Origin of the sequence: Inquilinus limosus DSM 16000 (assembly GCF_000423185.1) — a bacterium.
In the GTDB taxonomy this organism is placed as follows: domain Bacteria; phylum Pseudomonadota; class Alphaproteobacteria; order DSM-16000; family Inquilinaceae; genus Inquilinus; species Inquilinus limosus.
Genome location: NZ_AUHM01000033.1, coordinates 1 through 55,651, shown reverse-complemented (window position 1 = coordinate 55,651; position 55,651 = coordinate 1). Strand labels below are relative to the sequence as shown.

The 55,651-nt window shown below is 70.7% G+C and carries 57 protein-coding genes and 1 pseudogene (1 of these 58 cut by a window edge); 32 read left to right on the top strand and 26 right to left on the bottom strand.

The genetic code is table 11. From position 1 onward, the window contains the following. On the bottom strand, positions 1–723 hold the 5' portion of the coding sequence (locus G537_RS0124115) for an alpha/beta fold hydrolase (protein WP_026872291.1). It extends 177 nt beyond the left edge of the window; 723 of the gene's 900 nt are visible here — the first part of the coding sequence; the start codon lies at positions 721–723; its stop codon lies off the left edge, out of view. Between the two features lie 153 nt (positions 724–876). Between G537_RS0124115 and G537_RS39625 the strand changes: the two genes are divergently transcribed. Further along, positions 877–2,595 carry a calcium-binding protein gene (locus G537_RS39625; protein WP_051249037.1) on the top strand — a complete coding sequence of 573 codons (1,719 nt, stop codon included), beginning with the start codon at positions 877–879 and terminating at the stop codon, positions 2,593–2,595. Between the two features lie 250 nt (positions 2,596–2,845). After that, a complete protein-coding gene (locus G537_RS45645) occupies positions 2,846–2,983 on the top strand; it encodes an SEC-C metal-binding domain-containing protein (protein WP_211230495.1) in 138 nt (45 codons plus the stop codon). Between the two features lie 41 nt (positions 2,984–3,024). Here the strand turns inward: G537_RS45645 and G537_RS43100 are convergent, their stop codons facing one another. Beyond that, positions 3,025–3,192, bottom strand: a complete 168-nt coding sequence (locus G537_RS43100) for a YqaE/Pmp3 family membrane protein (protein ID WP_081689006.1) — start codon at positions 3,190–3,192, stop codon at positions 3,025–3,027. 164 nt (positions 3,193–3,356) lie between these two features. Between G537_RS43100 and G537_RS0124100 the strand changes: the two genes are divergently transcribed. The 5 genes from G537_RS0124100 (at position 3,357) to G537_RS0124080 (ending at position 8,945) form a co-directional block, all read left to right on the top strand. Further along, positions 3,357–4,160: a transporter substrate-binding domain-containing protein gene (locus G537_RS0124100; RefSeq protein WP_081689005.1), complete on the top strand. Its 804-nt coding sequence runs from the start codon at positions 3,357–3,359 to the stop codon at positions 4,158–4,160. Positions 4,161–4,366: 206 nt separating this feature from the next. Then, positions 4,367–5,041 (top strand): amino acid ABC transporter permease, encoded by a 675-nt coding sequence (locus tag G537_RS0124095; RefSeq protein ID WP_026872289.1) that lies wholly within the window; start codon positions 4,367–4,369, stop codon positions 5,039–5,041. After that, positions 5,038–5,691, top strand: coding sequence for an amino acid ABC transporter permease (locus G537_RS0124090; protein ID WP_026872288.1), 654 nt, complete (start codon positions 5,038–5,040; stop codon positions 5,689–5,691). The genes G537_RS0124095 and G537_RS0124090 overlap by 4 nt, the downstream gene beginning before the upstream one ends. 41 nt (positions 5,692–5,732) lie before the next feature. Continuing rightward, positions 5,733–6,773, top strand: a complete 1,041-nt coding sequence (locus tag G537_RS39620) for a purine-nucleoside phosphorylase (protein WP_211230491.1) — start codon at positions 5,733–5,735, stop codon at positions 6,771–6,773. 81 nt (positions 6,774–6,854) lie between these two features. After that, the gene (locus G537_RS0124080) at positions 6,855–8,945 is read left to right on the top strand and encodes a mechanosensitive ion channel family protein (protein ID WP_026872287.1); all 2,091 of its coding nucleotides are present in this window, start codon (positions 6,855–6,857) and stop codon (positions 8,943–8,945) included. Between the two features lie 15 nt (positions 8,946–8,960). On the opposite strand, the gene G537_RS0124075 is transcribed toward G537_RS0124080, so the two are convergent. From G537_RS0124075 to G537_RS39610, 6 genes are all read right to left on the bottom strand, one after another. Further along, complete coding sequence (locus G537_RS0124075; RefSeq protein ID WP_026872286.1) at positions 8,961–9,392, bottom strand: SRPBCC family protein; 432 nt, start codon at positions 9,390–9,392, stop codon at positions 8,961–8,963. Further along, positions 9,389–9,712, bottom strand: a complete 324-nt coding sequence (locus G537_RS0124070; protein ID WP_026872285.1) for an ArsR/SmtB family transcription factor — start codon at positions 9,710–9,712, stop codon at positions 9,389–9,391. Before G537_RS0124070 ends, G537_RS0124075 begins: the two co-directional genes overlap by 4 nt. 201 nt (positions 9,713–9,913) lie before the next feature. Continuing rightward, the gene (locus G537_RS0124065) at positions 9,914–10,885 is read right to left on the bottom strand and encodes a substrate-binding domain-containing protein (RefSeq protein WP_026872284.1); all 972 of its coding nucleotides are present in this window, start codon (positions 10,883–10,885) and stop codon (positions 9,914–9,916) included. Continuing rightward, entirely contained in the window at positions 10,882–12,198 is a 1,317-nt protein-coding gene (locus G537_RS39615; protein WP_034852819.1) for an ABC transporter permease, read from the bottom strand. Before G537_RS39615 ends, G537_RS0124065 begins: the two co-directional genes overlap by 4 nt. After that, positions 12,195–13,784 (bottom strand): sugar ABC transporter ATP-binding protein, encoded by a 1,590-nt coding sequence (locus tag G537_RS0124055; protein WP_026872283.1) that lies wholly within the window; start codon positions 13,782–13,784, stop codon positions 12,195–12,197. Before G537_RS0124055 ends, G537_RS39615 begins: the two co-directional genes overlap by 4 nt. 55 nt (positions 13,785–13,839) lie before the next feature. After that, positions 13,840–14,919 carry a LacI family DNA-binding transcriptional regulator gene (locus G537_RS39610; protein ID WP_051249033.1) on the bottom strand — a complete coding sequence of 360 codons (1,080 nt, stop codon included), beginning with the start codon at positions 14,917–14,919 and terminating at the stop codon, positions 13,840–13,842. Positions 14,920–15,028: 109 nt separating this feature from the next. Here G537_RS39610 and G537_RS42315 point away from each other — a divergent pair, with 109 nt between their 5' ends. The 7 genes from G537_RS42315 (at position 15,029) to G537_RS0124015 (ending at position 22,415) form a co-directional block, all read left to right on the top strand. After that, entirely contained in the window at positions 15,029–16,126 is a 1,098-nt protein-coding gene (locus tag G537_RS42315) for an MBL fold metallo-hydrolase (protein WP_051249030.1), read from the top strand. 211 nt (positions 16,127–16,337) lie between these two features. Further along, positions 16,338–17,315 (top strand): ABC transporter substrate-binding protein, encoded by a 978-nt coding sequence (locus G537_RS0124040; protein ID WP_026872282.1) that lies wholly within the window; start codon positions 16,338–16,340, stop codon positions 17,313–17,315. Positions 17,316–17,492: 177 nt separating this feature from the next. Then, positions 17,493–19,196 carry an ABC transporter permease gene (locus G537_RS0124035; protein ID WP_034852817.1) on the top strand — a complete coding sequence of 568 codons (1,704 nt, stop codon included), beginning with the start codon at positions 17,493–17,495 and terminating at the stop codon, positions 19,194–19,196. After that, positions 19,184–20,269, top strand: coding sequence for an ABC transporter ATP-binding protein (locus G537_RS39600; RefSeq protein WP_034852815.1), 1,086 nt, complete (start codon positions 19,184–19,186; stop codon positions 20,267–20,269). Before G537_RS0124035 ends, G537_RS39600 begins: the two co-directional genes overlap by 13 nt. 78 nt (positions 20,270–20,347) lie before the next feature. After that, positions 20,348–21,136 (top strand): ABC transporter permease, encoded by a 789-nt coding sequence (locus tag G537_RS0124025; RefSeq protein WP_026872280.1) that lies wholly within the window; start codon positions 20,348–20,350, stop codon positions 21,134–21,136. Between the two features lie 4 nt (positions 21,137–21,140). Then, a complete protein-coding gene (locus G537_RS39595) occupies positions 21,141–21,971 on the top strand; it encodes an ABC transporter permease (RefSeq protein WP_034852813.1) in 831 nt (276 codons plus the stop codon). Positions 21,972–22,220: 249 nt separating this feature from the next. Continuing rightward, on the top strand, positions 22,221–22,415 hold the full coding sequence (locus G537_RS0124015) for a hypothetical protein (RefSeq protein WP_026872279.1): 195 nt from the start codon (positions 22,221–22,223) through the stop codon (positions 22,413–22,415). A gap of 72 nt (positions 22,416–22,487) precedes the next feature. Here the strand turns inward: G537_RS0124015 and G537_RS0124010 are convergent, their stop codons facing one another. The 3 genes from G537_RS0124010 to G537_RS39590 form a co-directional block, all read right to left on the bottom strand. Beyond that, complete coding sequence (locus tag G537_RS0124010) at positions 22,488–23,120, bottom strand: ParA family protein (protein ID WP_026872278.1); 633 nt, start codon at positions 23,118–23,120, stop codon at positions 22,488–22,490. 149 nt (positions 23,121–23,269) lie between these two features. Beyond that, a complete protein-coding gene (locus G537_RS0124005; RefSeq protein ID WP_162146143.1) occupies positions 23,270–24,865 on the bottom strand; it encodes a CYTH and CHAD domain-containing protein in 1,596 nt (531 codons plus the stop codon). Positions 24,866–24,952: 87 nt separating this feature from the next. Beyond that, positions 24,953–26,161 carry a penicillin-binding protein activator gene (locus G537_RS39590; RefSeq protein ID WP_155888743.1) on the bottom strand — a complete coding sequence of 403 codons (1,209 nt, stop codon included), beginning with the start codon at positions 26,159–26,161 and terminating at the stop codon, positions 24,953–24,955. Here G537_RS39590 and rsmI point away from each other — a divergent pair. The 7 genes from rsmI (at position 26,155) to G537_RS0123965 (ending at position 32,155) form a co-directional block, all read left to right on the top strand. Then, positions 26,155–27,102, top strand: a complete 948-nt coding sequence (rsmI, locus tag G537_RS39585) for a 16S rRNA (cytidine(1402)-2'-O)-methyltransferase (RefSeq protein ID WP_155888742.1) — start codon at positions 26,155–26,157, stop codon at positions 27,100–27,102. The two genes, G537_RS39590 and rsmI, sit on opposite strands and share 7 nt — an antisense overlap. Beyond that, entirely contained in the window at positions 27,092–27,478 is a 387-nt protein-coding gene (locus G537_RS0123990; protein WP_026872276.1) for a YraN family protein, read from the top strand. The genes rsmI and G537_RS0123990 overlap by 11 nt, the downstream gene beginning before the upstream one ends. Before the next feature lie 36 nt (positions 27,479–27,514). Further along, positions 27,515–28,333 carry a SirB1 family protein gene (locus G537_RS0123985; protein WP_026872275.1) on the top strand — a complete coding sequence of 273 codons (819 nt, stop codon included), beginning with the start codon at positions 27,515–27,517 and terminating at the stop codon, positions 28,331–28,333. Positions 28,334–28,344: 11 nt separating this feature from the next. Beyond that, a complete protein-coding gene (gshB, locus tag G537_RS0123980; RefSeq protein ID WP_026872274.1) occupies positions 28,345–29,298 on the top strand; it encodes a glutathione synthase in 954 nt (317 codons plus the stop codon). Between the two features lie 359 nt (positions 29,299–29,657). Continuing rightward, the gene (locus tag G537_RS39580; RefSeq protein WP_155888741.1) at positions 29,658–30,257 is read left to right on the top strand and encodes a hypothetical protein; all 600 of its coding nucleotides are present in this window, start codon (positions 29,658–29,660) and stop codon (positions 30,255–30,257) included. 12 nt (positions 30,258–30,269) lie between these two features. After that, positions 30,270–31,115, top strand: coding sequence for a hypothetical protein (locus tag G537_RS43855; RefSeq protein ID WP_155888740.1), 846 nt, complete (start codon positions 30,270–30,272; stop codon positions 31,113–31,115). Between the two features lie 257 nt (positions 31,116–31,372). Continuing rightward, a complete protein-coding gene (locus G537_RS0123965; protein WP_245579115.1) occupies positions 31,373–32,155 on the top strand; it encodes an oxygenase MpaB family protein in 783 nt (260 codons plus the stop codon). A gap of 153 nt (positions 32,156–32,308) precedes the next feature. On the opposite strand, the gene hpnJ is transcribed toward G537_RS0123965, so the two are convergent. The 11 genes from hpnJ to G537_RS0123910 form a co-directional block, all read right to left on the bottom strand. Continuing rightward, the gene (gene hpnJ, locus G537_RS0123960) at positions 32,309–33,736 is read right to left on the bottom strand and encodes a hopanoid biosynthesis associated radical SAM protein HpnJ (protein ID WP_211230490.1); all 1,428 of its coding nucleotides are present in this window, start codon (positions 33,734–33,736) and stop codon (positions 32,309–32,311) included. Next, positions 33,733–34,896, bottom strand: coding sequence for a bacteriohopanetetrol glucosamine biosynthesis glycosyltransferase HpnI (gene hpnI, locus G537_RS0123955; protein WP_211230489.1), 1,164 nt, complete (start codon positions 34,894–34,896; stop codon positions 33,733–33,735). The genes hpnJ and hpnI overlap by 4 nt, the downstream gene beginning before the upstream one ends. A gap of 208 nt (positions 34,897–35,104) precedes the next feature. Continuing rightward, positions 35,105–35,575, bottom strand: a complete 471-nt coding sequence (locus tag G537_RS0123950; protein WP_026872269.1) for a PRC-barrel domain-containing protein — start codon at positions 35,573–35,575, stop codon at positions 35,105–35,107. A 266-nt stretch (positions 35,576–35,841) separates the two neighbouring features. Further along, positions 35,842–36,561: a lysozyme inhibitor LprI family protein gene (locus G537_RS0123945; RefSeq protein ID WP_026872268.1), complete on the bottom strand. Its 720-nt coding sequence runs from the start codon at positions 36,559–36,561 to the stop codon at positions 35,842–35,844. Then, entirely contained in the window at positions 36,558–37,316 is a 759-nt protein-coding gene (locus G537_RS0123940; protein ID WP_155888739.1) for a lysozyme inhibitor LprI family protein, read from the bottom strand. The genes G537_RS0123945 and G537_RS0123940 overlap by 4 nt, the downstream gene beginning before the upstream one ends. A 12-nt stretch (positions 37,317–37,328) precedes the next feature. Next, positions 37,329–38,027: a class II aldolase/adducin family protein gene (locus G537_RS0123935; RefSeq protein WP_026872266.1), complete on the bottom strand. Its 699-nt coding sequence runs from the start codon at positions 38,025–38,027 to the stop codon at positions 37,329–37,331. A gap of 44 nt (positions 38,028–38,071) precedes the next feature. Next, on the bottom strand, positions 38,072–39,463 hold the full coding sequence (locus tag G537_RS0123930) for an FGGY-family carbohydrate kinase (RefSeq protein ID WP_026872265.1): 1,392 nt from the start codon (positions 39,461–39,463) through the stop codon (positions 38,072–38,074). Between the two features lie 251 nt (positions 39,464–39,714). Next, a complete protein-coding gene (pseI, locus tag G537_RS0123925) occupies positions 39,715–40,761 on the bottom strand; it encodes a pseudaminic acid synthase (RefSeq protein WP_026872264.1) in 1,047 nt (348 codons plus the stop codon). A 66-nt stretch (positions 40,762–40,827) separates the two neighbouring features. Then, complete coding sequence (locus G537_RS0123920) at positions 40,828–41,148, bottom strand: DMT family transporter (protein WP_026872263.1); 321 nt, start codon at positions 41,146–41,148, stop codon at positions 40,828–40,830. Positions 41,149–41,288: 140 nt separating this feature from the next. Beyond that, positions 41,289–41,609, bottom strand: coding sequence for a quaternary ammonium compound efflux SMR transporter SugE (gene sugE / locus G537_RS0123915; RefSeq protein ID WP_026872262.1), 321 nt, complete (start codon positions 41,607–41,609; stop codon positions 41,289–41,291). 25 nt (positions 41,610–41,634) lie between these two features. Continuing rightward, positions 41,635–42,177 carry a TetR/AcrR family transcriptional regulator gene (locus G537_RS0123910; RefSeq protein ID WP_026872261.1) on the bottom strand — a complete coding sequence of 181 codons (543 nt, stop codon included), beginning with the start codon at positions 42,175–42,177 and terminating at the stop codon, positions 41,635–41,637. 75 nt (positions 42,178–42,252) lie between these two features. On the opposite strand from G537_RS0123910, the gene G537_RS0123905 reads away from it, so the two are divergent. From G537_RS0123905 to G537_RS0123885, 5 genes are all read left to right on the top strand, one after another. Next, complete coding sequence (locus G537_RS0123905) at positions 42,253–42,891, top strand: hypothetical protein (protein WP_026872260.1); 639 nt, start codon at positions 42,253–42,255, stop codon at positions 42,889–42,891. A gap of 85 nt (positions 42,892–42,976) precedes the next feature. Beyond that, positions 42,977–43,966: a substrate-binding domain-containing protein gene (locus tag G537_RS0123900; protein WP_211230488.1), complete on the top strand. Its 990-nt coding sequence runs from the start codon at positions 42,977–42,979 to the stop codon at positions 43,964–43,966. A gap of 229 nt (positions 43,967–44,195) precedes the next feature. After that, a complete protein-coding gene (locus tag G537_RS0123895) occupies positions 44,196–45,686 on the top strand; it encodes a sugar ABC transporter ATP-binding protein (protein WP_026872258.1) in 1,491 nt (496 codons plus the stop codon). Then, complete coding sequence (locus tag G537_RS0123890) at positions 45,679–46,734, top strand: ABC transporter permease (protein ID WP_064742201.1); 1,056 nt, start codon at positions 45,679–45,681, stop codon at positions 46,732–46,734. Before G537_RS0123895 ends, G537_RS0123890 begins: the two co-directional genes overlap by 8 nt. Beyond that, on the top strand, positions 46,721–47,719 hold the full coding sequence (locus G537_RS0123885; RefSeq protein ID WP_081689002.1) for an ABC transporter permease: 999 nt from the start codon (positions 46,721–46,723) through the stop codon (positions 47,717–47,719). Before G537_RS0123890 ends, G537_RS0123885 begins: the two co-directional genes overlap by 14 nt. 271 nt (positions 47,720–47,990) lie before the next feature. On the opposite strand, the gene G537_RS0123880 is transcribed toward G537_RS0123885, so the two are convergent. Continuing rightward, a complete protein-coding gene (locus G537_RS0123880) occupies positions 47,991–48,473 on the bottom strand; it encodes a MarR family winged helix-turn-helix transcriptional regulator (protein ID WP_026872255.1) in 483 nt (160 codons plus the stop codon). A gap of 84 nt (positions 48,474–48,557) precedes the next feature. Here G537_RS0123880 and G537_RS0123875 point away from each other — a divergent pair, with 84 nt between their 5' ends. From G537_RS0123875 to G537_RS0123860, 4 genes are all read left to right on the top strand, one after another. Next, positions 48,558–48,983 (top strand): GNAT family N-acetyltransferase, encoded by a 426-nt coding sequence (locus tag G537_RS0123875; protein WP_211230487.1) that lies wholly within the window; start codon positions 48,558–48,560, stop codon positions 48,981–48,983. 23 nt (positions 48,984–49,006) lie between these two features. Next, positions 49,007–49,738, top strand: coding sequence for an NAD-dependent epimerase/dehydratase family protein (locus G537_RS0123870; protein ID WP_026872253.1), 732 nt, complete (start codon positions 49,007–49,009; stop codon positions 49,736–49,738). 192 nt (positions 49,739–49,930) lie between these two features. Then, positions 49,931–50,446 carry a cupin domain-containing protein gene (locus tag G537_RS0123865; protein WP_026872252.1) on the top strand — a complete coding sequence of 172 codons (516 nt, stop codon included), beginning with the start codon at positions 49,931–49,933 and terminating at the stop codon, positions 50,444–50,446. A gap of 166 nt (positions 50,447–50,612) precedes the next feature. Further along, positions 50,613–51,530 (top strand): MBL fold metallo-hydrolase, encoded by a 918-nt coding sequence (locus G537_RS0123860; protein WP_026872251.1) that lies wholly within the window; start codon positions 50,613–50,615, stop codon positions 51,528–51,530. Positions 51,531–51,887: 357 nt separating this feature from the next. Here the strand turns inward: G537_RS0123860 and G537_RS0123855 are convergent, their stop codons facing one another. From G537_RS0123855 to G537_RS0123845, 3 genes are all read right to left on the bottom strand, one after another. Then, complete coding sequence (locus G537_RS0123855) at positions 51,888–52,634, bottom strand: DUF899 family protein (protein ID WP_026872250.1); 747 nt, start codon at positions 52,632–52,634, stop codon at positions 51,888–51,890. A gap of 116 nt (positions 52,635–52,750) precedes the next feature. Beyond that, positions 52,751–53,491, bottom strand: a complete 741-nt coding sequence (locus G537_RS0123850; protein ID WP_211230486.1) for a phosphotransferase enzyme family protein — start codon at positions 53,489–53,491, stop codon at positions 52,751–52,753. Positions 53,492–53,683: 192 nt separating this feature from the next. Beyond that, positions 53,684–54,064, bottom strand: coding sequence for a winged helix-turn-helix transcriptional regulator (locus G537_RS0123845; RefSeq protein ID WP_026872248.1), 381 nt, complete (start codon positions 54,062–54,064; stop codon positions 53,684–53,686). A 154-nt stretch (positions 54,065–54,218) separates the two neighbouring features. On the opposite strand from G537_RS0123845, the gene G537_RS0123840 reads away from it, so the two are divergent. Together G537_RS0123840 and G537_RS39570 are read left to right on the top strand one after the other, a co-directional pair. Next, positions 54,219–54,608 (top strand): DoxX family protein, encoded by a 390-nt coding sequence (locus G537_RS0123840; RefSeq protein ID WP_026872247.1) that lies wholly within the window; start codon positions 54,219–54,221, stop codon positions 54,606–54,608. Between the two features lie 30 nt (positions 54,609–54,638). Further along, a pseudogene (locus G537_RS39570) lies at positions 54,639–55,396 on the top strand (SDR family NAD(P)-dependent oxidoreductase). Positions 55,397–55,651: the final 255 nt, after the last annotated feature.

Sequence of the window (55,651 nt, the reverse complement as noted above, 5' to 3'; positions counted from 1 at the left end):
CAGCGTGATCGCCGGCACGGTAATCGGCGGCTGCGCCGCCAGCCGGCGCTCCACCTCCGCCACCGCCGGGTCGCCCTCGACCAGGGCGAAACGGTGGCGGTAGGAGTGGATCACGACCTCGACGAAATCCGGATTGTCGAAGGATGCGGCGCTGCGCCCATAGGTGGCGTCGTCGAAGCGCCATTCCGGCGACCACAGCCGCCACAGCAGGCGGCACAGCTCGCGCCGGTTGCGCTCCAGCCCCCGTCGGCCGCGCTCGCCGTGGAAATAGTACTGGTACCAGTAGCGGAACTCGGCCTCGGGCGAGGCAGGCTCGCCCGATCGGGCGATGTCCTGGATGTTGTAGCCGTTGACCGAGACCAGACCGCGCGCCCGCTCCGGCCACAGCGCCGCGACGATGCAGGCGGCGCGGCCGCCCCAGTCGTAGCCGCCCAGCACCGCCGATTCGATCCCCAGCGCGTCCAGCAGCGTCAGCAGGTCGTGCCCCAGCGCCGCCTGCTCGCCCGACCGCGGCGTCTCCGCCGACAGGAACCGGGTCGGGCCGTAGCCGCGCAGATAGGGCACGATCACCCGGGCGCCGCGCGCGGCGAGGCGCGGCGCGACCTCGTCATAGCTGTGGATGTCGTAGGGGAAGCCGTGCAGCAGCACCGCCGGCCAGCCCGCCGGGTCGCCGGTCTCCTCATAGGCGACGTTCAGCACCCCGGCATCGATCCGCTTCAGCATGGGCTGCCCTCCTGCGCTCGAACCCGGCCATTGGAGCACATCCGGCGGCGGAGGTGACCCCGGTAACACGCGCCCCTCCGCGCGTCCGGCATCTTGGCGGCGTGAGACACCGAGCGGCGGCCGGCGGCCGCCACCAGAGAAGGGGAATGATCCATGGCCATCATCAACGGTACGGATGCCGGCGAAACCCTGCCCGGCACGGACGATGCCGACACCATCAACGCCAAGGGCGGTAACGACGTCGTGATCGGCAGGAAGGGCGACGACACCGCCTTTCTCGGCGCCGGCAACGACACGTTCGGCTGGGCCCCGGGCGACGGCAGCGACACCGTGGACGGCGAGGCGGGCACCGACACGCTCGCCTTCCTCGGCGCGGGGACGGACGAGAACATCCAGATCTTCGCCAACGCCGGAAAGGCGATCTTCTTCCGCGACATCGCCGCGGTGACCATGACCCTGGACAATGTCGAACGCATCCAGTTCCAGGCGCTCGGCGGGTCGGATCTGATCGCCCTCAACAATCTGGCCGGCACCGACGTCAAGCATGTGGCGATCGATCTCGCCGGCGTGCTGGGCGGCACCGCCGGCGACGGCGTGACGGACACGGTGACCATCAACGGCGCCGCCGCCGGTGCCGCCGACGTGATCACGCTGTCGCAGACCGGCACGGGAACGGCCGCGACCGTGGTGGTGAACGGCCTGGCCGCGCAGACGACGATCGCGCATTTCGACGCGGGCGACCACCTGATCATCGACGGGCTCGGCGGCAACGACCGGATCGATGCGCGGGCGCTGCCGCAGTCGATGGTCCTGGTCCTCAACGGCGGCGAAGGGAACGACACGCTGGCCGGAAGCGCCGGGGCGGACCTGCTGCTCGGCGGCGCCGGCAACGACATCGTGATCGGGGCCAAGGGCGACGACACCGCCTTCCTGGGCGCCGGCGACGACACCTTCTTCTGGGCGCCGGGCGAGGGCAGCGACACGGTCGAGGGCGGCTTCGGCACCGACGACCTGGCCTTCCTGGGCGCCGGCGCCGCCGAGACGGTCGACATCCTGGCCAATTTCGGGCGCACGACCTTCTTCCGCGACATCGCCTCGATCAACATGGACCTGAACGATGTCGAGCGCATCCAGTTCACCGCGCTCGGCGGCGCCGACAAGGTCACGGTCCATGACCTGACCGGGACCGAGACCACCCGCGTCGGCATCGATCTGGCCGGGGCCCCGGGCGGCACGACCGGCGACGGCGCGGTCGATGCGGTGACCGTGGAGGGCACCGCCGGCGCCGACAAGATCTCGCTCTCGTCCTCCGGCGCGGCGATCGGCATCGGCGGGCTGAAGGCGACGGTCTCGATCCAGCATTCGGAAGCGGCCGACCTGCTGACGGTCGCTGCCGGCGCCGGCAACGACGTGATCCACGCCGGGGCGGTGGCGGCCGGCAAGATCAGCCTGACGCTGGATGGCGGGGCGGGCGACGACAAGCTGGTCGGCAGCGCCGGGAACGACATCCTTCGCGGCGACGCCGGCACCGACATCCAGACCGGCGGCGCCGGGGCGGACCGGTTCGTGTTCACCGCGCCGTCGGACAGCCTGCTCGGGCCCGTCGCCGACAAGATCCTCGATTTCAGCAAGGCCCAGCACGACAGGATCGATCTGTCGGCGATCGACGCCAATATCGGCGCGGCAGGCGACCAGACGTTCCACTTCATCGGCACGGGTCTCTACACCCATACCGCCGGCCAACTGCGCTATGCCTTCACCTCGCCCACGACCACCACGGTCGCCGGCGACATCAACGGCGACGGCGCTTCCGACTTCCACATCGTGCTCAACGGCCATGTCGCCCTGACGGCGGCGGACTTCGTGCTGTAGCCCGGGGGAGGCCGGGCGCTTGGGCCTCGCGCTCGGGCACCCGGCACTGGCGCGGCGGCGCCGTTCCTGCTATCGACCGCGGCCGTCCGGCCCGTATCCCGGACGCCCTCGCGACAGAGGAGGTCATCATGCGCAAGGACCGTTTCGACGCCCCCTACTGCTTTTGAGCCGCTGAGCAAGCGCCGGAGGGGCTTTCAATTCCGAAACCCATGTCGGCCGGGGCGACCGGGTCGTCCATGGCGACAAGGAGCTGGTCGAGAAGCTGGGCCGCCGGGACCTCTGCCCCTGCGGCTCGGGCCGCAGCTTTCAGGCGCTGCTGCCTGAAGGGCAAGCGCTTCGACGGGGTGATGCGGAAGCACTATGTCCGCGACTGACCCCCGCCGCCTGACCCGATCGACGCCCGCCGGCCCGTGCCGGCGGGCGTCGCCGTCAATGCGGCGGGTGGATCGACAGGATGTAGAGGGCGTGGATGATGCCGGGGATCCAGCCCAGGATCGTCAGGATGATGTTGAGCCGCAGCTCGTCCCCGGCGCCGATGTCGAGATAGACGGCGAGCGGCGGGCAGAGGAAGGCGAGGATGTACAGCAGGGTGGCCAACAGTCTGTCCAGGTTGTGGATCCCGCCTCTCCCTAGCCTCCCCGGCCGGCCGGGACAATGCCGGGTGCGTAACGATTTGTTGCCGACTGTTTCCTGGCACGCGGCTTGCTGACCCCAGGGCCCGGATGGCGCGGCGGTCGCGCCGGCAGGATGGGGCGCAGGTGATGTCGTTGCTGAACTGGGGGAAGGGGCTGTTCTGCGGCCTGGCGGTCGCCATCGGGCTGGCCGGGGCGATGCAACCGGCCGCGGCCGAGGCGCTGGACGATGTGCTGGCCGCCGGGGTGATCCGCATCGCCGTGCCGCAGGACTTCCCGCCCTTCGGCTCGGCCGGGCCCGACCTGCAGCCGCAGGGCTACGACATCGACATGGCGAACCTGATTGCCCAGGATTTGGGCGTGAAGGTCGAGCTGGTGCCCGTCACCAGTGCAAACCGTCTGCCCTATCTGCAGACCCGCAAGGTCGACCTGATCATCTCCAGCCTCGGCAGGAACGCGGAGCGGGAGAAGGTGATCGACTTCACCAGCGCCTATGCGCCGTTCTTCTCCGGCGTGTTCGGCCCCGCCGATTCGACGGTGGCGAAGGCCGAGGACCTGTCGGGCAAGACCGTCGGCGTCACCCGCGGCGCGCTGGAGGACCTGGCGATCTCCAAGATCGCGCCGGCCGATGCCGATATCGAGCGGTTCGAGGACAACAACACCACCATCGCCGCCTTCCTGTCCGGCCAGACCGAGCTGATCGCCACCGGCAACGTCGTCGCCGCCGCGATCCTGGCGCGCGATCCGTCGGTGCGGCCGGAGCCGAAATTCATCCTCAGCCAGTCGCCCTGCTTCATCGGCCTGAACAAGGGCGAACCGAAGCTGCTGGCCAAGGTCAACGCCATCATCGCCGCGGCGAAGCAGGACGGCCGGCTGAACGCGATCAGCAAGAAGTGGCTCGGCGCGGCCCTGCCGGGCGACCTGCCGGTCTGAGCCTGTGAGGAGAGCGCGGCCGGCTCTCCCCCTCACCCTCCCGCCGCCTTCGGCGTCGGGCCCCTCCCCCTCCCCGAGGAGAGGGGAAGGAAGAGCCGGGCCCAATACCTCTCCTTGGGGAGAGGTCGAAATCGCGCAGCGATTTCGGGTGAGGGGGCGAGAGCCGGCGTCGACGCCCTGACTCCTTTCTGAACCGGAAGGCGCCTTTGACGTACCAGTTCCATTTCGCCGACCTCCTCGGCTATGGCGGGCTGATCCTGCAGGGGATCGGCCTGACCGTCCTGCTCACCCTCGCCGCCATCGCGGGCGGGCTCGTGCTGGGCATGCTCGGGGCGCTCGGCCGCCGCTCGCGTCTTGCGCCGGTCCGCATCATCGTCGGCGCCTATGTCGAGCTGATCCGCAACACGCCCTTCATCGTCCAGCTGTTCTTCGTCTTCTTCGGCCTGCCGCGCCTCGGGCTGCGGCTCGGCGGCGTCGAGGCGGCGCTGCTGGCGATGATCGTCAATCTCGGCGGCTACGCCACCGAGATCGTGCGCGCCGGGCTCGACGGCGTCGGCCGCGGGCTGTGGGAGGCCGGGGCCAGCCTCGGCCTGTCGCGCTGGCGCACCTTCCGGCTGGTGATCCTGATCCCGGCGCTGGAAAAGGTGTATCCCTCCCTGACCGGCCAGTTCGTCATCATCATGCTCGGCTCCTCGGTCGTGTCGCAGATCGCGGTGCGCGACCTGACCTTCGCCGGCAGCTTCATCCAGTCCCGCACCTTCCTCAGCTTCGAGACCTATCTCCTCGTCGGCGCGATCTACCTGCTGCTCGCGATCGTCCTGCGCCGGCTGTCGGACCGGCTGGCCCGGCGGCTGTTCCGTCACCGGCAGGTGGCCGCATGACCGGCTTCACCACTTGGGACATCCTGCGCAACCTGCTGCTGGCGGCGCGCTGGACCGTGGCCCTCAGCCTGATCGCCTTCCTGGGCGGTTTCCTGCTCGGCGCCTTCCTGCTGCTGCTGCGCCTCACGGGGCGGCGTTGGGCCGGGCGCGCGACCCGGCTCTACGTCCAGCTGTTCCAGGGCACGCCGCTGCTGATCCAGCTGTTCCTCTGCTTCTTCGGCCTGGCGCTGCTGGGCCTCGACCTGCCGCCGCTCGCCGCCGCCGCGGTGGCGCTGACCCTCTACGCCGCCGCCTTCCTGTCCGAGATCTGGCGCGGCGCGGTCGAAAGCGTGCCGCGCGGCCAGTGGGAGGCGGCGCGGGCCCTGGCCCTGACCTGGCCGCAGCAGCTGCGCCTGGTGATCCTGCCGCAGGCGCTGCGCGTCGCCATCGCGCCCACCGTCGGCTTCCTGGTGCAGGTGGTGAAGGGCACGGCCCTGGCCTCGGTGATCGGCTTCGTCGAGCTGACCAAGGCCGGCACCATCATCGTCAACGCCACCTTCGAGTCCGCCAGTACCTACGGCTTGGTCGCGCTGCTGTATTTCGCGCTGTGCTACCCGATCGCGCTGGCGGCGACGGCGCTGGAGCGGCGGCTGGCCCGCGGCACGCGCTAGGGTAGGTTCGAGATCCCGGTTCCGACGCGATGGAGCGACCCTTGCCTCTTCCCGAACTGAAGCGTGCCGCCGCCGCGGCGGCCCTGGCGGCGTTCGTCGCCGCTCCCGCCATGGCGCAGACGCCGCCTGTGCCGCGGCCGGTCAAGGTGCTGATCATCTCGATGTTCGGGCCGGAGGCGAAGCCCTGGATCGAGCAGCTTCGCCTGGATCAGGAGGTCGCGGTTCCGGGCCTTTCGCCCGACTATCCCGCCGTGCACTGCAACGCCGACGGCGTGTGCCAGATGACCACCGGCATGGGCCATGCCAACGCCGCGGCCTCGACCATGGCGCTGCTGTGGAGCCGGCAGTTCGACCTCAGCAAGGCCTATGTGCTGATCGCCGGCATCGCCGGGATCGATCCGGCGAAGGGCACGCTCGGCACCGCCGCCTGGGCCCGCTACCTGGTGGATTTCGGCATCCAGCACGAGATCGACGCCCGCGAGCTGCCGCAGGGCTGGAGCAGCGGCTATCTCGGCATCGGGGCGAAGGATCCGGCCGGGAAGCCGCCGCTCAACTACCGCACCGAGGTGTTCCAGCTGAACGAGGACCTGCTGCAGGCCGTCCTGGCCCTGACCAAGGATGCGAAGCTGGTCGACGGCGAGGCCGCGGCGGCCTATCGCGCCCGTTATCCGGACGCCCCGGCCAACCAGCCGCCGAAGGTCGTGCAATGCGACACGCTGGCGGGCGACACCTACTGGCACGGCGCCCGGATCGGCGAGCGGGCGAAGGACTGGGTGGCGCTCGTGACCGACGGCAAGGGCAGCTACTGCACGACGCAGCAGGAGGACAACGCCACCTTCGAGGCGCTGCGGCGGGGCGAGGAGGCGGGCCTCGTGGACACCGGGCGGGTCGCGGTGCTGCGCACCGCCTCCAATTTCGACCGGCCCCATCCCGGCCAGACGGCGGTGGAATCCCTGCTGGCCAAGTCCGGCGGCTTCCCGATCGCGATCGCCAACCTGTATGCGGCGGGCGCTCCCTTCGTCCAGGCCGTGGTCCGGGACTGGGAGACGTGGCAGGCCGGGGTTCTCGTCGCCGCCCAGTGATCCTCGCGTCCCGCCCGCGAGGACCGTTGCCACCGGCCGCGCGGCGCGAGAGCATGCGGGGCAGGGGACGGGGAGGGACGGATGGGCTGGTTCCGGGGCTTGTTGATCGCGGTGCTGGTCCTGCTCGGCGCGACGGCCTCGGCGCAGCAGGCGCCGCCCGCGCCGGCGGATCAGGCCCCGCCGGCCTCGGTGCAGCAGCTGCTCGACCTGCTGCGCAACCCCGAGGTGCAGGCTTGGCTGGCGCAACGGCAGGCGCAGGCCCCGGCCGCGGCGGCCCCGGCGCCGGCGGAGCAGGACGCGATCGATGAGATGCGGGCGCAGACCCGCGGCAAGCTGCAATGGTACGCCGCGACCGCGCGCGACCTGCCGGGCATCCTGGCCGCGGTCGGCGCCCGGATCGGCGAGGCGCTGGCCGAGCTCGGCCTGATCGGCCTCGTCCTGGCTGTCGGCGGCTTCGCCGGCATCGGCATCCTCGTCGAATGGCTGTTCCGGCGCCTGACCGCCTCCATCCGCCACCGGCTGATCCACGCGCCCGGCGCCGGGATCGGCGAGCATCTCGCCGTCTTCGCCGCCCGCCTCGTCTTCGCCGTCGGCAACGTCGTCGCCTTCGCCGTGGGCAGCCTCGGCATCTTCCTGATCTTCACCTGGCCGCACGGCTTCCAGCATCTGGTGCTGGCCCTGCTCGCCATCGTGCTGGTCGCCCGGCTGGCGCGGGCGGTGCTGCGGCTCGGCCTCGCCCCGGGCCGGCCGGACCTGCGCCTGGTCGCGGTGGAGGAGCGCGTCATCCCGGTGATCATGCGCTGGCTGATCGCGATCCCGACGGTGATGATCGGCGGCGTGTTCCTGGCCCGGCTGATGCGCCGGCTGGACGCGCCGGAGGATGCGGCGCTGCTGATCCGCGAGCTGACCTCGTTCCTGGTGCTGGCCCTGGTCGTCGCCTTCACCTGGCGGCGCCGGGCCTGGACCGACCAGCCGGGCCTCAAGGACGACCTCGCGCGCTGGCTGGTCACGGTGGCGATGGCGGCCGCCGCGGTCCTGGTCGCGCTCGGCGCCGCCCGCGCCGCGGTCACGGTGTTCGTGCTGGCGCTGCTGCCCTGGGGCTTGCGCCAGATCCGCGAGGCGGCGCGGTCAGTGGCGTCGCCGGATTCGATCGAGGGCAAGGACCGGCCGCTGGCCATGCTGGTGGAGCGCACGGCCCAGGCGCTGGTGATCCTCGGCGCGCTCGCCTTCCTGGCGGACCGCTGGGACGTCGATTCGATGCGGGCGATGATGGCGGCGGGCGATCCGGGCGCCATGGCGCTGCGCGCCGTCCTGCGCATCGTGCTGACGCTGATCGTGGTCGACCTGCTGTGGCATCTCGGCCGGGCCGTGATCGACCACCAGTTGAGCCGGTCGACCGCGACCATGTCGGCGACCGACGCCGCGCATCAGTCGCGGCTGCGCACGCTGCTGCCGCTGTTCCGCAACGCCTATTTCGTCACCCTGGCCACGGTCGCGGTGCTGGTGGTGCTGTCCTCGCTCGGCATCGATATCGGGCCGCTCCTGGCCGGCGCCGGCGTGGTCGGCCTCGCCATCGGCTTCGGCGCACAGACCCTGGTGAAGGACATCGTCTCCGGCGTCTTCTTCCTGCTCGAGGACGCGTTCCGGGTCGGCGAATATGTCGAGATCGGCACCCTCAAGGGCACGGTCGAGGCGATCTCGATCCGCTCGCTCAAGCTGCGGCACCAGCGCGGCGCCCTGCAGACCGTGCCGTTCGGCGAGGCCCGTGCGATGACCAATCTCAGCCGCGACTGGGTGGTGATGAAGCTGGAGTTCCGGGTGCCCTTCGAAACCGATGTCGATCAGGTGAAGAAGATCGTGAAGAAGATCGGCGCCGAGATCGCCGCCGACCCGACGCTGGGACCGCATCTGCTCGACCCGCCGAAATCCCAGGGCGTGCGCCGGATCGAGGAGTTCAACATGGTGGTCGGGATCAAGTTCATGGCCCGGCCGGGCGAGCAGTTCATGATCCGGCGGATGCTGTACCAGCGCATCCTCGAGGAGTTCGACGCCGCCGGCATCCATCTCGCCCGGCGCGACGTGGTGGTGCGCAGCCATGACGGCGGCGAGGTCGACCCGGCGGTGGCCGCCGCCGCCATCGCCGCGACCGGTGGCGGCCCGCCGCAGGGCTGACTTCAGGCGGCGGACTCAGTCCGCCCGCGCCAGAACCTGCTCCAGTTTTTCGAAGAACTGCGACCACCCGGCCTTGGCGCCGTGATAGGCCTGCGTCTGGTCCGGCCGGAAGCCCGACTGCTCCATGCGCAGATGGGTGCCCGCAGCCGTCGGGGTAAGGGTGAAGGTCACCACACTCCTCAGATCATAGGCCGCGTCGTCATGCGCGAAGTTCCAGGTATAGGACAGCATCCTGTTCGGCTCGACCGTGAGGACCTCGCAATCCAGCACGCCGCCCCAGTCTCCGCGCAGGTTGAAGCGATGGCCCACGACCGGCTTGAAGTCGGTCTTCATCAGCCATTCCTCGATCAGGTGCGGCTGTGTCAGCGCGCGCCAGAGCCTTTCCGGCGGATGAGCGATCTCGCGCTCGACGATGACGGAGCGCGTTTCGGTCGATGCGTCGTTCATTGATCCATCCTCTTCAGCAGGTCCTCGAGGTCGTCGAACCGGTTCTCCCAGAACCCGGCCATCTGGCCGGTCCAGTCGATCAGCGGGGCCAGGGCGCGCGGCAGCGCGCTGTAATGCGTCTGGCGGCCTTCGTGGCGGTCACGCACCAGCCCGGCCTGTTTCAGGACCCCGAGATGCTTCGACACGGCCGGCTGCGAGACGCCGGCCCGGGCCGTCAGCGCCGCGACCGTCTGCTCTCCGTCGCGGCACAGCCGCTCGAAGATGGCCCGCCGCGTCGGATCGGCGAGCGTTCTGAAGAGCACGTCGTGGGCGTCAGTCATCTGCAATCGATAACCCGTGGGCTATGGATTGATCTATAACCGGTGAGCTATATGAGTCAAGCCCGAACGTGCAGCGGCAAGGGGCCGGAGGGATGAGGAGGAGCCTGGTCACGGGCGCGCGGATAAGCGGACAGGCCGGAGCCGCCCCCTTCACCCGAGATCGCCGTGGAATCCCGGGTGAGGGGGCGTCCGGCGCGGCCGCTACATCAGCCCGTTCTGCTTCAGGATCTCCGGCGCGTTCTCCTTGGTGATGGTCATGGTCGGCAGGACGATCGTCTTCTCGACCGTCTCGCCCTTCAGCAGCTTCACCGCCTGACGGAGGCCTTCGGCGCCCGGGGTGGGGTAGAGGAAGGTCGCCGCCAGCTCGCCCTTGTTGACCCAGACCACACCCTCGTTCGGCAGGCCGTCGACGCCGACGAACTTGATCTCCTTCTCGCGGCCCACATCCTTGGCGGCGAGATAGGCGCCATAGGCCATCGGGTCGTTGTGGCCGTAGACCAGGTCGATCTTCTCGAAGTTGCGCAGCGCCGTGGCCATGATGTCGTAGGCCAGATTCTGCTTCCAGTCGGCCGACTGCTTGTCCAGCAGGAACTTCAGCCCCGGCTCCTTGTCGGCCACCGAGTGGAAACCGTTGGACCGGTCATGCGCCGGCTGGGTGCCGAGGCCGCCCCAGATCTCGACGACGTTGCCGGCCGCCTTGCCCGGGCCGCCCAGCGCCTTGGCCACGAACTCGCCGACCGCCTTGCCGATCACGACGTTGTCGCCGCCGATGAACTGGGTGTAGCGGTCGGTGTCGACGTTGCGGTCCAGCACGAAGACCGGGATCTTGGCGTCGATCGCCTTCTCCACCACACCGGTCAGCCCGGCCGATTCCTTCGGCGAGATCAGCAGTGCGTTCACCTCCTGCCGGATGAAGTTCTCGACATCGGCGACCTGCTTCTCGGTGCGGTCCTCGGCGTCGGCGATCAGCAGCTCCACCTCGGGATGCTTCTCGGCCTCGGCTTTGATGTCCTTGTTGAACTGGACGCGCCAGGGCTCCAGCGTCGTCGCCTGGGAGAAGCCGATGCGCCATTTGGCGGCGGCGCGGGCCGGGGCCCAGCCGGCGGGCAGGTGCAGGGTGACGCCGGCGCCCAGCGCCAGCGCGGTCGTTTTCAACAGATCGCGACGGTTCATGGTTGCGTTCCTTCCCGATGGATCAGCGACGATCCTTGTTGGCCCGCCGCCTCGCTCCGGGCGGCGGGGTCCCGCCGGGCTGCGCGCGCCGTGCGGAACGGCGCCAGCAGATCGGCCAGGTTGCGCTCCTGCAGCAGCACGGTGACGACGATGATCGCGCCCTTGAACACGAGCTGCAGGTTGGAGTTGATGTTGTGGAGCTGCAGGATGTTCGACAGCAGCCCGAAGATCAGGACGCCGACCAGGGTGCCGGCCAGCGCGCCGCGGCCGCCCATCAGGCTGGTGCCGCCGATCACGACGGCGGCGATGGCGTCCAGCTCCAGCCCCGCCCCGGCGTCCGGCTTGCCCTGGCGGTACTGGGCGACATAGAGGATGCCGGCCAGGGTGGCGAGCATGCCGGAGAAGGCATAGGCCGCGATCTTCACCCGGTCGACCGGGATGCCGGACAGCCGCGCCGCCTCCTCGTTGCCGCCGATGGCGTAGACGTAGCGGCCGAACACGGTCAGGCGCAGCAGCACCGCGAAGACCGCGACCGCGGCCAGGAAGAACAGGCCCGGCACCGGCAGCACGCCCCACAGCATGCTGCGCAGCAGCTCGATGTCCTCGGTGGCGTTGGTGCCGGCATAGACCGGCAGCACGGCGCTGTCCTGCCCCGCGGTCAGGCGCGACAGGCCCAGCATGCCCACCATCATGGCCAGCGTGACGATGAAGGGCTGCAGCCGGCCGGCGACGATGATGGCGCCGCTGACCGCGCCGACGACGAGGCCGGCGCAGGGCACCGCCACCAGCAGGGCCGGGACGCCGAATTTGGTGCCGACCTGCGGCACCAGCCATGCGGCCACCAGCGCCGCCAGGGCCAGGCCGGCGGCGCCGGGCACCCAGCTGTCGCGCAGCGGGTCGCGCGCCGCCTGCCGCCGGGCGCCGACCGGCCCCTCCGTGTGTCTGAGCCCGCGGCCGAGGAAGCGGACCAGCAGGAAGGCGGCGGCGAAGGCGACCACGACCGCCGCCGGCACGGCGACGGTGGCGGAGCTGGTCCAGCCGTCCTTGGTCAGCAGCGTCGCGGTCAGCACCGTGCCGAAGGCCATCACCGACCCGACCGACAGGTCGATGCCGGCGATCAGGATCACCACGGTCATACCGACGGCGACGAGGCCGGTGATCGACACCTGGCGCAGCACGTCGGTCAGGTTGCCGTAGGACAGGAAGATGTTGCGGCCGCTGCCGGAGACCGGCGAGAAGGCGATGCCGATCAGCAGGATGACCAGCAGGCCCCAGTACAGCTTGGTGCGGGACAGCAGGCGAAGCACGGTCATGACACGGCCTCGGGCATGGTCTGGGCGGTTCGGGCGGCGCGGGGGGCGGCGAGGTCCATGATCGCCTCCTGGCTGGCCTCGGCGCGGGACAGGAGGCCGGTCTGCCGGCCCTCGCACATCACCAGGATGCGGTCGGCCAGCAGCAGCAGCTCCGGCAGCTCGGAGGAGACGAGGAGGATGGCGATGCCCTGGTCGGCCAAAGCGAAGATCAGGTCGTAGATCTCCTTCTTGGCGCCGATGTCGATGCCGCGGGTCGGCTCGTCCAGCAGCAGGACGCGCGGGGCGGTGGCGAGCCACTTGCCGATCACCACCTTCTGCTGGTTGCCGCCGGACAGGCGCCCGGCCGGCTGAAGCGGCCCGGTGCAGCGCACCGAGAGGCGGCCGATGGTGCTCCGCGCCAGCTCCGCCTCCCGCCCGAAGCGGCGCAGGCCGAGGCGGGCGAGGACCGAGAGCGAGGGCAAGGCGAGGTTGTCGCGGATCGAGGCGCCGAGCAGCAGCCCGGTCGCCTTGCGGTCCTCGGTCACCAGCGCCAGGCCGTGCCGCTTGGCCGTGCGCGGGTCGTCGATCACGACCGGGGCGCCGTCGATCCGGGCGGTGCCGCCGCGGCGGCCGCGGGCGGAACCGAAGATGGTCTCCAGGATCTCGCTGCGGCCGGCGCCGAGCAGCCCGGCGATGCCCAGGATCTCGCCGGGCTGCAGGTCGAAGCCGACGCCGTCCAGCACCCGGCGCCAGCCGCCGCGCCGCCCCGGCACGTCCAGCGACAGGTCGCGGACGGACAGCACCGGCCGGCCGCCGGCGCCGCCGCGCCCGGCCGGGTGCTCGGCCTTGGCCAGCTCGCGGCCGACCATATGGGCGATGATCCGTTCCCGCGTCAGCGCGGCGATCGGGGCGGTGACGATGTGGCGGCCGTCGCGCAGGATGGTGACGCGGTCGGCCAGCTCCATCACCTCGTCCATCCGGTGCGAGATGTAGACGACCGCCACGCCGTCGCGCGCCAGCTGCCGCACCACCGCGAACAGCGTGGCGCACTCCGCCGGCGACAGGGCGGAGGTCGGCTCGTCCATGATCAGGATGCGGGTGTCGAGCGACAGCGCCTTGGCGATCTCGACCAGCTGCTGCTCGCCGACGCGCAGGCTGCCCACCCGGGCGTCCGGATCGACGGCGATGCCGAGGCGGCGGATCAGCCGCGCCGCCGCCTCGCGCAGGGCCGGCCCGTCGACGAAGATGCCGCCCCGCAGCGGCTCGCGGCCGAGAAAGATGTTTTCGGCCACGGTCATGCCCGGCACCAGGTTCAGCTCCTGGTGGATGATGGCGATGCCGGCCTCCTCGGCGTCGCGCACCCCGGCGAACAGGCGCGGCACGCCGTCGACCAGGATGGTGCCGTCATAGTCGCCGTAGATCCCGGCCAGGATCTTCATCAGGGTCGACTTGCCGGCCCCGTTCTCGCCCATCAGCGCGTGGATCTCGCCCGGGAACACGTCCAGGCCGACGCCGTGCAGCACCGTGACGCCGGCGAAGGCCTTGCCGATGCCGGCGGCCTGCAGCACCGGCGGCGCGGCGCTCGTCTCTGCGGCTGAACTCGACACGTCTCCTCCCAGTCTTGTCGCGGGCGGCTTCGTTGCGGCCGCCCGGCGCGGCGGTTCAGGGCGGCCCGGCCGCCCCCTCCGCCGTGTCCTTGAAAGCTTTCATCCGCCGCCGCGCCGCGGCCTTTCCGGGCGGCGCGGCCGTGGTCTCGCGCACGATCAGCGGCGCCGGCAGGCGGATGTGCTCCGCCGGCCGGTCCGGTTTCTCGAAGGCGGCGGTCAGGATGCGCCAGGCATGGCCGGCCAGCGCCTCGGTCGGCTGGCGGATGGCGCTGACGAAGGGGCGCAGCACGGTCAGCCAGGCGAAGTCGTCGAAGGCCAGCAGCGACAGGTCCTGCGGGATCGACAGCCCGGCATCCTGCACCGCCCGCAGCACGCCCAGCGTGGCGACGTTGCTGCCGGTGAACACCGCGGTGGGCCGATCGGGTTCGGCCAGCACCGGCAGAACGCCGGCCCGGGTCTCCTCCTCGGTCATGCCCGGCAGCAGCACCCGGGCATGCTTCTCCAGCCCCGCGGCGCGCATGGCCGACAGGAAGCCCTCGACCCGCGCGGCGCTGTTCCACAGCCGGGTCGAGTTGATGACGAAGGCGACGTCGCGGTGGCCCAGGCCCAGCAGATGCTCGGTTCCCAGCCGGGTGGCGGCGGCGTTGTCGGAGGCGACCGACGGGAAGCGGTCCTCGGCCCCGACCCGGTCCAGCACCACCACCGGGATGCGGTGGTGCCGCATCTCTCGCTCGGTCGCCGACCAGTCGCGGGTCGGGATGATGATAAGCCCGTCGACGCGGCGCGACAGCAGCGCCCGCACCCGCTCGTGCTCGCGCTCCGGGTCCTCGCGCGAGGTGACGATGATGACGTCGTAGCTCTGCGACAGGGCGATGTTCTCGAGATGCTCGACCAGCTCGTTGAACACGATGTTGTTTACGTCCGGCACCACCAGCCCGATGGTGCGGGTGCGCTGCCGGCGCAGGCCGGCCGCCAGGCTGTTCGGGCGGTAGCCCAGCGCCTCGGCCGCCTCCAGCACCCGCTGGCGGCTCTCGGCGGCGACCCCGGCCTTGCCGTTGAACACGTTGGATGCCGTGCCGAGCGAGACCCCGGCCCGTGACGCGACCTCCCTGATCGTCGTCTTCCGCTGTGGCATGCCTCCACTATGAAACGTTTCATTCGGGAGTCAAGACAGCCGTGTGAAGGCGGGGATGGCGTCCCGCGCCGATGCCGTCTAGGCAGGAGGCGGCGATCTGGAGGGGCGGATGGCGGCGAGCGTGCGGGCGATCTCGGGCGTCGGGGGCAAGGGCCCGGCCTGCTTCCTGGTGGAGGCGGGCGGGACGCGGCTGCTGCTCGACTGCGGCGCCGGTCCGGACGAGGGCATGCGGCCCGACCTCTCCGGCCTCGGCCCGGTCGACGCCATCCTGCTCAGCCATGCCCATCCCGACCATGTCGACGCGCTGCCGGAGGCGGCGGAGCGGTTCGGCCCGGTGCCGGTCTACGCCACCCCGCCGGTGCTGGAGGCGCTGCCCGAGGGGGCGCCGGCCGACCGCCGGCCTCTCGGCCTCGGCCGCAACCGGCTGCCGGACGGGCTCGCCGTCACCTGCGGCCGGTCCGGCCACGCGCCGGGCGGGGTGTGGCTGCATCTCGCGGTCGGCGGCGGGCTGTTCTATGCCGGCGACATGGCCTTCGACTCGGTGGTGTTCGCCGTCGATGCCGAGCCGCCGCCGGCGCGGGTCGCGATCCTCGACGCCTCCTATGGCGACGACGACACGCCGCATGAGGACCGCATCGCCGCCTTCGCCCCGGTCTTCGCCGCCAAGCGGTCGCTGCTGCTGGCCCCGGCCGGCGGGCGGGGGCCGGAGATCGCGATGGCCGCCGCGGCCGCGAACGGCCGGAAGCCGGCGGTGTGCGATGCCAACCGCGCGATGATCGACCGGCTGATCGCCGACCCGGGCTGGCTTCGGCCCGGCGCCGCGACGATGCTGGATTCCCTGCGCAGCCGGATCGAGCCGATCGGCTCCGTCGAGCCGCCGCCGGAGCGGCCGATCATCGCCGCCAAGCCGAACGCCACCGGCGGCGCCGCCAAGCCGCTGCTGGAAGGCTGGGGCAGCGAGGACGGGCCGGTGGTCGCCACCGGCTACCTCGCCGCCGGCACCCCGGCGCGCCGGGCGGTGGAGGCGGGGCGCGCGATCTCCCTGCGCTGGCCGGTGCATCCGCGCCTGTCGCAGAACGCCGCGCTGGCCAAGGCGCTCGGGGCCGAGGTGGTGGTGCCGGCCTTCGGCGACGCCAAGCACCGCTCCGCCTGGGCCAAGGCCTTTGCGCCGGCCCGCATTGTCCTCGACGAGACCGTGGAGATTTGACCTCATGCCAATGGTTTGAGATCCGCTCTTCGGCCCCAAACCGTCATGGCCACGGCGCTGCGCGCCTCGCCATGACGGGTCAATGTTTCGGGCCGCTGGTATCAGGCCTCGACGGCACGGGCTTGCCCTGGCGGGTGGAACCGGTCACGAAACTGCAACCGGAACCTGCTAGCACCCTAGCCATTGTCTAAAATCCTTGGGATCGACGCCGATGCTGACCCGCCTTCTGCTCGCCGCCGCCTTGACGGCCGTCTCCACCGCGGCGCTCGCCGCGCCGGGATCGCTGATGATCTACACCTCGACCCCGAACGAGGCGATGACGGCGCTGGTCGCCGAGTTCAACAAGGCGCATCCGGAGGTGAAGGTCGAGTTCTTCCGCTCCGGCACCACCGAGGTGCTGAACAAGCTGCAGGCGGAGTTCGCGGCCGGGTCGCCGCAGCCCGACGTCGTGTTCATCGCCGATGCGGTGGCGATGCAGCAGCTGAAGGATGACGGCCGGCTGCTGGCCTATGCCGACGCGCCGATCGCCGGCTTCCCCGACGGCTTCGCCGACCCGGACAAGACCTATTTCGGCACCAAGCTGATCCCGACCGGCATCGCCTGGAACACCAAGTCCGGCGCGCCGGCGCCGAAGTCCTGGGCCGACCTCTTGTCCGCCGCGGCCAAGGACCAGGTGATCATGGCCAGCCCGCTCTATTCCGGCGCCGCGGTGATCCATGTCGGCACCGTCGCGGCGCAGCCCGGCCTGGGCTGGGACTATCTCGACAAGCTGGCGGAGAACGGCGCCGTCGCCGGCCAGGGCAACGGCACGGTGATGGAAGCGGTGGCCACCGGCCAGAAGGCCTACGGCATCATCGTCGACTTCATGGCGCTGAACGCCAAGGCCAAGGGCTCGCCGGTCGATTTCGTCTATCCGGCGGACGGCGTGTCGGTGGTGACCGAACCGGTGGCGATCCTGAAGACCGCCGACGACGTCGCCGACGCCAAGACCTTCGTGAACTGGCTGCTCTCGGACGAGGGCCAGGCGTACATGGCCAAGCAGGGTTACATCCCCGGCAAGCCCGGCGCCCCGCTGCCGCCCGGCCGCCCGGCGGCCGCCGACCTGAAGCTGATGCCGGTTTCGGCCGAGGCCTTGGCCAAGGGCGTCGACGAGAACAAGCGCAAGTTCAGCGACGCCTTCGGGGGGTGAGGCAGCGCTTGGGCTTCCCCTTACTGTCATTGCCGGGCTTGACCCGGCAATCCAGAGGATGTCGAGACCTTCTGGATGCCCGGGTCAAGCCCGGGCATGACAGGACGGGAGACATGGGTGGAGTAAGGGGCTAAACGCGGAGGCTCCGAGATCGTCGAGCACAGTTCCATCAGTCCCGTGAGTCGTTCTCTTGCGTCAGCCCCCGCCCTCCGCCCGCGCCGCTGGGGCGACCCGGCGCTGGCTGGGGCGGCCGGGGCCTATGTGCTGCTGTTCTGCGCCCTGCCGCTGCTTCGGCTGTTCGCCGAAGGGCTGGCGCAGCCGGAGGCGGCGCTTTCCATGCTCGGCGGCCGGGCGACGCTGCGGGCGCTGCAGAACACCGTCGTCGCCGGCCTCGGCTCCACCCTGGTCTCGGTCGTGGTCGGCGGCGGCCTCGCGCTCGCCATCGGGCTGACCGACATCCGGCGCCGGGGCGTGCTGGCGCTGCTGTGCCTGCTGCCGATGCTGATCCCGCCGCAGATCGCGGCGCTGGCCTGGATCCGGCTGCTCGACGCCGGCACGCCGGCCCGCGCCCTGCTCGACGCCGTCACCGGCCCCTGGCCGAACCACCCGCTCTATTCCGGCGGCGGGGTGGTCTGGATCATGGGGCTGGAGCATGCGGCGCTGGTCTTCCTCGCCGTCACCGCCGCCATTCGAAGCCTGCCCTGCGACCTGGTCGAGGCCGCGCGCGCCGCCGGCGCGAAGGGGCCGCGCATCCTGCTCGGCATCCTGCTGCCGCTGCTGCGCCCGGCCCTGCTGGCCGGCGCGGCGCTGGCCTTCGTCTCGGCGATCGGCAATTTCGGCGTGCCTGCCCTCCTCGGCATCCCCGGCCGCTACAGCGTGCTGACCACGCTGATCTACCAGCGGCTCAGCGGCTTCGGCCCTTCGGTGCTGGGCGAGGTGGCGGCGCTGGCCCTGGTGCTGGCGCTGCTGGCGGCGCTCGGCCTCGGGCTGCAGCGCTGGGCCGCGGCGCGGGCGCCGGTGCTGGTCCGCACCGGGCCGACCGGGCCGGTCCTGCCGCTCGGCCGCGCCCGGCCCTGGGTGGAGATGGCGCTGTGGCTGGTCGTCGGCGTGCTGTCCGTCGCGCCGCTTCTGGCCCTGCTGGCCTCGGCCCTGGTGCCGGCGCTGGGGGTGGAGCTCAGCCTCGACACCGCCAGCCTCGACCAGTTCGCCTACATCCTGTTCGAACACGACCCGACCCGCCGCGCCTTCCTCAACAGCGCCGTGCTGGCCGGGGCCGCGGCGGTGGCCACGGCGGCGGTCGGGCTGGTCCTCGCCTATTACGCCGAGGCGCGGCGTTCCCGGGCCATGCGCTGGCTCGACACCGTCGCCGACCTGCCCTATGCGCTGCCCGGCGTGCTGACCGCGATCGCCGCCATCCTGCTGCTGCTGCGGCCGCTGCCGCTGCTCGGCATCAGCCTCTATGGCACGCTGTGGATCATCCTCGCCGCCTATCTCGGCCGGTTCCTGGCCCTGGCGCTGCGGCCGGTGGCGGCGGCGGTCGCCCAGGCCGACCCGGCGCCGGAGGAGGCGGCGCGCCTGGCCGGCGCCCGCGGGCCGCGGCGCCTCTTCGGCATCCTGCTGCCCGCCGTCGCGCCCGCGGTCGCGACCGGGGCCATCCTGGTGTTCCTGACCGCCTTCAACGAGCTGACGGTCTCGGCCCTGCTGTGGTCGCGGGGCAGCGAGACGGTCGGGGTGATGGTGTTCTCGCTGCAGGCGGAAGGCGCCGCCACCGCCGCCTCGGCCGTCGCCGTCCTCACCGTGCTGGTCACGCTCGGCCTCGCCGGAATCGCCACGCTCTTCGCCCGCCGCCTGCCCAGGGGATCGCTGCCATGGCTGCCGTAGAGATCGAAGGAGTCGTCCGGCGCTTCGGCCATCGCACCGCGGTCGACGGCGTCGAGCTGCAGGTGGCGCAGGGCGAGTTCCTGGCCCTGCTCGGCCCCTCCGGCTGCGGCAAGACCACGCTGCTGCGCCTGCTCGCCGGCTTCGACGCGCCCGATGCCGGCACGATCCGGATCGGCGGCCGCGCGGTGGCCGGCGCGGGGGCGATGGTGCCGGCGGAGGAGCGCGGCATCGGCATGGTGTTCCAGTCCTACGCCCTGTGGCCGCACATGACCGTGCGCGAGAATGTCGATTACGCGCTGCGCATCCGCCGGCTGCCGGCGGCGGAGCGGAACCGGCGTGCGGAGCAGGCGCTGGCCGCGGTCGGCCTGTCCGACCGCGCCGAGGCCCGGCCCGACGCGCTGTCGGGCGGCCAGCGCCAGCGCGTCGCCCTGGCCCGCTGCCTGGCCATGGCGCCGTCGCTGGTGCTGATGGACGAGCCGCTGGCCAATCTCGACGTGCATCTGCGCGACGCGCTGCAGGCGGAGTTCCGCCGGCTGCACCGGCAGCTCGGCGCCACCGTGGTCTATGTCACCCACGACCAGGCCGAGGCCATGGCCCTGGCCGACCGCATCGCGGTGATGGACCGCGGCCGGCTGCAGCAGGTGGCGCCGCCGCGGCGCCTCTACGCCGAGCCGGCGACCGCCATGGTCGCGGATTTCGTCGGCCGCGGCATGGTGGTGCCGGTGACCTGGCGCGGCGGCGCGGGGCCGGGCCTCTGCGCCGCCGAGCTCTGGGGCCATGCGGTGCGGCTGCGCAGCGGCCCCGGCCCGCGCACGCCGTCGCAATCCGCCTGCCTGCGGGCCGAGGGGCTGGCGGTCGATCCGGCGGACGGCATCCCGGCGCGGCTGGAGCGCGCCGTCTTCGAAGGCGCGGTCACCATCCTGCACTGCCGGCCGGAGGCCGACCCCGCCCGGGTGCTGCGCGTCGCCCATCGCGGCCCGCCGCCGGAGGAGGGGGCGGCGCTGCGCCTCCGGGTCGAGGATGGCTGGCTGATGCCGGCCGAGGCCGGCGCCGGGGCGATGGCGGCGGAGTAGGGGCTGCCGGCACCTCGGCCATTTGCCGGCCGTGCCCGGCCGGGCTATGGTCGCGCGCCCGCCGCCACACGAACGCCCATGCCCCAGCCCCGCCTGATCGGCCGCATCAACTGGATCGGCCTGTGGACCCTGACCGCCAAGGAGGTGCACCGCTTCCTCAAGGTCGCGACCCAGACCATCGCCGCGCCGGTGGTCACCACCCTGCTGTTCTACGCCATCTTCGCGCTCGCCCTCGGCGGTGCGTCGCGCGAGGCCGCGGGGGTGCCGTTCCTGCAGTTCCTGGCCCCGGGGCTGATCATGATGGCGATGGCGCAGAACGCCTTCGCCAACACCTCCTCCTCGCTGATGATCGCCAAGATCCAGGGCAACATCGTCGACGTGCTGATGCCGCCCCTGGCGCCGGCCGAGCTGGCGGTGGGCTACATCGCCGGCGGCATCGTCCGCGGCCTGCTGGTCGGCACGGTGACCTGGGCCGCGATCCGGATCTTCGTGCCGGTCGACCCGATCCACCCGGGCTTCGTCCTGTTCCACGGCATCGCCGCGTCGATGATGCTGGCGCTGCTCGGCGCCATCGGCGGCATCTGGTCGGAGAAGTTCGACCACATCGCCGCCGTGACCAATTTCGTGGTGACGCCGCTGGCCTTCCTGTCCGGCACCTTCTACTCGCTCGACCGGCTGCCGCCGGCCTGGCACTTCGTCGTCCATCTCAACCCGTTCTTCTACATGATCGACGGGTTCCGCTACGGCTTCATCGGCGTCAGCGACGGCACGCTGGCCGTCGGCATCCTGGTCCTGCTCGGCGCCAACGCGGCGCTGCTGGCGCTGCTGCTGCGCATGCTCGCCACCGGCTACAAGCTGAAGGCCTGAGGCCGTGCGGCTTCCGGCAGGGGCGGCGCGCCCGGTCCGGCGCTACGGCGCGGTGCACTGGCTGGGCCTCGCCACGCTGTTCCGGCGCGAGTTCCGGGCCTACCTCAAGGACTGGCTCGAGACGATCGTCGCCCCGACCTTCTCCATCCTGCTCTATGTCGCGGTCTTCGCCATCGCCTCGGGCGAGGCGACCGGGGACGCGTCCGGGACGGCGGCCTGGGCCGGGCCCGGCGGCCTGCTGCCGTTCCTGGCGCCCGGCCTCGTGGTCTATGTCGTGATCCAGCGCGCGGCCGAGGCCACGGTCTACAGCCTGACCTTCCTCAAGGTCGAACGGCTGATCGGCGACATCCTGATGCCGCCGCTCTCGGCCTGGGAGGTGGCGGCCGGCTACGCCCTCGCCGGCACCGCCTCCGGCCTCGTCACCGGCCTGCCCTGCCTCGCGGCGCTGCTGCTGGCCGCCGGCACCGCCGTCGCCGACCCGCTGCTGCTGGCCCTGGTGCTGCTGCTCGGCGCCTTCCTGCTGGCCGCCGCCGGCACACTGGTCGGGCTGTGGGCGCAGAAATGGGACCAGGCCGCCGCCTTCTTCGGCTTCCTCCTGATCCCGGTCACCTTCCTTTCCGGCGTCTTCGCCCCGGTCGACCTGCTGCCCGGTCCGCTGGCGGCCGTGGTGGCGCTGAACCCCGTCTACTACGCGATCGACGCCGCCCGCATCGCCTTCGGCGGCGCCGGGGCGGAGCCGGTCGGCCGCAGCCTGGCGATCCTGGCCGCCGCCGGCGCGGTGCTGTGGGCGTGCTCCGCCCTGCTGATCGCCCGCGGCTGGCGGCTGAAGCCCTGAGCCCACATGTCGGCCAAATGCCGGACATGATCTTGTCCTGATCTCGGCTTCATCATTTCGGATGTTGTCTCATCCCGCCGGATTACGGCTCTTTATTCAAAATTGCCACGATTCCGATATTGGGTTTTGCCGCGTTCCGATCGAAGATTCGACTGGACAGGGAACTTATTGTGCAGTGCAATGTTAAAAGCTTCACCCGCCGATTTGTTAGCCGAGTCAGGCATCGATATTGTGCAAGGGAGAGGTTCAGTGAGCCAGGCGACTCCTTCCACCAGCGATCTCGTCATCAGCGCCTATGAGGCGCGTCGCGCCGCCGGCGCCGACGAGTGGACGGCCTGCGACGCCGCGCTCGAGGCGTTTCGCAAGCGGCATCCGGAAGCGTCGTCAGACCTGGCCAACACCTTCATCGCCGACGTGCTGCGCGACCATACGGCACGGCATTGATCCGACATTTCGCATTGCAACGACGTTAGAGTCTGGTTCGAAGCCCGCCGGGGCGGGTTTCGGGCCAGAGTCTCAGGCGGCGCCGGCCGCCTCGATATGCCGCAGCAGCGGCGCCCAGTCCTCCCGCAGATCCTCGGCGCGGCGGCCGCGCAGGTCGAACACGCTGAGCCCTTCCGCCGCCGCCTCGGTATAGGCGGCGCTGTCGCGGATCCGCGACACCACGCTGTGTCCCAGCCCGCCCAGGAAGGCGTCCAGCTGGGCGGCCGCCCGGGTCCGCACCCGCATCCGGTTGCCGACGATCGCCACCGCGGCGCGGCTCTTGCGGATCGGCTTCAGCTCCTCCAGCCGGTTCAGGAAGCGGCGCGTCGCCGCCTCGTCGAAGGCCGAGGGCAGCACCGGCAGGATGATCACGTCCGCCATCTTCACCAGCGCCTCGACGTCCTTCATCTTCAGCGCCGCCGGCGCGTCGATCACCACGCGCTCGGCGTCCTTCGGCACCGCGAATTCCGACTTCGCCCAGTCCAGCCCGGCCAGGGCCGGGGCGGCGTCGGGGCGCCGCTTCGCCCAGTCCAGGCTGGAATGCTGGCGGTCGACATCGGCCAGCACGGTGAAGCGGCCCTGCCCGGCGAAGGCCGAGGCCAGCGTCGTCGCGATCGTGGTCTTGCCGCAGCCGCCCTTGGTGTTCGCGACGAGCACGGAGATCATGCCGATATCCCCCATTGGTCAGGCCCCTCTGCGATACCCTACATCGTCATTGCGAGCGCAGCGACGCAATCCAGGGCTGTTTGGCGTGGCCCCTGGATTGCTTCGTCGGCTTCGCCTCCTCGCAGAGAGACGGGCGGGCGGCCGCGGCTTCACTCCCGCGTCCAGAACGGCCTGACGGCGCGGAAGGCGTCCCATTGCGCCAGCAGCTCCGGTTCGCTCGATTCGGCGCCGCGGGCGTGCCAGCCCAGGACCATGCCGGCCGCCCGGTGCAGCGCGGGATCGGCGGATTCGCCGGTCAGGCGCTGCAGCAGCGTCTCGGCCGTGGCCACGTCGTTGAGATGGCCGAAGGCGTCCTGCAGGCGCGACAGCTGCGTCGCGAAGGGCTTGGCCCGCTTCTCCGGATACAGCGGGCGGAAGAAGTCCATGGCGTAGCGCAGCCGCTTCAGCGCGATCCGCACCTCGTGCCGGTGCGGCGGGTCGAGCCGGGCGAGATGGCGGCCGCGGGTCACCACCTTGCGGTGCGCCCGGGCGATCAGCCGCCCGGCCAGGCCGTCGATCGGCTCGACCAGGGCCGTCAGCGTCGCGGTCGAGGCGTGGTCACGCCAGCCCCGCCGCTCCAGCCATTCGCCGAGCGTCAGGTGCAGCCGGGCGCAGCGCGGGTCGGCCAGGGCCTGGCGCACCGCGGCGTATCCGGCCTCGCGCTGGCGCATCGCCGCGGCCCGCAGCACGGCGATGCCCGGATCGTCGGGCCGCATCGTGTCCAGCGGCTCGACCGTGGCGTTGAGGAAGACGTCCCAGTCGCGCGCCGGCCCCAGCGCGCCGGCCAGCCACTTCGCCTCGTCGCGCAGCCAGTCCAGCGTCGGCGAGGGCACGGTCTTCCGGAACAGGGCCAGGGCCGAACGCAGCCGGCGCAACGCCACCCGCATCTGGTGCACGCCGCCGGGGTCGCCGCCATCCTCCGCCGCCGCCTCGTTGGCGGTCCAGTGCCTCAGGCACCGGGCCAGCACGGTGCCGATCGCCTCATCCACCGTCATGCGCGAGGTCAAAGGCGTCTTCGGGTCGTACATCACCCCGGGCGGGCGGCGCGCCACCAGGCGGTAGCCGCGCTCCGCCTTGGTCACCTCGCTGACCCGCAGCGGCACCTCGTCGAGGAAGGTCAGCGCCAGACGGTACAGGGCGGCGGTGCGGCCCTCCTTCAGCTCCAGCTCGATCTCCGCCACCGGGTCGCTGGCGTCGCGGGTCTCGATCGTGCCGGTGTCGAAGGCGCATTCCACCACCGCGTCCGGCAGCGACAGGATCCGGGTCTCGCGCTGGATGCGGGAGGTGAAGAGGTGGGTCAGCGCATCGACCGGGACGCCGTCCAACAGGGCCTTCGCCTCGGGGTCGTCGAAGGCGTCGGGCGCCGGCACCATCGCCGGCAGCGCCACCTCCCACTCGCCGCGGGCCAAGCCGTCGCCGCGGCGCTCGGTCTTCAGGGTCTGGACGAAGCGCTGGCCGATTCGGCGCACCCGCAGGGTCACGCCGCGGCGCTGCAGCGCGCAGTCCGGCGTGTCGTAGTAGAAGGAGGTCAGGGACCGGGCGGTGCCGGGGCCGGCCGCGATCCGCGTCAGCAGCTCGGCCCGGCGCAGGCGTTCGAGATCCTCGGGCGCCGCGCGGAGCTTCAGCTCGATCTCGACGGGGGCGGGCGGGGGCTGCTCACCCCCGCCCGTCTGCTCGTTCGGCCGGTTCGGCTGAACGATCGGCATCGGCATCTCCGGCGTCACGATCCTATCGAATGATCATACTTATCTTAAAACGCGACGCCGCAGAATCCCGCAAAAAGTTCAATGAATTTAGAAGGCCGCGCCGGAGAAGCTGTCGGGCGCGGCCTCGACCACCGTCGGTCCGGTCGGCTCCGCCTGCAGCACCGCCAGGCCGCGCTGCACCAGCCCGTTCGGGCCGAAGCGGAAGATGCCGTCGATGCCGACGAAGCCGTTCGGGTCCTGCAGCGCCACCGTGTTGAACGGGTTGCCGCCGGAGGCCGGCTGGCTGGCCAGCGCCGCGGTCAGCGCCACCGCGTCATAGGCCAGCGTCGCCAGCCGCGGCGGCGGGCCGCCGAACTGCTGGGCGTAGCGGCTCTCGAAATCGGCGCGGCGCGACGGGTCGGGCGCGGCGTACCAGGCGCCCGCCAGATAGGGCTGGCGGTTGACCTGCGGGTCGTCCCATTGGCCGGTGCCCATCAGCTTGGCGGTGACGCCGGAATAGCCCAGCATCGGCGCCACCACGCTCAGCCGGTTGCCGACATCGGCCACGATCACCGCGTCCACCGGCGTCGCCTGCAGCCGCTGCTGCAGCGGCGTCGGGTCGGACAGCTTGCTGTCGTACAGCTCGACCACCGGCGCCTCGACATTGTACTTGACGGCGGCCTCGCTCAGCGCCCGGCTGACCAGCTGGCCATAGGCCGATCGCGGCGCCAGCAGGGCGAAGCGGCGCATCCCCTGGCTGGCGCCGTAGCCGACGATCCGGTCGATCGCCTGCTGCGGCAGGAAGCTCAGCAGGAACACGTTGCCGCCGGCCTGGGCGGTGTCGGTGCTGAAGGCGACGACATTGATGCCGGCCGCGCGGGCCTGCTGCGACACGGGCGCGACCGACTTGCTGAACAGCGGCCCCAGGATGATGTCGGCGCCCTGGGCGATCACCGACTGCGCCGCCTGGCCGGCCTGGTTCGGGCTGTCGCCGGTGTCGCGCGGCAGCAGCTCGACCTGGGTGCCGGTGTCGAACACCGCCATCTGGGCGGCGCGCTGCATCGCCTCGCCCAGGCTGGCGCTGCCGCCGGACAGCGGCAGCAGCAGCCCGACCCGCAGCACCCCGTCGTCGGGCCGGGTCGGTGCGGCCGCCGTCGGCGCTTGCGTGATCGGGGTCGGCCTCGGTACGGTCTGGAACTGGGCGCAGGCGGCGAGCGCCGCGACCATCGCGGCGGCCCCCGCCAGCTTGATCAGGCGCCGCAGTCCCGCGCCACCCCGGCCGAACGGCCCCTCACTGACTGTCGCAAGTCTTGTCACGGACGCCCCCTCACTCTCGACAATCCTCAGGCGCCGGGCAGCGGCGGCCTTCCGCCGCCGACCCTACCGGCGCAACACCGCCGAGTAAACCGGAGCCGAGCAAACCGGCGCCGGGCCTGTATCTGACGGCGGTCCCGATCGGCAATGCCGGGGACATAACGCTTCGTGCGCTCGATTTGCTCCGCGGCGCCGACGCCATCGCCTGCGAGGACACGCGGACCACCCGCAAGCTGATGTCGCTCCACGGCATCGGCACGAAGCTGATTCCCTATCACGAGCACAACGCCGCGGAGATGCGGCCGCAGATCCTGCGCCGGATCGCCGAGGGCCAGGCGATCGCCCTCGTCTCCGACGCCGGCATGCCGCTGATCTCCGACCCCGGCTACAAGCTGGCCCGGGCGGCGCGGGACCAGGGGCTGGCCGTCACCTGCCTGCCCGGCGCCTCGGCGCCGCTGACCGCGCTGCTGCTGTCCGGCCTGCCGTCGGACCGGTTCCTGTTCGCCGGGTTCCCGCCGCCGAAATCCTCGGCCCGGCGCAGCTTCCTGCTCGAGCTGGCGCCGGTCGCCGCCACCCTGATCCTGTTCGAGGCGCCGCACCGGCTGCCGGAATGCCTGGCCGACCTTGCGGCGGTGCTGGGCGACCGCGAGGCGGCGGTGACGCGCGAGCTGACCAAGCTGTTTGAGGAGGTGCGGCGCGGCCCGCTGCCGGATCTCGCGGCGCATTACGCCGAGGCCGGGCCGCCCAAGGGCGAGATCGTCATCGTCATCGGCCCGCCCGGCGAAGCGGCGCGGCCGAGCGAGGAGGACCTGGCGGGGCAACTGCGGAAGGCGCTGGCCAGCATGAGCCTGCGCGACGCGGTCGAGGCCGTGGCGGCGGCGACCGGGGAGCCGAAGCGCGAGGTCTACCGTCTGGCGCTCGACCTCGCCGCCGATGAGAAATAGGGGCTTCAAGGACGATTCCCGGCGCCGGGCCGAGGCCTTCGGCCTCAGGGCCGAGCGGGCGGCGGCGTGGCTCCTGCGGGCCAAGGGCTGGCGCATCCTGGCGCGGCGGCTGAAGACGCCGCTCGGCGAGATCGACATCGTGGCGTTGCGCGGCCGCACCGTCGCCTTCGTCGAGGTCAAGGCGCGGCCCGACCTGGCGGCCGGGCTGCTGGCGCTGCAGCCGCGCCAGCGCGAGCGCCTGCAAAGGGCTGCGAATTTATTCCTGGCACAGCAGCCGCGCTATGCGCAAAGCTATGCGCTGCGCTTCGACCTGGTGGTGGTGCGGCCCTGGCGCTGGCCGGTGCACATCGCCGACGCCTGGCAGGTCGATCGGTAGTGGAATCCCGGGCGGGATCGGGCTAAGTCAGGACCCATGGACCCGACGATCCAGTCGATACTCGACCGCGCCGGCTCTCAGCCGGACGACGCCATCGATCTCGCCGAGGCGGCGCTGGCGCTGGCCGCGCTCGACCGGCCGCGCGGCGTCGGATTCGACTGGTACCGCCGCCATCTCGACCAGCTGGTGGCCGATGTGGCGCGCGAGGCGGAGACGCTGGCGCCGGCCGAGGCGATGACCGCGGTGCTGGCGCGGCGTTGGGGCTATGCCGGCGACGTCGACAGCTATGACGACCTGCAGAACGCCAATCTGATGCGGGTGATCGACCGGCGGAAGGGCCTGCCGGTGACGCTCGGCATCCTCTACCTGCACGTTGCCCGGGCCCAGGGCTGGACCATGGTCGGGCTGAACTTCCCGAGCCATTTCCTGGTCCGGCTCGACGCCGGCGGTGCCCGCACCATCCTCGACCCGTTCCATGCCGGCATGAGCCGCGGCCCGGGCGAGCTGCGCGACCTCCTGAAGGCCGTGCTCGACGCCGGGGCCGAGCTGTCGCCGGAGCATTACGAGCCGGTGACCGACCGCGACATATTGCTGCGGCTGCAGAACAACCTGAAGGTCCGCCACATCCGGGCCGGCGACTTCGCCAAGGCGCTCGGCGTGATCGAGGCGATGCGCCGCTTCGCGCCGCAGCACGCGCCGCTGCTGCGCGAGGCCGGCATCCTCTACGCCCGGCTGGGCAACATGCGGGCCGCGATCGACGCCCTCGACCGCTACGTCTCCGCCCCGGGCGAGCCGGAGATCCAGCGGCACGAGGCCGCCATCCTGCTCCAGTCCTTCCGCAGCAGCCTGAACTGATTGAGACCAGCATGAGCCTTGCCGTCGCCATCCAGATGGATCCGATCGAGACGATCGACATCGGCGGGGATTCGACCTTCGCCATGGCGCTGGAGGCGCAGGCGCGCGGCCACCGCCTGTGGCACTACCTGCCGCGGGCCCTGACGCTGCGCGACGGCAGGCTGACCGCTCGGGCCCGGCCGCTGACGGTGCAGGCGGTGCGCGGCAACCACCACGCCTTCGGCGAGTGGGAGGTGCTCGACCTCGGCACCGTCGACGTCATCCTGATGCGCCAGGACCCGCCCTTCGACATGGCCTACATCACGGCCACCCATCTGCTCGAGCACGTCGCCGACCGCGTCCTGGTGGTGAACGACCCGAAGGAGGTGCGCAACGCGCCGGAGAAGCTGCTGGTCACGCATTATCCGGAGCTGATGCCGCCGACCCTGATCACCGCCGACCGCGAGGAGATCCGCGCCTTCCGGCGCGAGCACGGCGACATCATCGTCAAGCCGCTGTTCGGCAATGGCGGGGCCGGGGTGTTCCGGATCCGGCCGGACGACGAGAACCTGGTCGCGCTGCTCGAGGTCTATGAGCGGATGTACCGCGAGCCGATCATGATCCAGCGCTACCTGCCGGAGATCCGGCAGGGCGACAAGCGCATCATCCTGGTCGAGGGCGAGCCGGTCGGCGCCGTCAGCCGCATGCCGGCGGAGGGCGAGGCGCGGGCCAACCTCCATGTCGGCGGCCGGGCGCAGAAGACCACGCTGACCGAGCGCGAGCGCGAGATCTGCGCCCGCATCGGCCCGGACCTGCGGGCCACCGGCCAGATCTTCGTCGGCATCGACGTGATCGGCGACTACCTGACCGAGATCAACGTCACCTCGCCGACCGGCATCCACGAGATCAACCGGCTGGACGGGGTGAAGATCGAGGCCACCCTGTGGGACGCGATCGAGGCCCGAAGGGCGGCGATGAAGGGGTAGAGAGGAAGAGGAATAGGACCTGATTTTATTGTCATCGCCGGGCTTGACCCGGCGATCCAGGGGCCACCCAGAGCGGCATCGACATTCCTGGATGCCCGGGTCGGGCCCGGGCATGACAGCTATAGATTGAGGCTTGAGCTCTAAATTTCGTCCGCCGGTTGTTGTTCATCCTTAAGCGGACACCCGTGCTCCGGGGCCGGCAATGACGGCGCTCCCGGCAGAAGCAGATCCCGGAAAGCAGGTGCCCCTCCCGGCTGACGGCCGGCACCGCTTCGCGCTCCACGACGCCCGGGCGAATGGCCCTGTGAATCGATACCTGTGACCTCGGTGACACCGGTGGCCGGGCCTGCCGTGTCATCGTGCGGGTCGAAGGCAGCAGCCGCTTCATTCGGTGTCGCGACTTCGGGGTGTGGATCCCGACGAGCCGCAGGGAGGAGCAGGTGCATCACGGCAGGACAAGCTTTGCGGTCGCCGCGGTGTCGGCGGCGCTGTCGGTGCAGGCCGCCGCGCAGCAGACGGCGGCGACCGCCGCCTCGTCCGCCATGCCCGATTCCGGGGCGCGGCCGGCCTATGGGACGGTCTCCCTGGTCGGCGGTTTCCCCGTCGATCCGTACCCGATCGGCGTTGTCGCCGGCGGCCCGTATTCCGCCGCCGCGCTCGGCACGGACTGCATCGGCAACATCACCGCCGCTCAGGCCGACGCCAAGATCGAGTTCGCGAACGGCCGCCGCCCCTTGAGCATCTATGCGGCGGCGGGCTCGGATGTCGCCCTCGTCGTCCGCACGCCGACCGGGACGTGGATCTGCGCCGACGATACGGATGACGGCGGCACCAATCCCGCGATCACCTTCGAGAGGCCCGCGAACGGCACCTATGCCGTCTGGGTCGCGGCGGTCGACGCCGCGAACCGCCCGGTTCCGGCGGTGCTGGTGGTCAGCGAGTTTCCTCCGACCTGGTGAGGAATGAATGCCATGCCTGCCAAGACCATAGGCTCCGCGATGCTGCTGGCGTCGATCGCCGCAGGCTGCGCCGGGGGCCCCCAGCAGAAGCCCTTCCCCGACTACACCAAGGCGCCGGACGAGCAGCTGGAGGAGAGTATACGGCAGCCGGCGGGCTCCGGCCCCGACGCTGCGGACGCCGCCGGGCTATCCGCTTCGGCCGACCTTCTCGTCCGCAAGGCCCAGGCGACCCGGTCGACGCTGGACCTCGCGGTCGTCACCACCCGGTCGCGCCTGACGCGGCTGAAGCAGCAGATCGTGCAGGCCAAGCAGGCTCTCGACGAACGCGGCGGGCGCCGCGCCCATCCGGAGCAGTACGCCGCCCTGGACGAGGCGCAGGGCCAGATGAATCTGGCTCTCGCCCGGACGCGCGCGTCGACCAGCCGCCAGGCGGCAACGGTGCCCGAGCAGACCTCGACGGTTCGCGATCTGGGCCACCTGATCGCCTCGGTGTCCGGCGTCGTCGACACGATCAGCAGCGGCTCGGCCGCGCCCCCCGCGGCCTTGACGGCCGAGGCCGCGATCACGGCGGCTCCTGCGCCCGCCGCGCCGGCCGGCGCCTCGCCGCTGGCGGCCCAGCCGGCGCCGGCCGCGCCATCGGGCGGACCGCCGGCCGGCACGCCCCCGCAGCCGGGCCCGCCGGCGGCCGCCGCGACGCCGGCCGCACCGCCGGCCGCCACCGCCGAGGCCGATCCGGTCTATGCGGGCCCGGTCTATGCGAGGCTGCTGGCGCGCGCCAAGCCGTCCCGGCCTCTGCCCACGCAACCGCAGGCGACGGCTCCGCCCGCCGACGGAGCTGTCGGCGCGCCCCAGCCGTGAGCTTCGATCGGAGGCTGGGTTCGACCCGAAGCGGCCGTGGGAGCGGCCCGCGGTGCTGCTGAGATCGTCAGCATAGTCCGCCAGCTTGGAAAGCCGGCGAAGATGATCATAATAGAGCTGTCAGACTGCTTCTCGTCGTCATAGTTCGTCGGCGGTTGCTCCGGATGCCACATCCTCGAGTTGGCCCGGTCCGCTCCCTTCTTCCGGACGCGCTCGCGCGGCCGATCAAAGACACGATCGCTGCCCAGGTCGTCGCAATGTTCAACGATCGGCGGCGCGGCGAGCGTCCTGTCGTACGGCGGACGGACGGGTTGTTCGGCCCGCGCGCGGTCGCATGGCGGGTCCACGGCGACGTCACCTCGATGATGGTCGGAGGCGTCGCAGCCCTGCTGCTGCAGATGCTTCACCCGGCCGTTCTGGCGGGGGTCTGGGACCATTCGAACTTTCGGACCGATATGCGGGGGCGGCTCCGACGCACGGCGCGTTTCATCGCGCTGACCACCTATGGCGGGCGGGCGGAGGCCGAGGCTGCGATCGCACGCGTCCGCGCCGTCCACAATCGGGTCCGGGGGGTGTTGCCCGACGGCAGCCCGTATGCGGCCAATGCTCCTGCGCTGCTGGCCTGGGTTCACCTCACGGAGACGACCTGCTTCCTGGACGCCTGGATCCGTTACGCCGAGCCGGGCATGTCGGCCGCCGACCAGGACCGCTACTTCGCCGAGATGAGCCAGATCGCGGAGGCGCTCGGCGCCGACCCGATCCCGCGCAGCCGGTCCGGGGCGCGGCAGCTGTTCGGCGCCATGCGACCGCAGCTCCGGTCTGACGAGCGAACCCGGGACGTCGCCCGCATCGTTCTGACGCAACCCGCGCCGAGCATACTGGCAGAGCCCGTGCAGGCGCTTGCCATGCAGGCGGCCATCGACCTGTTGCCCGCCTGGGCGCGCCAGATGCACGGGCTGGAGATCCCGATCATCGGCCGCGCGCTGGCTCGCGCCGGTACCATCGGCATCGCAAGGACACTCCGCTGGGCATTCGAGTGATGGCCTTCAGGGGGCCGGCCGCGGTCACCGCCGAGGTGGTTGCCTGTGGGCCACGAATTCACGAATGACCCGCGCCGGTCGAGATCGTCACGCTCCCCCAGGGCTCGCCATGACGGCTCGCCCCAGGGGCCCGATCCCGGCCGGCCGGAAGGGTCAGGCCGCCTTCCGCTCCCTCAGGAAGCGGAAGAACTCCACGCCCTCGCGCAGGCGGCGCTTCATCATCTCCGGGCTGCGCACCATCTCGCCGACGATCGAGGCGATCTTCGGCGCCCGGAAGTAGAAGCGCCGGTAGAAATCCTCCACCGAGTGGAAGATCTCGTCATGGCTCAGATGCGGGTAGTGCAGCGGCGCGATCTGCACGCCCTTCTCGTCCACCAGCTCGGCATTGGCGGCGTCGAGCCAGCCGTTTTCCACCGCCTGGTTGTAGAGGAAGGTGCCCGGATAGGGCGCCGCCAGCGACACCTGGATGGTGTGGGGGTTGATCTCGGTGGCGAAGCGGATGGTCTCCTGGATCGTCTCCTTGGTCTCGCCCGGCAGGCCCAGGATGAAGGTGCCGTGGATCTGGATGCCCAGCTCGTGGCAGTCCTTGGTGAACTTCCTGGCGACCTCGATCCGCATGCCCTTCTTGATGTTGAACAGGATCTGCTGGTTGCCGGATTCGTAGCCGACCAGCAGCAGGCGCAGGCCGTTGTCGCGCATCACCTTCAGGGTCTCGCGCGGCACGTTCGCCTTGGCGTTGCACGACCAGGTGACGCCGAGCTTGCCGAGCTCCCTGGCGATCGCCTCGGCCCGCGGCGCGTCGTCGGTGAAGGTGTCGTCGTCGAAGAAGAACTCGCGGATCTGCGGCATCGTCTGCTTGGCCCAGCGGATCTCGTCGATCACATGGCCGACGCTGCGGGTGCGGTAGCGGTGGCCGCCCACGGTCTGCGGCCACAGGCAGAAGGTGCAGCGCGATTTGCAGCCGCGGCCGGTGTAGATCGAGAGATAGGGGTGCTTCAGATAGCCGATGAAGTAGTCCTCGATCACCAGGTCGCGGTGATAGACCGGGCTGACGAAGGGCAGCGAATCCATGTTCTCCAGCACCGCGCGCTCGGGGTTGTGGACCACCACACCCTCGGCGTTGCGGTACGACAGGCCGTCGATCTTGGAGAAGTCGCGGCCGTCGGCCACCTCCTTGATGGTGAAGTCGAACTCGTTGCGGCCGACGAAGTCGATCACGGGCGACGCGGCCATGCTGCCGTTCGGGTCGACCGCCACCTTGGCGCCGACCAGGCCGGCCTTCAGGTTCGGGTTCACCGCCTTCATCGCCTCGATCATCTTGACGTCGGAGGCGAAGGAGGGGGTGGAGGTGTGCAGGACGGCGAGGTCGTAGTCCCTGGCCTGCGCGGCCACCGCGGCGGGGCTGATGCGCGACGGCGGGCCGTCGATCAGCTTCGAGCCCTCGACCAGCGCCGCCGGCTGGGCCAGCCAGGTCGGGTACCAGAAGGACTTGATCTCGCGCCGGGCCTGGTAGCGCGACCCGGCGCCGCCGTCGAAGCCGTCGAAGGACGGCGCCTGCAGGAACAACGTCTTCATCGTCATGGGGAGGGAGGCCTCCGATCCGTCACCAAGGTGCCGTCTGGTACGAGTTGATACAGGTGCCCCCGCCAGTTCACGCCGGAGCCGAGGTAGCTCACGACGAACACCGCGAAGGACAGGAGATCGCGCGCCGGAATCAGCCAGTATGGCCGCGGCGGCAGAGAGTAGGCGCGTTCGAAGCGGATGCACAGGGCGATCCGCAGGGCCAGCGCCAGCCCGGCCACGGCCGGGGCCGCCAACCCTCCGCCCAGCGCCCCGCCGCCCAGCGCCCAGGCGATCAGGGCCAGCGGGAAGGGATGGGTGATCACCGATCCGGCATAGCCCAGCGGCTCGATGCTCTTGTTGGTGCGGGCCCAGCGCAGCTCATGCGACCACATCGTGGCGGCCGAAGCCTCGCTGCAGAGATGGCCGATCAGCTGGGTCGCGACCGCGACGCGCCGGCCGGCGGCCCGCACCGCGGCCCCGATCGCATAGTCCTCCGCCAGCAGGTCGGCGAAGGCCCGAAGGCCGCCGATCCGCTCCAGCATGTCGCGGCCGAGGACGATGGTGGTGCCGATGCAGGGATGCGCCAGGCGCAGGCCGAGGCCGACGATCACGCTGGGGGTGAAATGCGTGTCCATGCCGAGGCCGAGCAGCCGCGACCACAGACCGCCGGTCGGCACCGCGTAGTACAGGCAGGTGACGCAGCCGACGCCCGGGGCCTGCAGCTCCGCCGCCATGCGGCGCAGATGGTCGGCCGGCACCCGCACGTCGCTGTCGGAGAAGACCACGACCTCGTGCCGGATCCGCTCCGCGATGTTGATCAGGTTCGACACCTTGCGATTCGATCCGTGCCGGCGCGGATCGACCACCAGCTCCAGCGCCGCCTGCGGAAAGGCGCGGCGCACCTGCTCGACCACCGCGACCGCGGGGTCGCGCGGGTCGGCGACGCCGAGCAGGATCTGCACCGGGCCGGGATAGTCCTGGGCGCAGAAGGAGGCCAGGTTCTCGAACAGGCCGGGCTCGACCCCGTGCAGCGGCTTGACCACGGTGACCGGCGGGAAGGCGGCCGGCGCCGGCGCCGGCCGCCGGGCCAGCCGTCCGGTCAGCACGATCGCGGCGCCCAGATACAGGCACCCGAGCGCCGCCAGGACCAGGAGCAGGATCACCAGGACGTCCATCATCGTTTCCGTGCCCGCGCGGTTTGCCTGTTCTGTCGGCGCCCCGCCGCCGGCAGGGGCCGGGACGGGAAGCGCCGATGGTCCACGCCAGAACCAGACCGGTCGCCGGCGTCCGGAAAGATGATGCGTAAGCTAAGCGGCGAGTTCCGTTTATGGAATCGCTAAATTGCCACGTCCTTCGTCGTGCTCGGCCGGGCGATCGGGCGGTCCCTCAGCCGCCGCTGGCGACCTTGTAGTCCGGCAGGGCGCCGAGGTCGCCGCGGTAGATGAAGGCCTGGTGGCCCTTCACCAGCACCGGCTCGAGCTGGGCGTAATCGGCCGCGACCAGCCGGCCGCCCATGCCCAGCGTGCCGCCGATGCGGATGATCGCCAGCAGCACCTGGCCGTTCGGCGCGATCACGAAATCGGCGATCTCGGCGATCGGGCGCTGGGCCGAATCGAGCACCTCGGACCGAATCAGCCGGGTCGCCAGCGAGCCGTAGGTCGGGTCCTGCGGGTTGGCGATGGCCTGGTCGATGGCCTTGGCGCTGTCCTGATAGCCCTGCCGCAACGTCTCTCCGGCCTGGCCGAGGGCGCGGCCGGCCTGGTCCAGCAGGTTCTGCACGTCGTTGCTCTGGGCCAGCGCCGGGCCGCCCAGGAGAAGCGCGGCGGCGGCGGCCAGGGGCAGGCGGATGGAACGCATGTCTTTCCTCCAGTCTCGCGGTCGCGAAAGCGGAACCGAGATAAGGGTCCGAGGCAGGAGGATGTTCCTTAAATGCGGCGGGAACCAGTGCGTTCGATGCGGCTCATACCAGTGGTCTTTGAGATCGACTCGTCGAGTCCTTCCCGGTCATGGCGAGGCGCGAAGCGCCGTGGCCATCCAGGGGGCCGGTACCGCTGGGTGGCCACGCTCCCAATTGGACGTAAGGGCGGCTCGCCATGGCGGGTCAACGTTTCGGGCCGCTGGTCTCACTGCGGCGCGTAGCTGCCCTCGAGCCAGTCGATCCGGTCCATCGCGCGGTCCGCCAGGCAGCGGCTGCGCGCCGGCTCGCCCAGCAGCCGCGCCGCCACCACGCAGTCGCTCTCGGCGAACTGCGTCCATCTTTGCTGCACCTTGAGGAAGGCGTCGCGCCAGCCGGGGGCGTCGTCATCGGCCTCGACCGGCGGGTTCTCCGTCAGCCCGGCCGCGAAGGCCTTCAGCTTGCCGGCATAGATCCGGTGCAGGGTCTCGAACGGGTCCTTCGGGTCCAGCGCGCCGTTGTCGTAGTCGGACAGCAGCAGCACCGCCTCCGGATCGTGGTTGAAGAAGCCGTTGTAGTCGAGGCGCAGGCTGACGCGCCGCTCGCCCGACGCGGCCGACGGCCAGGTCAGCAGCAGGAAGCTCTCCGTGCCGCGGGTCTCCAGGATCCGGTAGGAATAGCGCGGCACCGGCGCGCTGTTCTCGACGATGGTCGCGGCGTAGCACGCGGTCGAGGTTTCGCCGATCCGGGGCAGGCTGCTGTCGCACTGCCCCTCGGGACGCAGCACGTCGATGCCGCTCTCGTCGATCAGGCGCAGCAGCACGTCGGTCTCGCCCGGCGCCATCCGCGCCGACAGGATCTCGAGCGTCAGCACCTGTTCCGCCCGCGCCGGCAGGGCGGGGAGGAGGAGCGCCGCCAGCAGGGCGGCCGTCGCGACGGCCCGCCTCATGGCTTCGCCTCCGCCAGGCTGCGCTTCAGCTCCGTCAGCTGGTCGATCCGGACGACCGTGTGCATCGTCCGGCACTGATCCGCATCCACCGGCGAGGCCGTCAGCGGCGCCGCGCAGTCGTCCTCCTTGAACGCGATCCAGTCGCGCTCGGCCTTGACGATCAGCCGGCGCAGCTCGGTGTCGTCGGCGACCTTCGGGCTGGAGATCAGCCCGTCATAGATCGCGTTCAGCCGCCGGTCCTGGAAGGCGTAGAGCGGCGCCCAGGGGTTTTCCGGGTCGGCAAAGGCATCGCCGGGGATCCCCTCCACGGCGATCTCCGCCTCCGGATGGCGGCTGCGGACCACCGCGTCCCCGAGCTTGAAGGAGATGTCGAGCCGCAGCGTGCGGGCGAAGGAGCTCTCGACCGGCGTGTGGTAGCGCAGCACCAGGGCGGCCGTGGTGCCGCGGGTGAAGAGATGGTCGTAGGACAGCTCGCTGACGGGCTTGCCGTTCTCGGTGACCGCGAACTTGTAGCAGCCGATCTCCTGCGGGTCGTCGGTGCGGGCATAGCCGCCGCCGTCGCAGCTTTCCGCATCGAAGGGCAGGGCGCTCGGGTCCAGCCCGTCGCCGGTGACCATCAGCACCAGGGCGACGTCCTTCTGCGGGCCGGTCCGCGCCGCGATCACCTGGGCGTCGAGCGACGGCGCCTCGACCGCGGCGGCGGGATGAAGCACCGCCAGGCACAGGCCGAGCGCGGCGACGGTCGCTTTCACCACGTCGGTCGGGTCTTACGCGGCGCTGCGCGGGCGGGGGGTGTCGCCGACTCCGTCCAGGTCCGGCGCCTGGCCGTAGCTCATGCGGCGCATCTGCTCGATCACCTGCGCCATCTCGGCCTCGGTCAGCCGCGGCGGCTCGCCGATCGCCAGCGCATGGACATACATCTTGGCCAGCACCTCGACCTCGATCGCCCGCCACATCGCGCGGGCGAAGTTCTCCGCCAGCACGATCAGCCCGTGATGGCCCAGCAGGCAGGCGGTGCGGCCCTCCAGCGCCTTCAGCGCGTGGTCCGACAGCTCCTGCGTGCCGAAGCAGGCATAGGGCGCGCAGCGGATGTCGGTGCCGCCGGCCACCGCCACCATGTAGTGGAAGCAGGGGATGCCCTTCTCGTGCACCGCCAGCGTGGTCGAGTACACCGAATGGGTGTGCAGCACGACGTTGACGTCGGGCCGATTCTTCAGGATGTCGCGGTGGAAGCGCCACTCCGAGGACGGCATGCGGCGGCCGTCATAGCTGGCGTCGAAGGACATCTCGACGATGTCCTCGGGCTGCATCTGGTCGTAGGGCAGGCTGGTCGGGGTGATCAGCATGCCGCCTTCGATCCGGTGCGAGACATTGCCGGAGGTGCCCTGGTTCAGCCCGCTGGCGTTCATCTCGCGGCAGGTGTCGATGATGCCTTGCCGCAGGGCGAGATGGGTGAGGGCGGACATCGGGGTTTCCTCGGCTTTGTTGGTGGGCGGCGGATACGTCCGATCTATAGCGCTGCGGCGCCGGACACGCCAGCCAGTGCCCGCCAGCGCTCGGCATAGGCGGCGAGGCCGGGCAGGGGCAGCGGCGCCGCCTCCTGCAGCGGCACGCGGGCCGTTGCCAGGCCCCGGCTGCGGGCCCACAGCAGCGCCGCGCCGATGGCGCTGCCGTCCGATTCCGTCGAGGTCTCGACCCGGTCGCCCGGCCGCAGCGCCGCCAGCAGGGGCGCGAAGATCGGGTTGGCCGCGACGCCGCCGTCGACGATCACCCGGCCGCGCGCTTCCAAGAGGTCCAGCGCCGTGGCGCAGCACAGGGCGGTGTAGAGCGTCGCCAGCGCGGCGCGGCCGGCCGGGCCCGTCGGCGCCGGGCCGGTGATCTCGCCGCGGCCGGCCCGGCCGGGGAACAGCCCGTCGCCGTCGGCGAAGCCGGGCAGCGCCATGGTGCCGGCGGCGACCAGGGCGACGAGGTCGTCGGGCGTGGCCTCGGCCCGGTCCGGGCCGGCGATCCGCTCCCACTCCCGGCCGCCCATATGCAGGGTGCAGCCGATCGGCCGGCCCTCGACATCGACATTGGCGACCATGCCGCGGCGCGGGTCGAGGCGATCCAGCGGCAGCCCCGGCCGGAAGCCGATGATCCAGGTGCCGGTCGACAGCAGCGGCACGTCGCCGAGACCCGCGGCCAGGAAGCGGTGGTAGTTGGCGTTGCTGTCGTGCACGCCGCACAGCAGGGCCAGGTCCGGCGGCAGCCCGTGCGCGCCGGCGAGATCGGGGCGGATCGTGCCCAGCACGTCCCAGGCGTTGCGGCGCGGCGGGATCAGCCGGTCCCAGCCCCGGCGCCGGACGATGCCGGTGAAGTCTCCGGCGGCCGGGTTCCACAGATGGGTCTGGGCCGCCAGGGTGGTGATCTCGCTGGCCGGCGTGCCGCCCAGGCGCCAGGCGAAATACTGCGGCAGGGTCAGCAGCCAGCGGGCGCGGGCGAAGCCCTCCGGGAAGTCGCGCTCCAGCCACAGCATCTGCTTGGCCAGGCGGTGCGCCCCGGGATCGACCAGGCAGCCGGTCTCGGCGAAGTCCGGCCCCTCGGCGGCATAGGCTTCGTCCAGCCAGCCCGGCGCCTCGGCCTCGTAATCCATCATCGGCAGCACCGGACCCTGATCGTCGACCAGCACGCCGCTGGTGCCGTAGCCGGTGGCGACGAAGGCGGCCAGGCGGTGGCGGCGGGCCAGGTCGCCCAGCGCGCCCAGCAGCCAGTCCTCCATCGCCGCCAGGTCGACATGCAGATAGGGCGGGCCCGGCCGCGACAGGTTGCGGGTGCGCACCGCCTCCAGCACTTCGCCCTCCGGCGATGCCGCGAGCAGCTTCAGATTGGTCTTGCCGACATCGAGCACCGCGACGACGGACATGCGCTTCCTGCCCTGCTTGTGGCTGATCCCTTCAGCGGGGATGCCGCGGCAGTGTTACGCAAACCGCGATCGGAAGAATAGGTCCGACTTAGGGACCCTTGGAGCAATCGGGGCAAGCCCCTGCTCTCATTGTCATGCCCGGGCTTGACCCGGGCATCCAGAAGGTCTCGACACCCTCTGGATTGCCGGGTCAAGCCCGGCAATGACAGAAATGGATGGTCCGGATCTTAACCGGATTGCCTCGTAGAAACTTACTCCACCATCGGCCAGGCCAGCGGCTCGCCGCGGGCGAGGTCGCGGGCGGCGCGGCGGCCCAGCACCTCCGGCAGGTGCTTCGGCGCCAGGCCGTAGCCCGGGCGGATCGAGCGCACATTGGCCTCGGTCAGCGTCTCGCCGGCCTTGACGTCGCGGGTGACGTAGAGCGAGCGGCGATAGACGATGTTGCCAGCCTCCGACCCCTTCAGGTCGTAGCGGATGCCGCCCAGCGCCGCCCAGGCCGCCTTGCAGTCCTCGACCAGCCGGGTGAACTCCGCCGGCTCCAGCGAGAAGGCCGAATCCGGGCCGCCATCGGCGCGGGCCAGGGTGAAGTGCTTCTCGATCACCGACCCGCCCAGCGCCACCGCGGCGACCGAGGCGGCGGTGCCCATGGTGTGGTCGGACAGGCCGCTGATCACGCCGAAGGTCTCGGCCAGGTTCGGGATGGTGCGCAGATTGGCGTCCTCCATCGGCGCCGGATAGGCGCTGATGCAGTGCAGCACTACGAGGCCGTCGGCGCCGCCCTTGCGCGCCGTCGCGATCACCTCCTGGATCTCGCCGAGATTGGCGAGGCCGGTGGAGATGATCATCGGCTTCCGCTTGCTGGCGATGTATTCGACCAGCGGCAGGTCCACCACCTCGAAGGACGCCACCTTGTAGGCCGGGGCGTCCAGCCGCTCCAGCAGGTCGACCGCGGTCTTGTCGAAGGGGGTGGAGAAGACGGTGATGCCGAGCTCGCGCCCCTTGGCGAACAGCGCCTCGTGCCACTCCCAGGGAGTCGACGCCTCCTGGTACAGGTCGTAGAGGCGCCGGCCGTCCCACAGCCCGCCCTTGATCCGGAACTGGTCGCCGTCATGGTCCAGGGTGATGGTGTCGGCGGTGTAGGTCTGCAGCTTCACCGCGTCGGCGCCGGTGGCCTTCGCCGTCTCCATCATCCGCAGTGCCCGGGCCAGCTCGCCATTGTGGTTGCCCGACAGCTCGCAGATCACATAGGGCGGGTGGTCGGGGCCGATCCGGCGGCCGGCGATGGAAATGTCCTGCATTCGGGCAACCTCGGGGCGCTATGGCTTGCTGAAACGGCGGCAGTTGAGCCCAGGCCGGACCACGCGTCAATGCGCGCCGCCGAGGTTGAGCCCGACGATGCCGGCGATCACCAGGGCGATCGAGGCCAGCTTCAGCACGGTCAGCGCCTCCTGGAACCACAGCACGCCGATCACCACCGTCAGCGCGGTGCCGATGCCGGACCAGACGGCATAGGCGATGCTCAGCTCCATCCGCCGCAGGGTCAGGGTCAACAGGCCGAAGGCCGCGGCGTAGAACACGAAGATCAGCGCCGAGGGCAGCGGGTTGCGGAACCCGTCGGACAGCTTCATGCAGACCGTGCCCGCGACCTCGAAGCCGATCGCGGCGAGCAGCAGGATCCAGGCCATGGGGTTCATTCGCTCCGGCGGGGTTTGGGGACATTCCTTCCTCGTCATGGCGAGGCGCGCAGCGCCGTGGCCATCCAGGGCGGCTCGCACCGGCCCCTGGATCGCTTCGTCGGCTTCGCCTCCTCGCCATGACGGGCGGCTCAATGAGGCGTCACCAGCTTCAGCCCGATGATTCCGGCGACGATCAGGCCGATGCAGGCCAGGCGGGCGAAGTCGGCGGATTCGCCGAACAGATAGATGCCGAGAATCGCGGTGCCGACCGCGCCGACGCCGGTCCAGATCGCATAGGCGGTGCCGATCGGCAGCGACTTCAGCGCCAGGCCCAGCAGCGCCAGGCTGACGATCATCGCCGCCGCCGTCGCCACGCTGGGCCACAGGCGGGTGAAGCCCTCGGTGTATTTCAGGCCGATCGCCCAGCCGATCTCGAACAGCCCGGCGACGATCAGGATCACCCAAGCCATGACAGGAAACTCCTCGGATTGAAGGTCAGGCGCCGCGCGTCATCGCGTGCAGGCGCTGCAGCACCGCCGTCCGGTCGGCCGGGTCGACGGCGCGGATGCCGAACACCTCGTTCAGCCACAGCCCGTCCGCCGCCAGCCGGACGATGGCGGCCAGAATCGGGTCGATCCCGTCCGTCCGCTGCCGCTCGACCCAGCCGGCATATTGCGCGGCATAGGGCGCCAGCAGGGCGGGGTCGTTGCCGAGGGCGGCGATCAGCGCCGCCTCCCGCGTCGCGTCGCGGTCGTCCTGGGTGCCGGGCGGCGGGAAGGCGGCGTCGAGATAGGCGCGGGTCCAGCCGCCAGGCCGGCCGTCGCCGGCGCGGTCCATCCGCTCCTGCATGCAGGCGCCGATCCGGGCGATCATGGCGCGGATCAGCGCCTCCTTGCTCTCGAAGTGGTAGATCAGGCCGCCCTTGCTCAGGCCGGCGGCCTCGGCCACCGCGTCCAGGGTGAGGGCGGAGACGCCGCGCTCCAGCACCACGAGCTCGGCGGCGGTCAGGATCCGGGTCTTGGTGTCTGGCGTGCTCATGGTGATGACTATACCGACCAGTCGGTACAGTATCAATCCGCTGGCCGGGCATGGCGGCCATGCCATGATGGCCGCATGGCCTATCGCAACCGCGTCACGCCCTTCGGCGAGATCGTCGCCGACCCCGCCCGCGGCACCGTGCTGGGCAATCGCGGCGTGATCCACGACGCGGAGGGCCGCATCCGCCGGCCTTGGTCCACCACCCGCTGGATCTGCTGCCGCCTGCAGTTCAAGGGCCGGTGGCGCCCGGTGATGCAGCCGGGCCGCTGGACCCATCTGTTCTTCCTGGATGAGGCGGTGGCGATCGCCGCCGGCCACCGGCCCTGCGCAGAATGCCGGCGCGAGGCCTACAACGCCTGGCGCGCGGCCTGGATGCGGGCGCACGGCCTGGCCGACCCGCCGCGGGCCGAGGCGATGGACCGGGTGCTGCACGCCGCGCGGATCGACCCCGCCACCCGACGCCAGCGGACGGTCCGGCAGCCGATCTCCGACCTGCCGGACGGGGCGATGGTGGCGCTGGCGGACGACCCGGGCGGCGCCTGGCTGGTGCTGGGCGGCAGCCTGCGGCGCTGGACCCCTTCGGGCTATGCCGAGGCCCGGCCGCGCCCGCCGGCCGGGCCGGTCGGGCTGCTGACGCCGCTGCCCAGCGTCGCCGTGCTCGCCGCCGGCTACGGTCCCGGACTGCATCCTTCAGCCGCTGAGTCCTCCCCTTGACTTCAAATGTTTTTCAAACCGAACATTTGTCGGATCTAACCCGGTGATTCCGCCGGATCAAAACAGGTCGATGGGAGGCCGCAACGTGACCAGGAAGTTGTTGAGATACGCCCTGCCGCTGGCTGCCGCGCTGCTCGCCGGCCCGGCGGCGGCCCAGGACAAGCCGGAGGTGGTGACGGTGGTGAAGATCGCCGGCATCCCCTGGTTCAACGCCGTGGAGCAGGGGATCCAGAAGGGCGGCGAGGAGTTCGGGCTCGACGCCTCGATGGTCGGCCCCAACACCGTGGACCCGGCGCAGCAGGTGAAGCTGGTCGAGGACCTGATCGCCCGCAAGGTCGACGCCATCGGGCTGATCCCGCTCGACGTCAACGTGATGGAGCCGGTGCTGCAGCGCGCCGCCGCCGCGGGCATCCCGATCATCACCCATGAGGCGCCGGAGCAGAAGACCAAGACCTGGAACATCGAGCTCATCGACTCGAAGGAGTTCGGCGAGGTCCAGATGGAGAAGCTGGCCCAGTCGATGGGCGGCGAGGGCGAGTACATCGTCATGGTCGGCACGCTGACCACGCCGCTGCACAACCAGTGGGCCGACGCGGCGATCGCCTATCAGAAGGCCAAGTACCCGAAGATGAAGCTGGTCACCGACCGCTTCCCGGGCGCCGACGAGGTCGACAGCGCCTACCGCGTGGCGATGGACGCGATCACCGCCTATCCGAACCTGAAGGGCATCATCGGCTTCGGCTCGAACGGCCCGATCGGCGCCGGCAACGCGGTGCGCGAGCGCGGCATGCAGGGCAAGGTGTTCGTCACCGGCACCTGCCTGCCCAGCCCGGGCCGGGCGCTGATCGCCGACGAGGTGGTGCAGGAATGCTTCCTGTGGAACCCGATCGACGCCGGCTACGCCATGATGGCGGTGGCCAAGCTGGTGCTGGACAAGAAGGAGATCACCGACGGCATGGAGATCCCGGGCGTCGGCAAGGTCGCGGTCGACCCGGCGACGCACAACATCCGCGCCAACCTGATCCTGCACATCAACAAGGACACGGTGGACAAGCTGATCGACGCCGGGCTGTGAGGCCGGTCTGATGCTGGTTTGTGTGGCCCCTCCCGTTTGAAGGACCTTTTCCGAATTCCCAACACCGTCATTGCGAGCGCAGCGAAGCAATCCAGGGCCGTTCGCACCGGCCCCTGGATTGCTTCGTCGGCTTCGCCTCCTCGCAATGACGGTGGGGTTTCTTGAAAGGTCTCTCGGGCGGGAGGGGCGACGCAAAGTGCCACCCCTCGATGGAAGTCGGTCGCCCCGCATGACGGATCTGCTCCTCGACCTCCAGGGCATCGGCAAGCGCTTCGGCGGCGTGCATGCCCTGCGCGAGGTCGATTTCGATCTCGCCGCCGGCGAGGTGCATTGCCTGGTCGGCGAGAACGGCTGCGGCAAGAGCACGCTGATCAAGATCATCGCCGGCGTGCTGGCGCCGGAGCCGGGCGGCCGCATCGCCATCGGCGGCGAGGCGATCGGGCACCTGACCCCGGTCGAATCGGTGCGCCGCGGCATCCAGGTGATCTACCAGGACCTATCGCTGTTCCCGAACCTGACCGTGGCCGAGAACATCGGCATCGGCCACCATGTCGGCCGCAGCTTCACCCCGGCGCGCTGGGCCGCGATCCGCGATTCGGCGAAGGCCGCGATGGCGCGGATCGGCGTCCGGCTGGACCCCGAGGCGCTGGTCGGGTCGCTCAACATCGCCAGCCGCCAGCTGGTGGCGATCTGCCGGGCGCTCGCCGCCGACGCGAAGCTGGTGATCATGGACGAGCCGACGGCGTCCCTGACCCGGACCGAGGTCGACGCCCTGCTGCGGCTGGTGCTGGACCTCAAGGCCCACGGCATCTCCACCCTGTTCGTCAGCCACCGCCTGGACGAGGTGATGGAGATCGCCGACCGGGTCACGGTGATGCGCGACGGCCGCAAGGTCGGCACCTGGCCGGCGGCGGAGATGGACGCCAGGCGCATGGCCTTCCTGATGACCGGGAAGGAGTTCCACTACGACGTGCTGGACCCCGGCGCCACGCGGGCCGAGCCGGTTCTGGAGGTGAAGGGGCTCGGCAAGGCGGGTGAATTCGCCGATATCGGCTTCACCGTGCATCGCGGCGAGATCCTGGGCATCACCGGCCTGCTCGGCTCCGGCCGCACCGAGATGGCGCTGTCGCTGTTCGGCATGAACCCGGCCGATGCCGGCGAGGTGCGGGTCGAGGGCCGGCCGGTGCGCATCGGGTCGCCGCGGCAGGCGATCCGCCAGGGCATCGCCTATGTGTCGGAGGACCGGCTGACGCTCGGCCTCGTCCTGCCGCAGTCGATCGCGCGCAACGCCACGGTCACCATCCTCGACCGGCTGACCTCGGCCTTCGGGCTCATCCGGCGCCGGGCCGCCAACGACCAGGTGCAGGGCGCCATCCGGTCGCTGAACATCAAGGTGTCGGACCCGGAGAACCCGGTGCGCACCCTGTCCGGCGGCAACCAGCAGCGCGTGGTGCTGGCGAAGTGGATCGCGACGAAGCCGAAGGTGCTGATCCTGGACAGCCCGACGGTCGGCGTCGACATCGCCAACAAGGACGGGATCTACGAGGTGGTGAAGCGCCTGGCGGCCGAGGGCATGGCCGTGGTCATGATCTCCGACGAGATCCCGGAGGTGCTGTATCACTGCCACCGCATCCTGGTGATGCGGCAGGGGCGGATCACCGGCGAGGTCCGGCCGCACCAGACGACGGAGGCTGAGCTGAGGCAGAGAGTGAATGGCTGAGACCATAACTTTTGCGCCGGCGGAGCGGCCGCCGCTGCTCGGCCGCCTGCTGCGGCGGACCGAATTCTACCTGGTGGTGGTGATCGCGGCGGCGGTGGTCGGCCTCGGCCTCGCCACGCCGAACTTCCTGACGCTGGGCAACCTGTCGAACCTCGCCAACTCCTACGCCGTCACCGGCGTGCTGGCGGCGGGGCTGCTGGTGGTGCTGATCTCCGGCAACATCGACATCTCCTTCGCCGCCACCACCATGGTGTCGCAATATGTGGCGGCGCTGTTCGCGCTCAACGTCGTCGGCCGGGCCGGGACCGGCGTGCCGGTGCTGGACTGGGCCATCGTCTTCGCCGTGGCGATGGCGGTCGGGCTGGCGCTGGGCCTCTTCAACGCCGCCATCGTCTACCGGTTAAGGGCGTCGTCGATCATCGTCACCATCGCGACGATGAACCTGTTCTTCGGCCTCCTGATGTTCTTCTCGCGCGGCAAGCAGATCTTCAACCTGCCGACCTTCTTCTTCAAAGGCGTGCTGGTGCAGCTGCCGCTGCCGGACGGCAGCACCCTGCGCATCACCATCCAGATGCTGGCGCTGGTGCTGGCCCTGCTGGCGACCTGGGCTCTCCTAAACCAGACAGCGATCGGCCGGCAGATCTACGCCATGGGCGGCAATCCGGAGGCGGCCAAGCGCCTGGGCTTCGGCATGGGCCGGCTGCACATGTTCGTGTTCGGCTATCTCGGCGCCATGGCCGGCGTCGCCGCCATCATCCACGCCCAGCTGCAGCAGCAGGTGGCGCCGAACGTGCTGGTGGGGCGCGAGCTCGACGTGCTGGCCGCCGTGGTGCTGGGCGGGGCCAGCCTGCTGGGCGGCGTCGGCACGGTGCTGGGAACGGTGCTGGGCATCGCGCTGCTGGCCGTGCTGCAGAACGGGCTGATCATGGTCGGCGTGTCCTCCTACTGGACCCAGGTCTGCACCGGGCTCGTGATCCTGGTCAGCGTCTGCATCACCGCCCTCAGCGACCGCATGAAGAGCCGGAGGAAGAGCCGTGGCGTCGTCTGATTCTGCCGCCGGCCGCCCGGGCCTCCGCCTCGACCCGGTGCTGGCCGGGCTGGCGCTGCTGCTGGTCGCGGTGGTGCTGGTGTTCTCGCTGGTTGTGGGCGAGCGCTTCCTCTCCGCCGCCAACCTGCAGTCGATCGCCTTCCAGCTGCCGGAGCTCGGCGTGCTGGCGCTGGCGATGATGATCACGCTGGTCTGCGGGGGGCTGAACCTGTCGGTGATCTCCACCGCCAACCTGTCGGCGCTGCTGATGGGCTGGATCATGGTCCAGGGCGGCGGGGCCGAGGCCGGGGGCGGCACCATCCTGCTGGCGGTGCTGGCCGGGCTGGCGCTGGCCTCGCTGTGCGGCGCGGTCAACGGCGTGATCATCGCCTATGTCGGCGTGTCGCCGATCCTGGCGACGCTCGGCACCATGATCCTGTTCAAGGGCCTCGCCATCGGCTTCACCCGCGGCAACGTCATCGGCGGCTTTCCGGAGGGCATCCTGTTCCTCGGCAACGGCATGGTCGGGCCGGTGCCGATGCCGCTCTTCGTCTTCGCCCTCTGCGCCCTGCCGGTCGCGATCCTGCTGAACCGCACGCCCTTCGGCGTCAACCTCTACCTGATCGGCTCGAACGAGCAGGCGACGCGCTTCTCCGGCGTCGACACCCGGCGGATGCTGCTCTGGACCTACACCCTGTCCGGCCTGCTCTGCGGCGTCGCCGGGCTGGTGCTGATGGCGCGGTTCAACTCGGCCAATGCCAGCTACGGCGAAAGCTATCTGCTGGTCACCATCCTGGCCGCGGTGCTGGGCGGCACCGACCCCTTCGGCGGCTTCGGCAAGGTCGGCGGGCTGGTGCTGGCGCTGATCATCCTCCAGGCCATCTCCAGCGGCTTCAACCTGCTCGGCTTCAGCACCCACCTGACCCTCGCCATCTGGGGCGGCATCCTGCTGCTGGTGATGGCGGTCGGCTACCTCCGCGCCCGGCTGACCCGGCAGTCGGTTTAGAGCGGGATGAGTTCAGGCCAGATCGGGCTATCCCGATCGCGGCGAGGCAGTGAGGTGTTGCCTCTCCCGCTTTCCCCGGGTCAAGCCCGAGGAGGAGAGGTCGGAGACGCGAAGCGGCTCCGGGTGAGGGGAGTTTGTCGAGGCCTGGGCCAGCCCTCACCCGGCCTCGCTGCGCGAGCCCGACCTCTCCCGCGTCCGGCGGGAGAGGCTATGCGAAGACGCTCGACATTCTGTCAGGCCATGACGCGACCGGACCTCAATTCATCCGGCTCTAAGTCTCCACCTCCCCGCCGTCCGCCGCCACGGCGGCCAGCCAGCGCCGGATCACGGCCTCCTCCTCCGGCGACAGCCCGGCGGCCAGCTGCCGCTCCAGCACCAGCACCCGCTCGCGGCATTGCGCCAGCAGCGCCCGGCCGCTGTCGGTCATCTCCAGGGTCAGGATGCGGCCATGCACCGGATGCGGCCGCCGCGCCACCGACCCGGCCCGCTCCAGATTGGCGACGATGACGCTGACCGTCTGCGGCGTCAGCAGCGTCAGCCGCGCCAGGTCGGCGCCGGACAGGCCGGGATAGGCCGCGATCATTGTCATGATCGTGAATTGCGGCGGCGTCACCTCCAGGTCGGCCAGCGCGCGCTCGACCCGCAGCCGGTAGGTGCCGCTGGCCTGCCGCAGCAGATAGCCGAAATAGCCGGCCTCGCCCCGCTTGCCTTCGCCCGGGCGCGGAATCGCCGGCCCGTCGCCGCGCTTGACCATAGTATCAGAGCTCTTATATGTTATTCGTGCTCTGATATTATCCCGAACCTCCGGAAAGGGCCATCGCCCATGTCGGCCGATCCCTTGGATCTCCGCCCCGTCGAGGACGAGGCCGCCGTCGCCGCCTGCTGGCCGCTGATGCGGCAGCTGCGGCCGCATCTGAAGTCGGCGGCGGAGCTCACGGCGCGCTGGCGCGTCCAGGCCGCATCCGGGTACCGGCTGGTGGCGCTGTGGCGCGGCGCCAGGCCAGTGGCTCTGGCCGGCTTCCGGGTGCAGGAGAACCTGGTCTACGGCCCGCATCTCTATGTCGACGACCTGGTCACCGACGAGGCCGAGCGCAGCTTCGGCCACGGCGCCCGGCTGATGGACTGGCTGGCGGGGGAGGGGCAGGCGCTCGGCTGCGCCCGGCTGGTGCTCGACACCCCGCTGACCAATGTGCTGGGCCACCGCTTCTACTACCGCTGCGGCCTGGTCGCGACCGCGCTGCGCTTCGGCCTGCCGCTGGCCTGAGCCGGATTTCCAAGGAGAACCCGATGCCGTTCCGGATCTTTCTCGCCGGCGCCAGCGGCGCCGTCGGCCGCCGCCTGGTGCCGCTGCTGCGCGACGCCGGGCACCAGGTCTTCGGCACCACCCGCGACCCGGTCAAGGCCGAGGCGCTGCGCCGGCTGGGCGCCGAGCCGGTGGTGGTCGACGTGTTCGACGCCCAGGCGCTCTACCGCGCCGTGGCGGCGGCGCGGCCGGAGGTGGTGATCCATCAGCTGACCGACCTGCCGCCCGGCCTCGACCCGGCGCGCATGGCGGAGGCCGCGCCGCGCAACGCCCGCATCCGCAGCGAGGGCACGCGCAACCTGGTCGCCGCGGCGCGGGAGGCGGGCGCCCGCCGGCTGATCGCCCAGAGCATCGCCTGGGTCTATGCGCCCGGCACGCCGCCCTATGCCGAGGACCACCCGCTCGACCGGTCGCCCGACAATCCGCGGCGGACCAGCATCGACGGCGTGATCGCGCTGGAGACGCAGGTGCTGCACACCCCTCCGCTGGAGGGCATCGTGCTGCGCTACGGCCAGTTCTACGGCCCGGGCACCGGTGCCGATGCGCCGCCGGGGCCGGGCGCGGTGCATGTCGACGCCGCGGCGCAGGCGGCGCTGCTGGCGGTCGACCGCGGCCGGCCCGGCGTCTTCAACGTCGCCGAGCCGGGCGGCCCGGCCCTGGTCGAGAAGGCGGTGCGCGAGCTCGGCTGGGACGCCGGCTTCCGGCTGCGCGGCTGAGGAGAGGCGAATTCGTGATCAGACTCGTCCCTCTCCTCCAAAAGAACCGTCATTGCGAGGAGGCGAAGCCGACGAAGCAATCCATGCCTCCGCCTTTGCGGCCCTGGATTGCTTCCCCCGGCTCAAGGCCGGGGTCGCAATGACGATCTTTATAGGTTCGCGGGACCGGGGCTTCATCGAGGGAGGAACGCCATGTCCGCTTTGCATCCCGGCCCGCAGCCGAGGCGGCTGATGCTCCTGGTGGCCGGCGGCGCGGCCGCGGTCGCGCTGGCGGCGCTGTGGGGGACCCGGCCGGCCGATGTCCCTGCCGCCGCTCCGGCGATGCCGGCCCATGTCCACGCCCAAACCGAAGCCGGTGCGGCGCCGGGCGCCCGGCCGGCGACGGTGGTGAAGCCGCTGTCCTGCGAGGCGCTGCCGAGCGTGCCGGGCAAGTCGATCACCACTGCCACGGTCGACTTCCCGCCCGGCGCCTACACCCCGGCGCACCGCCATCCCGGCTCCGTCACCGCCTTCGTGATCCGGGGCGCGGTGCGGTCGCAGCTCGCCGGCACCCCTCCCCGGGTCTACGGCCCCGGCACCACCTGGTTCGAGCCGCCGGGCGTGCTGCACCTCTTCGCCGAGAACGCCAGCGCCACCGAGCCGGCGCAGATCCTCGCCGTCTTCGTCGCCGACGACAATTGCGGCCCGCTGGTGATCCCGGAGAGATAGGAGCGGACGGCTGATGCCGCCGTCCCGGCATCGGCATGCGTCTCGGACGCATCGGTCCCTGATATCCCTGAGATGTACGCGACCTAGACCTCGGGGTGATTACGTCTCCAACGCACACGGGGGTAGTGAAACACATCGGAAAAGGGACGATCAGCAGGAGACGAATATGAGCCCGGACAGCATCTCACACCCCGGTCGACCGGGGCCCGACGAGCTGGTTCCGTCGCGCTACGCGCTGCGGGTCGGCGAGATCGACGTGCTGGTGGTCAGCGACGGGGTGCTGCCGCTGCCGACCGCGATGTTGGCCCACAACGTCGACCCGGCCGTCCGGGCGGCCTGGCTGAAGGACATGTTCCTGCCGCCGGACGCGTTCGATTGGGCGCTGAACGTGGTCGTGGTGCGGAGCGGCGACCAGACCATACTCGTCGACGCCGGGCTGGGCTTCGACCCGGACCTGCATCTGCCGCGGGCCGGGCAGTTGATCAAGCGGCTGGAGGCCGCCGGCATCGATCTCGCCTCCGTGACCGATTTGGTGCTGACCCACATGCATATGGACCATGTCGGCGGGCTGCTCGTCGACGGGGTGAAGGACCGGCTGCGCCCGGACCTGCGGATCCATGTGGCGGCCGCCGAGGTCGAGTTCTGGGAGGCGCCCGATTTCTCCCACGTCTCCATGCCGCCGGGGTTCCCGGACGCGCTTCGGTCGGCCGCCAAGCGGTTCATGAATGAATACCGCAGGCAGCTGCGGACGTTCGACGAGAAGCACGAGGTGGCGCCGGGGGTGGTCGCCCATCGCACCGGCGGCCACACCCCCGGGCACAGCGTGGTCCGCGTGGCGTCCGGCGACGACCGGCTGACCTTCGCCGGGGACCTCGTGTTCGCGGTCGGGTTCGAGCACCCCGAGTGGTACAACGGCTTCGAGCACGACCCCGAGGAGGCGGCCCGCGTCCGGACCCGTCTGTTGCAGGAGCTGGCGGGGACCGGCGAGCTGCTGGTGGCCACCCACCTGCCGTTCCCGTCCGTCGGCCGGGTGGCGGCCGCCGGCGACGCCTTTCGTTGGGTACCGGTCTTCTGGGATTACTGAGCGCCTGTCGGACTCGTCATCCCGGGCGCGGCGCAGCACGGAGTGATGCGCCGCAGAACCGGGATCTCGGCCTGGATCGCGCTGAGATCCCGTGTCTGCGCCGCGGCACTTCGCGCCGCAGCGCGCACGGGATGACGGTCAATTCATGGGCTCGTGGGTACCATACGATAGTTCGCTGCATCTGCTCACGGCAGCAAGTGGTCCATCCCAATTCGGTGACAGTGCATAAACTGGAGAGGGCCCCTGCGGTGAGACGGGGCCACTCCAGCGCGAGCCGAAGTCCGCTAGAAGTGCACTGTCATCGTGTTCCCGAGCGGCCGGTCGTGAGTCCGCCGCGCCGGCGCCGCCGCCTCCGGTTCACCGCCTGCCGGTCCCAAGGTCATCGGAATGCCCGGCCTTCACGCGAGGCCATTGGACGATGGGACGGTCGCCGACGCGGTAGAAGTGCTCGCCCTCCCAGCGCGGCCAGCCGGCCGGCGAGTCCTCCCACGGCTCCTGCCGCCCATAGACCGTGAGGTCGAGCAGGGCGTAGCTGTTGCCCATCACCTCGACGCCGCGCTGCGTTGTCCAGTAGGTCTCGAACACATCGGATCCCTGCCGCAGGTAGCAGACGATGTGCATCATGCCCACCCGGCGCCCGACCAGGAGCGTCTCGAGCGAGCCCCGGTCGGCCGCGTACCAGGGCATCTCCCAGCCCATGAAGTCGCGGTACCGGGCGCTCTCTTCGTACGGGCCCTGGCAGATCGTGGCGTAGGTGACGTCGCGGGACTGCAGGAAGGACAGCTCGCGGACCTGCGATGTGTAGAGGGTGCAGCCCTCGCACTGCTCCGCCGCCGGGCGGCCGGCGTGCCACATGAAGTAGTAGGCGATGAGGATCCGGCGTCCCTCGAACGCATCCAGCAGCGTCACCGGGCCATGGTCGCCGATGAGCGGCGTGGCGCCGTCCACCTCGACCATGGGCAGTCGCCGGCGGGCGGCCGCGAGGGCATCGCCTTCCCTCGTATGAGCCTTCTCTCGAACCCGCAAGGCGTCCAGCTCCGCCTGGAAGGTGCCGCGATCGACGATCCTGGGCGCGGCAGGGTGCTCTCGCTTGGCGTCTTTCATCGTCTCGCTCTTCCTTTCTCGACCCGGCAGGTCGGGAGAAAGAGTTAGCGCCGGACGTCGAAGCGGTAAGAGTGACAAGTATGGCGGGATTCGATGCGGCCTCTCGCTGCCGCTGCTCAGACCGCTCGAACTTCGGCAAGCCGCTTGATCGAGTACTCGTCGTCCCAGCGGACGGCGGCTTCCCATGCGGCCGACGCCTGCGCGGCGATGTCATGCGCGTCGCCGTCGAGGCCGGCGGCGTTGTGGGGCAGCACCAGGTCGAGGTCGGGGACATCGACATGCGCCTCGTCCCAGTCGATCAGCGCGACCCGATCCGCGGTCATGCGGATGTTGCGCGGATTGGGGTCGCCGTGGACGACGCATGTCCGACGTCCGACGAGCCGCGCCCACGCTGCCCGGCATCGGGCAACGCCCTCGGGCGGCATCGCGCCGAGGTCGATCTTCGTCCCGGTCTCGGCGTGCAGGAGGTCGGTCGACGATCGCCAGCCCGGGCGCTGCGGCCAGCCCTGCGTCAACCGATGCAGCCGGCGGAGCGTGTCGGCCACGCGACGCCAGTCGGCCTCCGTCTCGGGCGGTCCGCCCTCCACATATGTCATCACCACCAGACCGTCCGCGAACAGCCGGCCGTCCGTCGTCGGGATCGGCACCGGCACGGCCAGACCTTCGCGATCGAGATGCTGGAGGAGCCCGGTCTCCCACGCGAGATCAGCGTCGCTCCTGGTGCCGAGACGGCCGACCGCGAGGCGCCCGCGGACGCGCACGCTCCACACGTCGTTGGCAACGCCGCCCGCGAGCCGTTCGATGCGGGCTGCGTCTTCACCCCACTGCCCGAGTGCCTCCCATCCCACTGACGACATCTTCGACCAACCCGATTGTGGCGAATTCGGTGATAGTGCACAAATTGGGTGCATTCCACTGGAGTGGAGTGCACCCCTGACGTGAGACAGGGTCACTCCAGCGCGGCGGGACTTCGCCAAAAGGGCGCTGTCATCGTATTCCCGGTGCCCCTGTTCGCGGCCATTGGGACCATTCACCGGCCGCTACTCAGTCTAAAGGGCTTTCGCCTTGCGGCCGCGCGTGCTCGGCTTTGCCGGCACGCTCTTTCCATATTCGTTCCACCAGGCCGTCAGCGCCTCCATGGCCGGTCCGAGCCCGCGGGCCTTCGCCGTGATCTCGTATTCGACCCGGGGAGGCACTTCCGCGAAGACCGTGCGCGACACCAGACCGTCGGCTTCGAGCTCGCGCAGCTGCGCCGTCAGCATGTGCTGGGTGATGCCGGGGATGGCCTTCCGCAGCTCCCCGAAGCGGTAGACCCGCTGATTGAGCAGCCACATGATCTCCAGCTTCCACTTGCCGGAGAGCAGCGCGAATGCGCGCCGCATCTCCTCGTGCGTGTTGGTCTCTTCGCCGGCCATGGTCTGGTTTTCCATACTAACTGCCATTTATTCATCCTACTTGCGGATGACGATCCTGGTCGACATCTTCGATGCACGCTGCGAGCGCGCAAATGAAAGCGCGCATGCAGATCAAACAGCCAGTCGATGCAGGAGACGTTGCTGCTGAAGCGGCAGCCAGGAAGACCTTATGGCCGAGAATTACACATATTGGATCAGCACGGTACTTCTGTGCCTGCTCTATCTCTCTTCCGCTGTCATGTACGTCACACGAAGGGACTGGGTTCGCCAGGCGCTCGCCGGCCTCGGCTACCCGGCCCACCTCGTGCCGGTCATGATCGCCGTGAAGGTCCTGGGCGTGGCCGCGATCCTGTCGCGCGTCAGCGGCGCGCTCAGCGATCTCGCCTATGCCGGCATGTTCTATCACCTGCTGCTGTCCGGTCTGGCGCATCTCGGTGTCCGCAAGCCCGGCGGCGCCCTGCCGGCGGCGGTGGGCCTCGCCCTGTTGATCGCCTCCTTCGCCACGCAGAACGCCCCCCGCGAGATCCCGTCGCCCACCGTGCAGGCGGCGGTGCTCTGACGCGGCGAAAGCTGCGCCTCCCCTTATCGAATGGAGATGAAGATGGGTCGCCTCGATGGAAAGGTCGCCATCGTCACGGGCGTCGGCCGCGGCATCGGCCGTGCCACGGCGAAGCTGTTCGCGGCGGAAGGCGCGAAGGTGGCTGTCCTTTCGCTCACCCCCGCGAAGTCGATCGAGTCGTCGCCGACATCGAGGCTGCGGGCGGCACCGCGCTCGGCATCGTCTGCGACATCGGCGGTGCCGACCAGATCAAGGCCGCGGTGGACAAGGTCGCCGCGGCCTACGGCCGGATCGACATCCTCGTGAACAACGCCTTCGATCCGTCTGCGGTCCTGTCGTCGGTCGTCGATCTCTCGGTGGAGCAGTTGCAGCGCAACTTCGAGACCGGCCCGATCGCCTATCTGCGGACGATGCAGGCCTGCTATCCCCATCTCAAGGCCAGCGGAGAGGGCCGGGTCATCAACTTCGGCTCGATGGCCGGTGTCATCGGCCTGGTGGGCTACGGCCCTTACAGCATGGCGAAGGAGGCGGTGCGCGCCCTGACCCGGACCGCCGCGCGCGAATGGGGCGCCGACAGGATCACCGTGAACAACGTCCTGCCGGTCGCGGACACATGGGGCGCGGCCGCCGCCGATATGCCTCCGCCGGCCAACGCACTCGCCCGCTACGGATCGCCGGAGGAGGATGTGGCGCCGGTCGTCCTGTTCCTCGCCAGCAGGGATGCGCAGTTCCTCACGGGCTGCAGCCTCACCCCCGATGGCGGCTCGATCATCGACAGCGCGCGCTGAACCTTCCGGTCGTCGCGAGGCGGCTTGGCGGTCCAGGTTGCGGCAAGGCAGACGGCGAGTTGATGCAGTGCCGTCTTGCGTTAACCCCCAACCATCGTTCATGATATGTTCCATGAACGCCGCCTCTCCCGATCTCGACGTCCCGGCCTATTGCCGCAGTCTCGCGCTGCAGCAGGTCGAGATGCTCACGCGGATCGCGGAGCTCGGCATGCGGATGGTCGAGGCCGAGGGCGCCCGCGCCATCGCCGCCCAGGC

What these genes read in the sequence shown, in the direction of transcription:
- G537_RS39625 (WP_051249037.1), top strand. Translation starts at nt 877, where the DNA reads ATGGCCATCATCAACGGTACGGATGCCGGCGAAACCCTGCCCGGCACG.
- G537_RS0124100 (WP_081689005.1), top strand. Translation starts at nt 3,357, where the DNA reads ATGTCGTTGCTGAACTGGGGGAAGGGGCTGTTCTGCGGCCTGGCGGTC.
- G537_RS0124090 (WP_026872288.1), top strand. Translation starts at nt 5,038, where the DNA reads ATGACCGGCTTCACCACTTGGGACATCCTGCGCAACCTGCTGCTGGCG.
- G537_RS0124080 (WP_026872287.1), top strand. Translation starts at nt 6,855, where the DNA reads ATGGGCTGGTTCCGGGGCTTGTTGATCGCGGTGCTGGTCCTGCTCGGC.
- G537_RS0124075 (WP_026872286.1), bottom strand. Translation starts at nt 9,392, where the DNA reads ATGAACGACGCATCGACCGAAACGCGCTCCGTCATCGTCGAGCGCGAG.
- G537_RS0124070 (WP_026872285.1), bottom strand. Translation starts at nt 9,712, where the DNA reads ATGACTGACGCCCACGACGTGCTCTTCAGAACGCTCGCCGATCCGACG.
- G537_RS0124065 (WP_026872284.1), bottom strand. Translation starts at nt 10,885, where the DNA reads ATGAACCGTCGCGATCTGTTGAAAACGACCGCGCTGGCGCTGGGCGCC.
- G537_RS39615 (WP_034852819.1), bottom strand. Translation starts at nt 12,198, where the DNA reads ATGACCGTGCTTCGCCTGCTGTCCCGCACCAAGCTGTACTGGGGCCTG.
- G537_RS39610 (WP_051249033.1), bottom strand. Translation starts at nt 14,919, where the DNA reads ATGCCACAGCGGAAGACGACGATCAGGGAGGTCGCGTCACGGGCCGGG.
- G537_RS42315 (WP_051249030.1), top strand. Translation starts at nt 15,029, where the DNA reads ATGGCGGCGAGCGTGCGGGCGATCTCGGGCGTCGGGGGCAAGGGCCCG.
- G537_RS0124040 (WP_026872282.1), top strand. Translation starts at nt 16,338, where the DNA reads ATGCTGACCCGCCTTCTGCTCGCCGCCGCCTTGACGGCCGTCTCCACC.
- G537_RS39600 (WP_034852815.1), top strand. Translation starts at nt 19,184, where the DNA reads ATGGCTGCCGTAGAGATCGAAGGAGTCGTCCGGCGCTTCGGCCATCGC.
- G537_RS0124025 (WP_026872280.1), top strand. Translation starts at nt 20,348, where the DNA reads ATGCCCCAGCCCCGCCTGATCGGCCGCATCAACTGGATCGGCCTGTGG.
- G537_RS0124010 (WP_026872278.1), bottom strand. Translation starts at nt 23,120, where the DNA reads ATGATCTCCGTGCTCGTCGCGAACACCAAGGGCGGCTGCGGCAAGACC.
- G537_RS0124005 (WP_162146143.1), bottom strand. Translation starts at nt 24,865, where the DNA reads ATGCCGATCGTTCAGCCGAACCGGCCGAACGAGCAGACGGGCGGGGGT.
- G537_RS0123990 (WP_026872276.1), top strand. Translation starts at nt 27,092, where the DNA reads ATGAGAAATAGGGGCTTCAAGGACGATTCCCGGCGCCGGGCCGAGGCC.
- G537_RS0123985 (WP_026872275.1), top strand. Translation starts at nt 27,515, where the DNA reads ATGGACCCGACGATCCAGTCGATACTCGACCGCGCCGGCTCTCAGCCG.
- gshB (WP_026872274.1), top strand. Translation starts at nt 28,345, where the DNA reads ATGAGCCTTGCCGTCGCCATCCAGATGGATCCGATCGAGACGATCGAC.
- G537_RS43855 (WP_155888740.1), top strand. Translation starts at nt 30,270, where the DNA reads ATGCCTGCCAAGACCATAGGCTCCGCGATGCTGCTGGCGTCGATCGCC.
- G537_RS0123965 (WP_245579115.1), top strand. Translation starts at nt 31,373, where the DNA reads ATGTTCAACGATCGGCGGCGCGGCGAGCGTCCTGTCGTACGGCGGACG.
- hpnJ (WP_211230490.1), bottom strand. Translation starts at nt 33,736, where the DNA reads ATGACGATGAAGACGTTGTTCCTGCAGGCGCCGTCCTTCGACGGCTTC.
- hpnI (WP_211230489.1), bottom strand. Translation starts at nt 34,896, where the DNA reads ATGATGGACGTCCTGGTGATCCTGCTCCTGGTCCTGGCGGCGCTCGGG.
- G537_RS0123950 (WP_026872269.1), bottom strand. Translation starts at nt 35,575, where the DNA reads ATGCGTTCCATCCGCCTGCCCCTGGCCGCCGCCGCCGCGCTTCTCCTG.
- G537_RS0123945 (WP_026872268.1), bottom strand. Translation starts at nt 36,561, where the DNA reads ATGAGGCGGGCCGTCGCGACGGCCGCCCTGCTGGCGGCGCTCCTCCTC.
- G537_RS0123935 (WP_026872266.1), bottom strand. Translation starts at nt 38,027, where the DNA reads ATGTCCGCCCTCACCCATCTCGCCCTGCGGCAAGGCATCATCGACACC.
- G537_RS0123930 (WP_026872265.1), bottom strand. Translation starts at nt 39,463, where the DNA reads ATGTCCGTCGTCGCGGTGCTCGATGTCGGCAAGACCAATCTGAAGCTG.
- pseI (WP_026872264.1), bottom strand. Translation starts at nt 40,761, where the DNA reads ATGCAGGACATTTCCATCGCCGGCCGCCGGATCGGCCCCGACCACCCG.
- G537_RS0123920 (WP_026872263.1), bottom strand. Translation starts at nt 41,148, where the DNA reads ATGGCCTGGATCCTGCTGCTCGCCGCGATCGGCTTCGAGGTCGCGGGC.
- sugE (WP_026872262.1), bottom strand. Translation starts at nt 41,609, where the DNA reads ATGGCTTGGGTGATCCTGATCGTCGCCGGGCTGTTCGAGATCGGCTGG.
- G537_RS0123910 (WP_026872261.1), bottom strand. Translation starts at nt 42,177, where the DNA reads ATGAGCACGCCAGACACCAAGACCCGGATCCTGACCGCCGCCGAGCTC.
- G537_RS0123905 (WP_026872260.1), top strand. Translation starts at nt 42,253, where the DNA reads ATGGCCTATCGCAACCGCGTCACGCCCTTCGGCGAGATCGTCGCCGAC.
- G537_RS0123895 (WP_026872258.1), top strand. Translation starts at nt 44,196, where the DNA reads ATGACGGATCTGCTCCTCGACCTCCAGGGCATCGGCAAGCGCTTCGGC.
- G537_RS0123890 (WP_064742201.1), top strand. Translation starts at nt 45,679, where the DNA reads ATGGCTGAGACCATAACTTTTGCGCCGGCGGAGCGGCCGCCGCTGCTC.
- G537_RS0123880 (WP_026872255.1), bottom strand. Translation starts at nt 48,473, where the DNA reads ATGGTCAAGCGCGGCGACGGGCCGGCGATTCCGCGCCCGGGCGAAGGC.
- G537_RS0123870 (WP_026872253.1), top strand. Translation starts at nt 49,007, where the DNA reads ATGCCGTTCCGGATCTTTCTCGCCGGCGCCAGCGGCGCCGTCGGCCGC.
- G537_RS0123865 (WP_026872252.1), top strand. Translation starts at nt 49,931, where the DNA reads ATGTCCGCTTTGCATCCCGGCCCGCAGCCGAGGCGGCTGATGCTCCTG.
- G537_RS0123860 (WP_026872251.1), top strand. Translation starts at nt 50,613, where the DNA reads ATGAGCCCGGACAGCATCTCACACCCCGGTCGACCGGGGCCCGACGAG.
- G537_RS0123855 (WP_026872250.1), bottom strand. Translation starts at nt 52,634, where the DNA reads ATGAAAGACGCCAAGCGAGAGCACCCTGCCGCGCCCAGGATCGTCGAT.
- G537_RS0123850 (WP_211230486.1), bottom strand. Translation starts at nt 53,491, where the DNA reads ATGTCGTCAGTGGGATGGGAGGCACTCGGGCAGTGGGGTGAAGACGCA.
- G537_RS0123845 (WP_026872248.1), bottom strand. Translation starts at nt 54,064, where the DNA reads ATGGAAAACCAGACCATGGCCGGCGAAGAGACCAACACGCACGAGGAG.
- G537_RS0123840 (WP_026872247.1), top strand. Translation starts at nt 54,219, where the DNA reads ATGGCCGAGAATTACACATATTGGATCAGCACGGTACTTCTGTGCCTG.